Origin of the sequence: Pseudomonas sp. KSR10, from assembly GCF_022355455.1 — a bacterium.
Lineage (GTDB): Bacteria > Pseudomonadota > Gammaproteobacteria > Pseudomonadales > Pseudomonadaceae > Stutzerimonas > Stutzerimonas stutzeri_E.
Genome location: NZ_JAKOEN010000015.1, coordinates 1 through 57,671 on the forward strand (window position 1 = coordinate 1; position 57,671 = coordinate 57,671).

Below are 57,671 nucleotides of genomic sequence, written 5' to 3' on the forward strand. Positions count from 1 at the left end.
ACACCAAACCCCCGATCATCGAAAGATGGCCGGGGGTTTGTCTTTGGGTGCGGGAAAACCATTTCTCATCGTCTGCCAATAGTGCACACGATTCACTACCGAGGCACGCCTTGAGCGCTGGGTAGCTAACGCTGTGAGCCGCGCTTGTTGCTTTGGAGTAACCGCTCGGTAGCGCGGGCGGGCGGGTTGGATGAATGACAGGCGGCCCAGATTCACAAGGCGCGCTAAACGCATCTATAGCGTATACATAGATCGCCTTGCTTTTGTAAGGCTACAATCTTGTTGGAAATGCGGTTCACGGGACACCGCAAGGCACCACAAACGATAAGATAAATAAGCGGCTCGCTAGCCCGTCGCAATGCGTAGGTCAGTTACCCCGGTATTCACATCCGCTCGTACAGGTTTCATGAACGCGAATCCGTGATAATTCTGGGAGTAGCGGTTTCAGTTCATGCCAGATCCACTTCGCCAGATTTTCACTGGTGGGATTTTCCAGGCCCGGCAAATCGTTTAGATAGTTGTGATCGAGTCGTTCGTAGATTGGCTTGAATACTTGCTTTATCTCACCAAAATCTCGAATCCAGCCTGTATGAGCATTCACTTCACCCTCTAGGTAGATTGCGACCCGGAACGAATGGCCGTGCAGGCGGCCACATTTATGTCCCTCGGGTACATGCGGCAAGCGGTGGGCTGATTCGAACGTAAACTCTTTGAATATTTCCACTGATTCATCCAAGAGGTGAAAGTCAGGCTCATCTTACCGTCCTGTAACTAGGGTGTCACAGCTAAACAGGCTGCTTGAAAAGCGCGTCTAAGTTCGTATCTCTTGCTGGACTTTGACACTACTGCGGGCTTGGGGCAAAGTACCCCGCTTTTTTATCGGCACGTGCCACTTCGAGGAGTTGAAATGAATGCAGTAGTGGCGGCAGTCGGTATTATGCTGATCCTAAGTCTTTGCCGGGTCCATGTAGTAGTGGCATTGATCACTGGGGCTATTGCCGGGGGCGTCTTGGGTGGGCTAGGGCTTGAGGGGAGCCTCTCTGCTTTTAACAAGGGGCTTGGGGGAGGAGCGACGGTCGCGCTTTCATATGCTCTGCTTGGTGCGTTCGCAGTCGCAATCGGCAAGAGTGGGCTAGCCCATGCTCTGGCAGACCGCGCTCTGGCTATGGTGGGTAAGCGCGAATCCCAGTCTGGCGGAGCAGTTAAGTGGACGATGATCGGACTGTTGCTCGCGGTCGCAGTGTCATCCCAAAATATCCTTCCTATACACATCGCCTTTATTCCTTTGCTGGTCCCGCCTCTGCTGTATGTACTGAGTAAGTTACAGATCGACAGACGATTGATCGCCTGCGTTCTGGCGTTTGGCCTAGTCACGCCCTATATGTTTTTGCCCGTGGGCTTCGGAAGCATCTTTCTGAATGAAATTCTTCTCGCTAATGTCGCCAAGAGCGGTGCTGATGTCTCTGGGATAAATGTAAGCCAGGCCATGTTGATTCCTGCCCTTGGGATGGGCGCAGGCCTGCTGATGGCCATGTTCAGCTACCGCAAACGGCGCGTCTACGATCTAGGCAAGGTCGATCAATCTAAAACGATCAGCGTGACCTACAGCCCCCTCACCTTGCTGGTTGCAGCGCTGGCTGTTGCTGCTGCGTTCGTTGTACAGCTGTGGCTGGACTCGATGATTATCGGGGCCCTGATAGGTTTCGTTATTTTCTCCGTTTCTGGAGTGGTGCGCTGGAAGGAGGCTGATGATCTGTTCACCGAAGGCATGAAGATGATGGCTATGATCGGCTTCATCATGATTGCTGCAGCCGGATTCGCAGAAGTCATGCGCGAAACGGGCGAAGTCAAAACTCTTGTCGATGCGTCTGCAGAATGGATTGGAAACAGCAAGGCTATTGGCGCCTTGGTGATGTTGCTGGTTGGCTTGTTGGTCACCATCGGTATCGGGTCTTCCTTTTCCACCGTTCCGATTATCGCGGCGATTTTCGTTCCGCTCGGGTTGGAGCTCGGGTTCAGTCCGTTGGCCATCGTCAGCCTGGTAGGCACAGCCGGTGCGTTAGGAGACGCGGGCTCGCCGGCTTCGGACTCAACGCTGGGCCCAACTGCTGGGTTGAACGCAGACGGCCAGCACAACCACATCTGGGATACCGTGGTGCCGACCTTCCTGCATTACAACCTGCCGCTCCTTGCATTTGGCTGGGTTGCAGCAATGACGTTGTGAAGGATTGAACTGCCGCCCATATGCATTACGCGCCGTCCTAAGGACGGCGCTTTCATCATGCCACTTCCTACTGCCGAACCAGCACTCCTAACGGCAATCGCTGACTAATAGATACAGCCGCAGCGATAGGAAGCAGATTGTGAACTCAACTCTTGAGCAGAAAGTTTTTCTTGCTCTGTTGCTCATCGTAACCCTTGCGTTCTGCTGGATACTCTTCCCGTTCTACGGGGCAGTATTCTGGGCCGTCATTCTTGCCATCATTTTTGCGCCCCTCCAGCGTCGCCTATACAGCCGTCTTGGTAATAGGCGAAATTTGACTGCACTGATTACCTTGTCGGTATGTCTGGTCGTTGCGATTCTTCCAGTTATCCTGATTGCCGGCCTGCTGGTTCAAGAGGGCACTTCGCTTTATAAACAGATCGAAAGCGGTGAACTCGATATAGGCAGCTTCGTAGGTGGCGCAAAAGAACTGTTGCCCACATCGTTTCAGCTGCAGTTGCAGAGGTTTGGCCTTGGTGATATGGACCAAATACGCGAGCGGCTTGCAAGCGGGGCGCTGGAAGGGAGTCAGTTTCTGGCTACCAAGGCATTTAGTTTTGGCCAAGGAACCTTTCAGTTTCTGATCAGCTTTTTTGTGATGCTATACCTGCTGTTCTTCCTCATCCGAGACGGGCGAGAACTGGTAGCAATGATCCGGCGTGCGCTGCCTTTGAGCGATAATCAAAAACGTAGATTGTTCAGCAAGTTCACGCGCGTGGTCAGGGCAACGGTTAAAGGAAATATCGTCGTAGCGGCCACTCAAGGATTTCTTGGCGGTGTGATTTTCGCTGTGTTGGGTATTCCTGCTGCGTTGCTCTGGGGCGTACTCATGGCGTTCTTGTCATTGCTGCCAGCGGTCGGTGCAGGATTGATATGGACGCCAGTCGCAATTTACTTCCTTATGAAGGGAATGGTCGTACAGAGTGTAATTCTCACCCTGTACGGTGTTTTGGTGATTGGCTTGGTGGATAACATCCTTCGGCCGATTCTGGTAGGGAAGGACACCAAGATGCCCGACTACTTGGTGTTGATCTCGACGCTGGGCGGGCTCGCTCTGTTCGGCCTTAATGGCTTCGTGATCGGCCCGCTCATTGCTGCGCTGTTCATGTCCACGTGGGGGTTGTTTACCGCCCCCGAATCCAAACCGTTAGCTTAGGCGCGCCCGGTCGTATCGGGCGCACCTCGGGATCAAAGCACTCGTCCGCCATCGTCACGAGTGATGATTACCGTAGCCGAACGGGGCCTACGTCCTGGACCATCGGGCCAGGCGCTGGTGTATTCGGTGGAGGTCGAACCTTCTCCAGGGTGCTGAATATTGACGAACAGGGTGCGGAAGTCGGGAGTGGCTGTAATGCCTGTCACCTCGGCTCCTCTTGGCCCAACCAGGAATCTCTTGGTCTCACCCGTCCTGGGGTCCGACACCAGCATTTGGTTGTTGCCAAAAGGTCCACCGCTCAGCTGGCTGCCGCTCATGTCAGTCTGGATCCAGAGACGTCCCTCATCGTCGAACCAGAGGCCGTCCGGGCTGGCCAGGATGCTCGCTTCGTCCAGTGATTTGCCACGCGGGTCGAGACTGTCGTTCTGTGGCCCGGCAAGTAGATAAAGGTCCCATCGGAATTGGGTACCGATGTGATTTCGTCCAACCTCGCGCCAGCGGATGATATGTCCGTAAGGGTTCGGTGCTCGGGGATTGGCTGCGTCGGCCTCCTGTCGAGCGCTGTTGTTGGTCAGTGTGAAATACACTTCGCCCGTGTCAGGATGCACCGCGCCCCATTCCGGGCGATCCATTTTGGTCGCTCCGACAATGTCCGCTGCGACTCGAGTATTGATCATTACATCGCCCTGATCGGCGAATTCGACGCCAGCGTTGGCACACGCCTGTTGAAAACCTGCGTCGTTGATGTCCAGCGGTAACCAATCGCCGCTGCCATCCGGATTGAAGCGAGCGACGTACAGAGTGCCTTCATCGAGAAGGCGGCTATCGCCGCGCATTGGACGGTACTTGTCGCGGCTGATGTATTTATAGATGTACTCGTTTTGCGAGTCGTCTCCCGAATAGCAGACCACTGGCCAACCCGGCTTGACGGGTGCGAACACCAGTCCTTCATGGGCAAAACGGCCCAGCGCGGTGTGCTTTACCGGTGTGGAGTCAGGATCGAACGGGTCGATCTCGACGATCCAGCCAAATGTATTGGGTTCGTTGCGATAGTCGGCACGGGCGTCTTCGGCTGTTATGGTGGCATCGAAGCGCTGGAACTCATCACCTTGAATGGTTTCCCAGCCGTAACGGCTCGTCGAGCGGAGTCCGTAGCGCTGCAGGTGCCGAGGAAGCTCTGCGTCGCGAGTCGCGAAATAGCCCGCCCAGTTTTCCTCGCAGGTCAGATAGGTTCCCCAAGGTGTGTAACCATTTGCGCAATTGTTCAGGGTCCCACGAGTGGAGGTGCCGCTTGGGCTATAGCGGGTTTTCATCAGGTCATGACCGCGGGCGGGGCCTTCGATTCGCATCGGTGTCGCGCCGGTGATGCGTCGGTTGCGGGCGGATGGCAGTACAGCCCACTCGCCGCGGGCATTGCGACGGATTTCTACGATCGATACGCCGTGGGCGTTGATCTCCTTTCGGACCTCATCGGCATCGACGCGTCTGTCGCCCACGACAGTGGGCCCGTTTCGATGCAGCAACGGCGGATCTATATATTCGTGATTCAGTGCGAGCAGGCCATGGTCACTCTTGCGTCCTTTGAACTTTGCGTCCATCGGGAAGAAGTGCATCCCGTCGTGGTGCATTCCGGTCTGTTGCGCTTGGTGTTCCGCGCTGTTGCTGCCGTCTTCCAGATACGCCGGATAGCTTCCGCAGATAGGCGTGCCCCAAGGAATGAACACTTGTGTAGAAAAGCCGGATGGGACCGTGACAGTGTCCGCTCTGGTGACGTTTACGGCGCCGAACGGGAGGCGGGTACGTCGCTGAAAGGGCAACTTGTTGGCTGCGCCTGCAGGTTCGGCTGCGCCCGCGATGGCAGGCAAACCACCTAAAAAGGCCAACGCTCCAAGCGCCGCGCCGCCTGCCAGAACCTTGCGTCGACCCGCACTGACGACATCCTGAATATGGCAGTTGTTTGAGCGGTTGCTCGGCAGTTCATCGCCATTGCCGAACATGATGTTTTGATTATCGTCAGTCACGACGCAGCTCCATAGGTAATCGACGGAACTGTGACGCTAGGCTGAGGTTGCGACAATTTAATGACAGGTGAGCGGCTGCCGACAAGCGGCTCGCTTGTTTGGCTACAGACACCGTGGAGGCGCCGCCCTAGGGGCGGCGCAACAGCTTCAGAGCCAGCCTTTCTCCTTATAGAACCGCTCAGCGCCCTCATGCAATGGCGCGGTGAGGCCGACGTGGATCATGTCCTTGGCGTCCAAGTCGGCAAACGCCGGGTGCAGGCGTTTGAAGCGCTCAAGGTTGTCAAACACGGCCTTAACCAGCTGATAAACGATTTCCGGGTCGGTATTCGCGGTTGTCGCCAGCACCGCCTTGCCGCCGATCGAGGGGACGGCTGCATCTACGCCTGGGTAGAGCCCGGCGGGAATCTCGGCTGCGGTGTAGTAATCGGCGCCCTTTAGAAAGGTGTCGATCTGCGCACCGTCGACCGGAATCAGCCTGGCTTTAACGTTGGTCAGTGCTTCCTGAATCGCCCCGCTGGGATGTCCGACTACATAGGTAATCGCGTCGAGGTTGTTATCGCCGAGTGCCGAGGCCATCTCTGCTGGCTTGAGTTCGCTGGCCAGGGCGAAGTCGGCGTTGGTCCAGCCTTTGGCCTTCATAACCTCTTCGAACGTATCGCGGCTACCAGATCCCGGTACCCCAATGTTCACTCGCTTGCCCTTGAGGTCATCGAACGACTCGATACCACTATCGCTTCGAGCGACCACAGTGAGAATCTCGGTCTGCAATGAGAATACGGCTCGCAGTTCCTTGATAGGGCCGTCCTTGTCGAAAGGGGCGAGCCCGTTCAGGGCTTTATGCTGATGGTCGGACTGAATGAAGCCGAATTCATATTCGCCGTTTTGCAGCGACATGATGTTGGTCACACTACCGGCGGTAGACGGCGCGTTGCACTTGATCGCTGGCTGCACTTCGGCGCGGTTGAGAAAGCGGCACACCGACTGACCCGCCGTGTAATAGACCCCGGTCTGGCCACCGGTACCGATAGTGACGAAACGCTCCTGGGCCATGCCGGTATTCGCACCCAGGGACCCGGCAAGTACGCAGCCGAGCAAACCGATACGGATCTTTTTATTCATCGTGAGTCCCTCTCATGTTTTTATTGGTTGGGTTTGCCACCGTATCGTCCGTGACGACCACGGCATCATCTCAGCGACCGCGATAGAGCATGAACCGGTGCTAGCGGATCAGGCGCTGGCGGCGATCACCATGATTTCCACGAGCACGTCTGCTGAGGCGAGGCGGGCTTCCACAGTCGCTCGCGCCGGCGCGCATTCGGCCGGCAGCCATTCGCTCCACACTGCATTCATCGCTGCGAAGTCGGCTTCGATGTCCTTCAGCCAGATCTGCGCACTGAGGATCCTTGAGCGATCGGAGCCGGCCTCGGCAAGCAAGTTGTCTATCTTCGCCAGCACCTGCCGGGTCTGCCCATCCGCGTTCTCGCTGCGGTTATCGGGTACTTGGCCAGCCAGAAAAACCAAGTCGGCGAACGTGACGGCTGCGGACATACGTTCATTACTGCGGATACGTTGCAAAGTCATGCGGAAATCCTTTTGGGTGCGTGGTCAGGAAGCAAGAGTGAGGCCGTCCAGAGCAACGGCCGGACGTCGATCGCCAATCAGGTCGCAAAGCAGATCGGCGCTGCCACAGGCCAGGGTGAAACCGAGGCTGCCATGACCCACGTTGAGCCAGAGATTGTCGATTGCAGTGGCACCGAGCAGCGGTGTTCCCTTCGGGGTCGCCGGACGTAACCCCGCCCATTGAGCCGCCGTACGGTAGTCTCCTGCGGCGGGAAAGGTTTCGCTGGCGAGGCGCTGCAACATGGCGATCCGACCCTGATCGAGACTGGCATCCCAGCCAGCGATATCGACCATCGCGGCCACCCGCAACTGGTCACCCAAGCGTGCATACACCACCTTATTGTCGTAGTCGGTCACGTTGGTTTCCGGAATGCCGATGTGACTGCTCAACGGCAGCGTCAGGCTGTAGCCCTTGAGTGGATAAATCGGCAATTCGATCCCCAACGGCCGCAGCAGTGCGACGCTGGCGGTGCCGGCGGCGATTACCAAGTGGTCCAGCTCCAGCCGCTTGCCACCGACATTCAGCGAGCGAATCCGGCCGTTCTCCTTGGGCAGCGCCCCGACTTCCCATCCACAGTGCAAGCGAAAGTTCGGCGATCGTTCCAGCCGTTCGAGTAGCCGTCGGCAGAACAAGAGGCAATCGGCGACTTCGTCGCCAGGCGAATAGATGCCGCCGTGCAGCTCACCGGATAAGGGCAGCAGCGCCGGCTCGATTTCGATGCACCGCGGGCCATTAAGCACTAATTGGCCTGCGCTTGTATCGAGCCCGGCAGCTGACTTTTCGAAACTGGTTCGGCTGCGATAGATCACCAGCTTGCCATTGGCGCGCCAACCGAAGTCACTGAGGCCGTCTTCTTCCCGCCAGCTGCGCAATACCTGCTGGCTGTGCAGGGCGAGGCGTAGCAGGTGCTGTGCGTTGCGCCGATTGGTGGAGCGCCGGCAGGCGAGCAAGAAGCGCAGACACCAGCGCCACTGCTGTCTGCTGATTTTCGGCCGGAACCGCAGGGGCGCATCGTTGCCACGCAGCATCCAGCCCAGCGCCTGCATGGGAACGCCTGCATCGGCCAGCGGCGATACGTAGCGGTAGCTAAGCTGGCCGCCATTGGCGAAGCTGGTCTCCATCGCCACCTGATCGCGCTTTTCGACCAGTTCGACCTGATGCCCCTGGCGCACCAGTGCATAGGCCGTGGTCAGCCCAATGACACCGCCACCGATTACCGCGATTTGCATCGTGCCGCTCCCAGACATTTGATGACAGCAGCCTAGAATCAGCGGGAGCGAAGCGGCCAATGAAAGGATGAAGATAAGTCATAACCCGGGGTTATGGTTATGCTTCGGCACTCAGATCAGAGGATTGCGCATGCGCCTTCGCCACATCGAATTGTTCCAGGCCATCTTGCAGACGGGCAGCCTGACTGCCGCCGCGCAGCTACTGCACATATCCCAGCCAGCGGCGAGCAAAATTCTCAAACATGCCGAGCAGCAGCTCGGTTTTGCGCTGTTCAATCGGGTGCGGGGCAAGCTCCAACCGACCGCCGAAGCGCGGATCTTGCAGCAAGAAACGGAGCGGCTCGCGGCCGATCTGCAGAATCTCCGGCGGCTGGCTGGCAATCTCGGTCGGGGCGAGGAGCGTGCGTTGCGACTGATCTGCACGCCTGCATTAGCGCAAGCGCTGGTGCCCGAGGCGCTGCGCCTTTGGCGTACGCGATTCACCAGTACGCAATGCCACCTGGCCACCCAGCACACCGCTGAGATCATCCAGGCCTTGTTATTGCGCGAGGCCGATCTAGGGCTGACTTTGCAGGCGGTGGAACATCCGGGTCTGAGCAGCCAGCTCCTCGCGCAGGGACAGATGATGGTGATCGCTCCGGTCGGCTGGTGGTCAGACGAAACGCTTTCGCATCCCTTTCGGTTGGAGCAATTGGCCGATGCCCCGCTGATCGGTCTGGATACGCATGATGCGCTCGGCGGTCTGCTGCGCGGCCATCTGGAAGCGCTCGATCCGCCGCCGCGCATCGATACCTGGGTACAGACGTACCAACTGGCGCGCACGCTTGTTGCTGCCGGGCAAGGGTTGGCCCTGGTTGATCCTTTGACCGCGCAGGCAGGGGACGGGCAGCGGGTACTGGCACGCCCCTTAGAGCCGCTGATCCCCGTACCGCTCTATGCGCTGGAGAGAACCCAGGAAGCGGCGTCCGCAGCGCAGCTCGAACTGCTTGAGCAGGTACGCAAGCAAGCCAACAGCCTGATGGGAGATCAGCTCCGACCGTAGTCATCGGCTGGCTTGTCCTGCGATTCAGATGTGCCTGAGTTACCATCGCGATACATATCACCATCGCCTGTTTTTTTATGGAACTCAGCTCCCCGCTTGCCCTGTACCAGCAGACCATCGCCGATCAAGGCTTTGTCAGTGACGCTGCTCAGCTGCGCGCCGTTGCCTTGCTGCAGCACTGCCACGACGCCTTGCACGGCACAGCCATGGAGACGCCGCGCGGCGTCTATCTATGGGGGCCGGTGGGACGTGGCAAAACCTGGCTGATGAACATGTTTCACCGCAGCTTGCGAGTACCGTCACGCCGGCAGCATTTTCACCATTTCATGCGCTGGGTGCATATCCGGTTGTTCCAGCTCAACGGCACGGCTGATCCACTGCAGGTGCTGGCCAAAGAACTAAGCCAGGAAGTGCGTGTACTGTGCTTCGATGAGCTGTTCGTTGGCGATATCGGCGATGCGATCATCCTTGGACGCCTGTTTCAGGTCATGTTCGAGCACGGGGTGGTCATCGTCGCCACCTCCAATCAGCCGCCTGGCCAGCTATACGCCGATGGCTTCAACCGGGAGCGATTCGTGCCGGCTATCGATGCCATCGAGCGGCACATGAATGTAATCGAAGTGGATGGCGGCGCGGACCACCGGCAGCGACCAGGCGCCGCGCTACAGCGCTATTGGTTAACCATGCCAGATAGCGTCAGCGCGCTGTGGTCCGTATTCGATGAGCTGGCGGGCGGCGAGGATTCCAATACAAATGTGGTGACCGTTGGCCATCGTCCGGTGCAGACCGTACGCAATAGCGGATCGGTGATCTGGTGTCGTTTTGCCGATCTCTGTGAGCAGCCGTTTTCGGCTTTGGATTTCATCGAGCTGTGCGACCGCTTCTCTGCGATTCTGATCAGTGAAATTCCGAAGCTCGGCAGCGAGCAGAGGGAAGGGCGCATTGCTCGGGGTACCGAAGATGCTGCGGCGCAGGTAGAGGCGGGGGATCGAGAGTTACCGAGGTTGGCCCCGCGCGACGATGCGGTCAGACGTTTTATTGCGCTGGTGGATGAGTGTTACGACCGCGGTGTGCCGCTGTATCTGGAGGCCCGGGTGCCGCTGGAGGCGCTGTACACCCAGGGATATCTATCGTTCGCGTTTCGTCGCACCCTGAGCCGGCTACGGGAAATGCAACTGCAGCGATTCGGCACAGCCGGGGCAGGCACCGTTTAGTCGCGGTAGAACACTTGCACCAAGTGATAACCGAACTGGCTTTTTACTGGGCCATGTATCTCGCCCAGTGCTTTCTTGAAGATGATCTGATCGATGCTTCGGACCATCTGTCCTGGTCGCACCTCGCCCAGATCGCCACCTTTCTTGCCCGACGGGCAAGTCGAATACTTCCTCGCTAGCACATCGAAGGCCTCGCCGCCGGCTATGCGCTTTTTCAGCTGTGCAGCTTCGGCTTCGGTCTTCACCAGAATATGGCGGGCCATGGCTTTGGGCATTGCGTTTCTCCTTGCGTGCGGCGGCGATTGTAGTCAGGGCAGATGCAAAACCGAAGCAGCATCGCCCAAGGCCGACCGTTCGTCCGCCACCTGACCCGACGAACGGTAGTTATGGGTGCTTCATGTTAGCGCTACCATTCTGCTCAACAATCATAACGCAGCACTTCGATGCTGCTGGAGAGCCGATAGTGGATTCCCACTCCAACAGCGATTTTCCTGCGACCTGTCGAGCGTTGGTGGTGATGGGCGTCAGCGGTTCGGGCAAGACCGATACCAGCCACGCCGTCGCCGAAGCACTGGGTTTTCGACATATCGAAGCCGACCATTTCCATCCCGAAGAAAACGTGGCACGCATGCGTGCCGGCACACCGCTGTCGGACGCTGACCGTGTCGAGTGGTTGCAGAAGCTGACGGTCGAGATGCAGCGCGCCATTGATGACGACGTTGGTTTCGTTCTGGCCTGTTCCGCCCTCAAGTGCCGCTATCGTGACTTGCTGCGCCATGCCGTTCCCGGCCTGCGTTTCGCTCACCTAGCCATCGACTACGACATCGCCGTGCAGCGTGTTGGCGGGCGTGCCGGGCACTTCATGCCTATTTCGCTGGTGGACAGCCAGTTCGCCACTCTCGAATCACCGGAAGGTGAGCCGGGCGTACTTGTAGTTGACGCCAGCCAGCCGCGTGAGCGGGTGCTGGAGGCAATCGTTGGCTGGATGCAGCAAGGCCTGGGTCTGGAGATCAGCGAGCGTGAGGGGCTTTCGGCGGCTCCGCTTGATAGCGCTAACGCGTCGACGGTGCGAGGTGCCGAGCTGACTAGCCCGCCAATCTATAGTGGACGAGTCGCCCAGGGCTTCGATCGCATTACCGACTGGCTGATGGCCGCGTTGCTGGCCTTCATGGTTATCGTGGTATTCAGCAGCGTGGTGTTGCGCTACGCCTTTGGCACTGGCTGGACCGGTGCCGAAGAGCTGTCCCGGCTGGCCTTCGTCTGGCTGGTTTTCGTCGGCGTCGCGTCTAGCATGCGGCGAGGCGAGCTGATGGCCTTCAGCATGATCCGGGACCGCTTTCCCTTGCTGTTTCGCCGTGTCGTGGATTCGATCAGCTGGATCATGGTGGCCGTCGCCAGCGGCATGGCCGCCCTGGGCGGCTGGCACCAAATGCAGTTCGGCTGGAACATCAATAGCCCGGTAGTGGGTTATCCGCTGGCGATCGCCATGGTTCCGGTCGCCGCTAGCATGCTCGCGCTGACGGTGCTGGCCTTGCTCCAGCTGATCAACGTCTGGCGTCGACAACCGCCCGCGCATATCGCCGAAGCCAATGTAACGGCCGATTGATTTCCTGATAACAACAAGGGCAGACGCCCAACCGAGGTCCGTACATGACTGTCGTCGTCTTTCTCTCGTCATTATTTGGCTTCATGGCCTTCGGTATGCCGATCGCCTTCGCGCTGATCCTCACTGGCGCGGTGCTGATGTGGTATCTGGATTTCTGGGATGTGCAGCTGCTCGCGCAGAACCTGCAGGCCGGGGCCGACAGCTTCCCGCTGCTGGCCGTGCCGTTCTTCATCCTCGCGGGCGAACTGATGAACGCCGGCGGTATTTCCCGGCGCATCATCAACATGGCGCAGGCTTATTTCGGCCATAAGCGTGGTGGTCTCGGCTACGTGGCGATCGCCGCGTCGGTGCTGCTGGCGAGCATGTCCGGCTCGGCGTTGGCGGACACCGCCGCGCTGGCGACGCTGCTGTTGCCGATGATGCGCGAGCGTGGTTATCCGTTGAGCTCGTCCTCGGGCTTGGTGGCGGCCGGCGGCATCATTGCGCCGATCATTCCACCGTCGATGCCGTTCGTGATCTACGGCGTGGTGACCAACACCTCGATCAGCCAGCTGTTTCTCGCCGGTATGGTGCCGGGCTTGATCATGGGCGCCGGGCTGGTGATTGCCTGGACCCTGATCGCGCGCAAGATCGAAGAGCCACCACAGGCGAAGGCCAGCGGAGCTGAGCGCCGCAAGGCTCTGGTCGATGGTTCGGCTGCGTTGATGCTGCCGGTGATCATTGTCGGTGGCTTGCGTTTTGGCCTGTTCACGCCTACCGAAGCGGCTGTTGTGGCTGCGGTCTATGCGTTGCTGGTGTCGACGCTGCTGTACCGCGAGCTGAGCTGGAGCGGAGTGATAGAAGTGCTGACCCGCGCCAGCCGCACCACGGCTTCGGTCATGTTCCTTTGCGCAGCCGCGATCGTTTCCGCCTACATGATTACGCTCGCCCAGTTGCCAGACGAGATTGCCGCCATGCTCGGGCCTTTGGCCGAGGATCCGAAACTGCTCATGGTTGCCATCATGGTGCTGATGATCGCGATCGGCATGGTGCTCGACCTGACCCCGACGATCCTGATTCTCGGTCCGGTACTTGCGCCCATTGCGGTCAAGGCGGGCATCGATCCTGTGTATTTCGGTGTGATGTTCGTGCTGATCGGCTCGATCGGCTTGATTACACCACCAGTCGGTACGGTGCTCAACGTCGTCGGCGGAATCGGGCGGCTACGCATGGAAACCCTGGTCCGTGGTGTGACTCCGTTCTTCGCCATTTACCTCGTTATCGTCGCACTGCTGGTCGCGGTGCCGTCGATCATCACCGTGCCGCTGCAGTGGCTCAGGTAATCGGTCAAAACAACAATCGCTTCACCCAATCCTCCACAACAACAAAAGGTACGTCAGCATGAAACGTTTTCTGATCGCGGCCCTGGCCGCTACCACCCTTGGCAGTGCCATCAGCGCTGTTACCGCACAGGCGGCCGACGATATCCGTCCGCGGATGATCCGCTTCGGCTACGGTCTCAATGAAGACAGTAACCAGGGGCGCGCGGCCAAGGTACTCGCCGAAGAGATCGCCAAGGCGTCGGACAACAAGCTCAAGGTCCGCACCTTCGGCTCCGCCAGTTTGGGCTCGGACGATCAAATGCAGAACGCGCTGATGGGCGGGGCGCAGGAAATGATGGTCGGCTCGACGGCGACCCTGGTTGGTATCGCCAAGGAAATGGCCGTGTGGGATACACCTTTCCTGTTTGAAAGTGAAAAGCAGGCGGACTACGTGCTGGACGGCCCCGTGGGTCAGAAGGTCATGGATGCGCTGGAAGCCAAGGGCCTGGTCGGCCTCGTTTACTGGGAGAACGGCTTTCGTAACCTGACCAACAACGTGCGCCCGGTCGAGAAGATGGAAGACTTCAACGGCATCAAGTTGCGCGTGATGCCTAACCCGGTGTTCATTGACACCTTCAAACAGATGGGCGCCAATGCGGTGCCTCTGCCGTTCTCTGAGCTGTTTACGGCGCTGGAAACCAAGGCGGTCGACGGCCAGGAAAACCCCTACAACACCATCCTCTCTTCGAAATTCTACGAAGTGCAGAAGTATCTGAGCGTGACCAATCACGTCTACAGCCCATGGATCGTCACGGCGTCCAAGCGCTGGTGGGATGGCCTGTCCGAGACCGAGCAGAAGATCATCATGGACGCCGCGAAGAAATCACGCGATTCGGAGCGTGCGGACACCCGTGCCGAAGCGCAAGAAGCCTTGGCCAAAATCAAGGAGCAGGGCATGGAAATCAACAAGGTCAGCCCTGAAGAGATTCAGCGCATGCGCGAGAAGGCCAAGCCAGCGATTCAGACCGTGGTCGACACGGTGGGCGAGCCCTTGTTCAACGAAGTCCAGGCGGAAATTGCCAAAGCGCCGAAGTGAGCGGCCGCGCCCCTGCGGGGGCGCCGTCCCGTTATAGAATTCCCGTCCTTGGTCGCTGGATGCCGCTATGAGTTCTCGCCGTCGTCGTTCTCTGGAACGGGCCACGCTCTCCGATGTTGCCCGCAGCGCAGGCTGTTCGCTGATGTCCGCCTCACGTGCGCTGTCGCAACCCGAACGGGTGTCGGACGCCTTGCGCGAGCGCGTGATGGCAGCGGTCAAGACACTGGGTTACGTGCCGCATACCGCCGCGCGCAACCTTGCCAGCGCCCGGTCGAATCTGGTCGCGGTGATCATCCCATCGCTATCGAACGCGGTGTTCGTCGATACGGTCGAGGCCATTCAGCGTGTGCTGATGCCGGCTGGCTATGAGCTGATGATCGGTGTCAGCCATTACCACCCCGAAGAAGATGAGCGTCTGCTACGCGCCTATCTGGCGCATCAGCCGGCCGGACTGTTGGTCACCGGATTCGAACGCAGTGACGCCGCGCGCGAAGTGCTCGGCAGTTACAACAGCCCGATCGTTACCCTGATGGAGCTGAGTGATGCGGAGGAAGACTACTGCGTCGGCTTCTCACAGTACGAGGCGGGTGCGGAAATGACCCGCAAGCTGCTCGAACGCGGCTACCGCAATATCGCTTTCGCTGCCGCTCAGCTCGACCCCCGCACGCTGCAACGCGCCGAAGGGTATCGGCAGGCCATGCGCGACGCGTCGCGCTACGCCGCCGCGTTGGAATTGCTGACGCCTGAGGTTTCCTCCATTGGTTTGGGCGCGCAATTGCTGGACCGACTGCTGGCGCAGCATCCTCAGATCGATGCGATTTTCTTCAACAATGACGATTTGGCGCTGGGCGCGCTGTTCCGTGCGCGTCAGCTGCAGCTTGCCGTCCCGCAACGACTGGCGATCGCAGGCTTCAACGACCTGCCAGCGGCCGCCTGGATGCATCCGGCTCTGACGACGGTGCGAACCATTCGTGGCGAAATTGGCAAGCTGGCCGGGCAGATGCTGTTGAGCCTCATGCGTGGCGAAACTCCGTCGCAACGGCGGATCGACGTCGGATTCGAAGTGGTGATGCGCGAAAGTGCGTAGTTGGAGAGCCGGCAAGGGGACCTGCCGGCCGTATTGCTACTCGGCTTGCTGTGCCGCGGTGACCTGCTGAGCGATCTCGATCATCTGTTCGCGCATCCAGCGGTTGGCGGGGTCCTGATCGGTGCTTTCGTGCCAGTAGATGTGCGTCTCCAATGGCGGAATGTCCACCGGCAACGGGATCTGATGTAGATCGTGACGACGGGCGAAACGCTCTGGCACGGTGACCGCCATGTCGGTCTGCTGAATCACCTGAGTAGCCATCATGTAGTGCTGTGAGCGCAGGGCGATCTTGCGCTGCTGGCCCATCTTCCCCAGGGCCAGATCGACCATGCCCAGACCGCTGCGCCGGCTGGAGATGTGGATGTGCGACAGCGACAGGTATTCCTCGACGCTGAGCTTGTCCTTCGCCATTGGATGTCCACGGCGCATGGCGCATACGTAGCGGTCTTCCAACAGCTTGACGTGGCGAACCTGTGGGTCGGTATTGAGCGGCGCGTCCATGGCGAAATCCAGGCGGCCGGCGGCTAACTCTTTGGTGGTTTCGCGGCGCTTGGCCAGCATGCTTTCGATCTTCACATTCGGCGCCAGCCGTCGCAGCCGCTGGAACAACGGTGGCAGTACCACGGCCTCGGTAAGGTCGGTCATGCTGATGCGGAAAGTCTTGTTTGCCTGTAGCGGATTGAAGGTACGGCTTTCCTGCACCGACACCCGCAGTAACTGCAATGCGTTACGCACCGGCCCGATGATGTTCTGTGCCATCGGGGTCGGCACCATGCCTTGGGCGGTACGCACGAACAGCGGGTCGTTGAAGGTCTCGCGCAACCGTGCCAGGGCATTGGAGACGGCCGGCTGGGTGATGCCTACGATCTGCCCGGCGCGAGTCAGGTTGGCCTCGGTGTAGATGGCGTCGAAGACAATGAATAGATTCAGATCGACCTTGTTCAGGTTCATTGTTGTGCTCTCTGGCGTATATCGGAATTGGCCGATCATATATCGGTGATGAATGTTTATACACGAGGAAAATAGCTTAGATAAATCACTGAGCGTCCTCTAGCATTCAAAACTACAAAACATTACGTGCAGAAGGTCGCCATGAATTTCGCCTATTCCCCCAAGGTTCAAGAGCTGCGTGAGCGCGTCCAGGCGTTCATGGATGCCCATGTCTATCCTGCTGAAAAGATCTTCTACCAACAGGTGAGCGAGGGAGACCGCTGGCAGCCCACCGCGATTGTCGAAGAACTCAAGGCCAAAGCCAAAGCCGAAGGGCTATGGAACCTGTTCTTGCCAGAGTCCGAGCTCGGCGCCGGCCTGACCAACACCGAATACGCACCGCTGGCCGAGATCATGGGCAGCTCAGGTCTTGGCCCGGAGGCATTCAACTGCTCGGCGCCGGACACCGGCAACATGGAAGTGCTGGTGCGCTACGGCAGTGAAGAGCAGAAGAAGCAATGGCTTGAGCCACTGCTGCGTGGGGAAATCCGCTCCGCCTTCGGCATGACTGAACCAGGTGTGGCGTCTTCCGACGCCACCAACATGGAGGCTCGTGCGGTTCGCGAGGGTGATGAGTGGGTTATCAATGGTCGTAAATGGTGGACGTCCGGTGCCTGCGATCCACGCTGCAAGATCATGATCTTCATGGGCCTCACCAACCCGGATGCACCGCGCCACCAGCAGCATTCGATGATCCTCGTACCGATGGACGCGCCTGGCTTGAAGGTGCTGCGTCCGCTGCCGGTTTTTGGCTACGACGACGCGCCGCACGGCCACGCCGAAGTGTTGTTGGAAAACGTGCGGGTGCCGTACGAGAACGTGCTGCTCGGTGAAGGTCGTGGCTTCGAAATCGCCCAGGGTCGCCTTGGCCCAGGCCGTATCCATCACTGCATGCGTTCCGTCGGTGTCGCTGAGCGCGCGCTGAAGCTGATGTGCGAGCGATCGGTGAACCGTACTGCTTTCGGCAAGCCGCTGGCGCGCTTGGGGGCGAATTTCGACCACATTGCCGAATGCCGCATCGAAATCAACATGGCACGCCTGCTGACACTCAATGCGGCGTACATGATGGATACCGTGGGCAACAAGATTGCCGCCAGCGAGATCGCTCAGATCAAGGTGGTCGCACCTAACGTCGCGCTGAAGGTCATCGACCGCGCCATTCAGATCCATGGTGGTGCGGGTGTTTCCGAAGACTTCCCGCTGGCGCACTGGTGGGCGATGCAGCGCACCCTGCGCCTGGCTGACGGCCCGGACGAAGTGCATCGCGCATCGATTGCCAAGCACGAGTTGGGTAAGTATTTCCCGCGGGAAATGCTGCGTAGCCGCTGATTCCGGCTCGTTGTTGTTCAAAAGGCAAAGCCACATTCGGTGGCTTTGCCTTTTTTTGCCTGACCGCTTCGTTGATAGCAGGCGACTGAGTATGGCGTCCCACGTCGCAGCCTGGCACGCCTCAGGGGGCGACCGTCACCAGGTCCGGTGGGGTGTGCCGACCATAGGTGGCGACGATCAGCTCTCGGTAGCGTCGATAGACCCGCTCGTAGGCCTCCACGGCCTCGGCGCGGGGTTCGACAGCGGTCGTTTCGTCGAAGCTGACGCAACGCTCGCACAGCTCGTCAAGACTCGCCTGTGGATCGCTTTGCCGCGCATGACACCAGGCGGCCTGAATGGCACCGCCCAGCGCGGCGGCTTCGCTATAGGTGGTGCAGACCACCGGAGTCGCCATCATGTCGGCGATCATCTGCCGCCATAGCGGATTCTTCGCACCGCCACCGATCAGCTGGATCCGCTCGCTGCGAACACCGCTATCACGCAGCAGGTCCAGACCGTAGCGCAGGCCGAAGCTCACGCTTTCGACCACAGCGCGGCACAGGTTGGGGCGGGTGAGATTGCCGCTGGTCAACCCGTGCAGGCTGGCTGTGGCGTGGGGCAGGGCGGGAACCCGCTCGCCGTTGAGAAACGGCAACATGCAGACGCCTTCAGCACCGATCGGCGCCTGGGCCAGCAAAGCATTGAACTGCTCGAGATCCAGCTGCAGCAGGTCGCGAACGGCACCATTGGCATTGGTCAGGTTCATGGTGCAGATCAGCGGCAGCCAGCCACCGCTCGAGCTGCAAAAGGTTGCGACCGAGGGCTGCGGGCTGATACGTGGCTGGTCAGTATAGGCGTACAACGTGCCGGACGTGCCGAGGCTCATGGTGATCGCGCCGGTGCTGATATTGCCGGTGCCGATCGCGCCCATCATGTTGTCACCACCGCCGCTCGATACGATGGCGTGTGGGTTCAAGCCCAGGCGCTTCGCCAGCTCTGGGCGCAGCCGGCCGACGGGCTGGTCTGGCCCGATCAGCTCCGGTAGCGCTGCCTCGATGCGACCGCTTGGATCGATATGCCGCAGGATCTCGAAGTCCCATTCCCGGCTGCGCACGTTGAAGTAGCCGGTTCCGGAGGCGTCGCCGTATTCGCTGCAGCAGCGGCCCGTGAGCCAGTAGTTGAGATAATCGTGGGGCAGCAGGGTATGCGCGATGCGTTCGAACAGTTGCGGATGCTGTTCTTTCATCCAGAGGAGCTTGGAAACGGTGTAGCCCGGCGCAATGGCAACACCGAGGCGCTGTAGCGATCCGCTTTCGCCGCCCAGCCAGTCAAGTAGCCGTTGATTTTCAGCCGCTGATTCCGTGTCGCACCAGAGCTTGGCCGGGCGAAGCACCGCACCCTGTGCATCGAGCGTGACCAGGCCGTGTTGCTGGCCGGAAACGCCGATGCCCAATATCGCAGCGCCCGGTACGCCGGCCTCGCTCAAGGCCGCGGCGGTGGCCGTTTCGAAGGCGCAGGTCCACTGTTCGGTGCGCTGTTCGCGGCGGCCATTGGGGCCGCTGATCAGCTCATGGCTGGCTGAGCCCTGGCCTAAGACGCGGCCGCTGGAGGCATCGAGCAGCAGCGCCTTGGTGCCCTGGGTTCCGCAATCGATGCCGAGAAACATGGTGGCCTCCGTCAGCGTGTCAGCAGGAGATCTAGCGTGCCGCTCACGCCGAGCGTACGCAGCCGCAACAGGTTGCGCTCGAAGGCGTCGCGGAACGCCATGGATCGGGGAATCTGCGCGCCGAAGATCTCTTCGCGCCCGAGCAGTCGTTCGGCGAGGCCCTCGTCCTCTTCCACCAGCGCCTGGCAGAACTCGGCTCGCGGATCGGGAATTCGATAGCGGTCACCGTTCTCGTCGACGCCACGCAAGTACATGGCCCAGGCGGCCACCACCAGCGCGGCGCGGTCCAGCTCCGCGCCGTCGGCGATCAGACGGTTGATGGTCGGTACGGTGAACTTGGGAAATTTCGATGAGCCGTCGGAACAGACGCGCTCCAGCTGATCGGCGATGGCGCAATTGGAGAAGCGCTCGATCAGGGTCTGCTTGTACTCGGTCAGGTCGATGCCAGGCACGGGCGCCAGCTGCGGCGTGACGTCATCGTCCATGTAGCGACGGATGTACTCGACGAACAATGGATCGGCCATGGTCTCGTGGACGAAGCGGTAGCCGCGCAAGAAGCCCAGGTAGGTCAACGCCAGGTGGCTACCGTTGAGCAGCTTGATCTTCATCTCCTCATAGGGCGTGACATCGTCGGTGAACTGCACGCCGACCTTTTCCCAGGCCGGACGTCCGGCAACGAACTTGTCTTCCAGCACCCATTGCACGAAGGGCTCACAGACCACCGGCCAGGCGTCGTCGACATCGTGCTGCTGCCTGAGATCCTTGCGATGCGCGACGCTGGTCATCGGTGTAATCCGGTCGACCATGGCGTTGGGAAAGCTGACGTTGCCTTCTATCCAGCCTGCCAGCTCGGCATCGATCAGGTTGGCGAAGGCCAGGGTCGCCTTGCGGGTGACATCGCCATTGTGCGGCAGGTTGTCGCAGGACATGACGGTAAACGGCCCGCTGCCTTCGCTGCGACGTTTGGCCAACGCGGCGCAGAGTAGCCCGAATACGCTGATCGGCGCGCGCGGATGAGTGAGGTCATGCTGAATTTGCGGCAGTGTGGCGTTGAACTGGCCTGTGCTGTCATCCATGCAGTAGCCGCCTTCGGTGATGGTCAGCGAGACGATGCGAATGGCCGGGTCGGCCAGCCGGGTGACTACCGCTTCGGAGCCATCCTCGGTCACCAGCAGCATGTCGCGGATGCTGCCCATCACCCGCACCTCGGTGTCCGGCCGGTCATCCAGCTCGACCAGGGTGTAGAGGTAATCCTGCGATGCTAGAGCGTTGCGCATGGTGATCTCGCCCGCTCGGGTGCCGATACCGCAGATGCCCCAGTCGAGGCCTTCGCCCGTGTTCATCAGGGCGTCGGTGTAGGCCGCCTCGTGGGCACGGTGGAAACCGCCAACACCGATGTGGGCGATGCCAGTACGCACGGACTGCAGGTCATAAGAAGGCCGGACGATGGATGCCGGCAGCTGTGGCAGATTCTGTCGTTTCAACTTCATATCAGGCCTCGCGGGGCGTGAATTCAAAAAAACGAAGGCGTGACTCGCTGCGACTGGTCAACAGCGACGCGCCAGCAACCTGGTTCGGGCAGGAGCGGAAACTCAGGCGGCCTGTTGTAATGGCTGACCGACCGCCAGCCCGCTGCTGTCGAACAGATGGCAGTGAGCGGCGTCCAGCGTCAGCTGTAACGACTCGCCGTAGCGTGGCGTGAAATCGCCGCGGATTCGCATGGTGAGCGGTTCGCCGGCCTGGCTGATGACGTGGCAATAGGTATCGCTACCCAGCCGCTCACTGACGTCAGCTTTCACTTCCAACTGGCAGCTGCCATCGGTGCTGCGATTGAGGTGCTCCGGTCGAATGCCGAGCGTGACCGGATCGCCCGCAGTCAGCGTCGCGCCGCCCAGCGGCAGGAACAACTTGCAGTTGGCGTCTAGCTCGACTTCGCAGCCAGTTGCATCGACACGGCTGACCTTGCCTTTGAGAAAACCCATCTTCGGCGTGCCGAGAAAGCCCGCGACGAACAGGTTGGCGGGGTGGTGGTAGAGCTCCATGGGCGAACCGACCTGCTCGATGCGGCCACCGTTGAGTACCACGACCTTGTCGGCCAGGGTCATGGCTTCGACCTGGTCATGGGTGACGTAGATCATCGTCGCCTGCAGTTCCTGATGCAGGCGCGAGAGCTCCAGGCGCATCTGCACACGCAATGCCGCATCGAGGTTCGACAGTGGTTCGTCGAAGAGGAACACCTTGGGGTTGCGCACGATGGCGCGGCCGATGGCGACGCGTTGGCGCTGGCCGCCAGAGAGCTGACGCGGTTTGCGTTCAAGTAGCGGCTCGAGTTCGAGCGTGCGGGCCGCTGCTTCGATCTTGCGTGCCACCTCCTGCTTGTCCGCACCGGCAAGGTCGAGGGCGAAAGACATGTTCTTGCGAACTGTCATGTGCGGATACAGCGCGTAGGTCTGAAAAACCATGGCCAGGTCGCGCTTGGCCGGGCTGAGATCGGTGATGTCGCGGCCGTCGAGTTCGATCTTGCCGCTGCTGACTTCTTCCAACCCCGCAATCAGGCGCAGCAGGGTGGATTTGCCGCAGCCGGATGGGCCGACGAAGACGACGAATTCACGGTCGCGAATATCCAGGTCGATGCCCTTGATGATGTCGTTGCCGTCGAAGCTTTTCTTCAGGTTGTGGACTTTAAGGTCTGCCATGTTCGAATCCTTTTATTCTTGTCGATCTTGTTAATACCGAGGCGGCGAGCTATTTCACGGCGCCGAACGACAGGCCGCGAACCAGCTGCTTCTGGCTGATCCAGCCGAATATCAGGATGGGCGCGCAGGCGAGCGTGGAGACGGCCGAGAGCTTGGCCCAGAACAGCCCTTCTGGACTGGAGTAGGAGGCGATCAACGCGGTCAGCGGGGCGGCGTTCGAGGAGGTCAGGTTCAGCGACCAGAAGGCCTCGTTCCAACATAGGATCAGCGACAGCAGCATGGTCGAAGCGAGTCCGCCCTTGCTGATCGGCAGCAGCACGCGAACCATTTCCTGCATCAAGGTGGCGCCGTCCATTCGCGCCGCTTCGAGGATGTCGCGCGGGATGTCCTTGAAGTAGGTGTAAATCATCCAGACCAGGATCGGCAGGTTGATCAGCGTGTAGATAATGATCAGCACCGTACGGCTGTCGAGCAGGCCAAACTGCTTGGCCAGCAGGTAGATCGGCACCAGCACGCCCACTGGCGGCAGCATCTTGGTGGAGAGCATCCAGAGCAGCGTGCCCTTGGTCCGCTTGGTCTCGTAGAAGGCCATCGAATAGGCCGCAGGGACCGCGATCAGCATCCCGAGCGCGGTTGCGCCGAAGGAGATGGTTACCGAGTTCCAGGCGTACTTGAAGTAGCCGCTGCGGTCCTGGATGTGCAGGTAGTTCTCCAGCGTCGGGGTGAAAATGAACTGCGGCGGCGTCGCGAAGGCGTCGATCTCGGTCTTGAAGCTGGTCAGCAGCATCCAGAAAATCGGGAAGAACAGCAGCAGCGCCACGGCCCAGGCCAGCAACCCGACCACCAGGGTATTGAGGCGGCGACTTTGTTTGAGCGTCAGCATCGGTCTGTCCTCAGTATTTTTCGGTGAGATTCTTGCCGAGCATCCGCACCAGGATGATCGCCGCGATATTGGCGATCAGCACTGCGATCAGGCCGCCGGCCGATGCCATGCCGACGTCGAATTGCAGCAGCGCCTGGTTGTAGATCAGGTAGGCAAGGTTGGTCGATGCGTAGCCGGGACCACCGCTGGTGGTAGTGAAGATTTCGGCGAACACCGACAGCAAAAAGATCGTCTCGATCATCACCACCACCGCGATCGGTCGCGCCAGGTGTGGCAGGGTCAGGTGCCAGAAGATGGCGATCGGGCCAGCGCCATCGAGGCGGGCGGCTTCCTTCTGCTCCTGGTCGAGGGACTGCATGGCCGTCATCAGGATCAGGATCGCGAAGGGCAACCATTGCCAGGAGACGATGATTACGATCGACGCCAGCGGGTGCTGGGCCAACCAGTCCACCGGCTGCGCGCCGAAGAATTTCCAGACGGCGGCGAGAATTCCGGAGACTGGATGGTAGATCAGGTTCTTCCAAACCAGGGCGCTCACCGTGGGCATGATGAAGAACGGCGAAATCAGCATGACGCGCACGATGCCGCGACCGGCAAAGTCCGCTGCTTCCAGCAGGGCGGAAATCAGCACGCCGAGGACCACGCTGATCAGCAGCACGCTGCCGACCAGAATCAGCGTGTTGACCATGCCGGGCATGAAGCCGGCGTCGGTCAGGAAATACTCGAAGTTCTCCAGCCCGACGAAGTCGTTTTCTCCGGGATAGAGCAGGTTGTAGCGAATCGTCGAGAAGTAGATGGTCATCGCCAGCGGCACCAGCATCCACAGCAGCAGAAGCGCAACGGACGGACTGACGAGGAACCAGCTGGGTCCGAACCGTCGTGGCTTGCGCTCGTTCGCCGTGTCGGTGACGGGGACCTTGGGCAAGGCTGTGGTAGTGGTGGCCATGGGCGTGCTCCGGATGAAAGAAGGCCATAAGGGCTCAGGCGAGCCCTGTCCGATGGAGTGCCTACTTGGGATAGCCGGCGCGCTTCATCTCACGGGCGGTGGACTGCTGGACCGCGGTGAGCATCTGCTCGACCGGCATCTGGCCGGTCAGCGCGGCGGAGAACATCTTGCCGACCTGGGTACCGATGGCCTGGAACTCTGGAATGGTCACCAGCTGGATGCCGACATAGGGCACCGGCTTGGTCGACGGCGAGGCGGGATCAGCCTGCTTCAGCGACTCCAGGGTGATCTGGGCAAAGGGCGCAGCGGTCATGTATTCGTCGCTGTAGGTCGATTCGCGGGTGCCCGGCGGTACGTTGGCGACACCATCGGTTTCGGCGACGAGCTTGGCATAGTCTTTCGAGGTGGCCCAGGCGGCGAAGGTCTTGGCGGCGTCTTTCTGCTGCGAACTGGTCGGAATCGCCAATGCCCATGAATACAGCCAGGCCGAGCCCTTGTCAGTCTCCTGCTGCGGCGCGAAGGCGAAGCCGACCTTGTCGGCGACCTTGCTTTGCGATGCGTCGGTGACGAAGGAGCCGGCAACCGTCGCATCGACCCACATGGCGCACTTGCCGCTGTTGAACAGTGCCAGGTTTTCGTTGAATCCGTTGCTGGACGCACCCGGCGGGCCGTATTTGCTCAGCGTATCGACGTAGAACTTGGCCGCCTTGGTCCACTCCGGACCGTTGAATTCGGGTTGCCACTTCTCATCGAACCAGCGCGCGCCGAATGAATTGGCCACAGTGGTCACCAGCGCCATGTTCTCGCCCCAGCCAGCCTTGCCGCGCAGGCAGATGCCGTATTGGTCTTCTCCCGGCTTGTGCAGCTTCTCGGCGAACTCCGCCATCTGCGCCCAGGTGGGATGCTCGGGCATCTCCAGGCCTGCCTGCTTGAACAGATCGGTGCGGTAGTAGGTCATCGAGCTTTCGGCATAGAACGGCAGGGCGTACAGGGTGCCATCGACCGAAAGACCTTCGCGCACCGAGGGAAAGACATCGTCGAGGTCGTAGTCGTCGGGCAGATCGCTCATCGGTGCAAGCCAACCCTTGTCGCCCCAGAGCGACGCTTCGTACATGCCGATGGTCAGCACATCGAACTGGCCGCCGTCAGTAGCGATATCGGTGGTCAGGCGTTGGCGCAGGACGTTTTCTTCCAGCACCACCCAATTGAGCTTGATGTCGGGGTTCTTTTCTTCGAAGGTCTTGGACAGGCGCTGCATGCGGATCATGTCCGCGTTGTTGACCGTCGCGACAGTTACGGTTTCGGCGGCCTGGGCCATGCCGAACGAGGCGATGCAGGCCGTGCCGAGCAGCAAGTGTGAAATCTTCATTCTTGAACTCCTCTTCCACGGCAGAGCGGTGGAAGTCGCTTATTGTTTTTGTTGTTGCCCGCGTACTGCGCTACGGGCGGCTCGCGAGCATTACAACGCCGGTAGTGTGCGGGCGACAAAGCCCTGACTACACTTCGAACAATACTTTTTTGCACTGAGTTTGAGCGTTCTTGTTGCCTGGATAGACTCAAGATTGAGTCGCGCCAGCGGCTCAAGCGCGAGGGTTTTCCGAGTTCGGTCGGGGGCCTTCGAACGAGTCGGAGCGCGGGTGCACGATGGGTGGCAGCGGCCGGATGCGTATCAGCTGGCCAGGTTCTGCTCGGTGAGGCGCTGCTCGACCAGACGGCGATAGCACGACGGCGTCATGCCTTTTAGCTGCTGGAAGCGGCGATTGAAGTTGGACAGGTTGTTGAAGCCCGACTCGAAGCAGACGTCGGTGACCGGCTTGTCCTGATCCAACAGTAGCTCGCAGGACTTACTGATGCGCAGGCTGTTGACGAATTCGACGTAGCACCGGCCGGTCGCGCGCTTGAAGAAGCGCGAAAAGTAGGTGGGCCTCATACCGAGGTGGCTGGCCACCTCTTCAAGCGGCAGTTCGCGCATGTAGTTATCGAAGATGTAATTGACCGCCATGTTGGTGCGGTCGGCATGGTGTTCGTCGCTCAGTTGTGCCGACGTCGCGCCGGACAGCAGCTGATAGTCGTCACAGCGGGCGAGCAGTTCGAGCATGATCAGAAAGTAGCCGAGGCGGGTGGCGCCGCGGCTGTCAGCGATCTGCTGCATCAGCTGGCGCGCCTGGGTGATGGTCTGCGGGCAGCGGAACTCGATCCCGTAGCGAGAGCGTTCGAGCATCGGTGTGAAGCCGCGCAGCTCGGAGAAAACGTTATGGCCTGCCTCGAACAGCTCATCGGTGAAATTGACCAGCATGTCGCGCTTGGTCACCACTTCGCCTTCCTCGACCTGGCTGATCCAGTTGTGTGGCAGGTGCGGGCCGGTCAGAAACAGGCTGTCCGGAGCGAAGTTGCCAACGTAGTCGCCGACGAAGACCTTGCCGGAGCTGGCGACGATCAGGTGCAGTTCGTATTCCTTGTGGTTGTGCCAGCGCACCAGCGGGCAGGGGAAACCATGTTCACGGTAGATCAGCGAGTTGCCGTGGTGGTCATCCATCAGCTCATAGGATGGGTCGGTGATCTTCAGCGCTTTCATGCAGGTTCCGTCGTCCTAAAAAGTCCTCTGGGTTTATAGACGTTCGTGAAGCTACGGCCAACCGGTCAGATGATTTCGTATCGGTAAGGCAGCTCGGGACCACGTCTGGAGCAGGTGATCGATGCCGCCTGCATCGCGAAACTCAACATCGCTTCCAACTGACCAGGCTCTATGTCCGCCAATGCGCCTGGGGAATTCAGGCCCTGCTCGTGGAGGTAGCTCAGCAACGCCGCTTGAAAGGTATCGCCGGCACCCACGGTGTCGCGCACCGTGACGGTTCTGGCCGCCGCATACAGCGCGCCATGACGCCGACTGAACAGCTGCGCGCCTGCGCCACCGCGGGTCAGCAGCACCAACTCGCAGCTTCCTTGCAGCCACCGCTGGGCGATAACGTCAGGTGCTTCGCCGGGATAAAGCAGCGCCAGATCTTCATCGCTAACCTTGATCAGGTGTGCGTGCTCGGCAAAGGCCTCGACCCGCTCGCGCCAGCGCAGCACGTCCGGTTCGACATTGAGGCGGATATTCGGGTCCAGGGAAATCAGACGATTGCTGCTTTCGCGGCGTACCAGCGCCAGCAAAGTGTCGGCGATCGGCGCGGTCACCAGCGAATAGGAGCCGACATGAATGCCACGGATATCCTCGCCAAGCGAGGCGAGATGCTCATCGCGTGGTAAGCGGTCGGCGCAGCCTTCGCCACGGAAACTGTAGACCGGCACGCCGCCGGCCCCGAGTGCGACCATCGCGAGGGTGGTGGGCGCATCGAAAGCCGCCAGATAACGGCAATCAACACCTTCCTCTTCGAGCACCTGGCGCAGCTGCTGGCCCAGGTGATCGCTGGATATGCCGGTGAACAGTGCGCAGGGCGTTCCCAACCTGGCCAGCCCGACGGCAACGTTGAAGGGAGACCCGCCGGCGACCGCCTCTAGATTCAAGCGGTTGTTACGAGTGCCCGAGGGCGTCGCAAATACGTCGAACAGGGCTTCGCCACAGACCAGGTACATAGGATATTTCCGATGCCGTAAATCCCCAGAGCTTAGTCGCGGTACGTGCCGTGTGACAGTACGACACAGGCTTTCCACCAATACGATTTTGCACTGGTGGTTGGCGGTTCAGTACACCCACACTTCGACCCGCCGGTTCTTGATGCGGCCGCTCTCACTGTTCGACGCCACCGGAAGTTGTTCGCCTAACCCGTTGATATCCCTTACGAGTATGCCTCCACGGGAAAGCTCGCGACGGACCGCCATCGCCCGCAGTTTGGACAGAAGAGCGGTGCGTGTCGGGTCGCCTTTCGCGTCACCGAAGCCCACCAGCACCGCTGCGTTCATTATTTTGTCCGTGCCTCGCAGATAATCGATCAGGCGACCGATATCGCGCTGAGCCTTGTTGTCCAGGCGCGCACTGCCTTCGTCGAAGCGAAAGTTGACGGTCAGTCGCTGCGCTGTATTGGCCAGGGCCTGGTAGGGCGGAGGCATGTCCGTCTGCGCTGGCAGTTTGATCGCGGTAATCGCCTGTGCGATGTAGCCGGATTGCGCAACGATGGCTTGGCCAGCGGCGCTGTGGACGAAGTCGAGGTAGGCGCGGGTCCACTCCGACTGCCGACCCGGATCGGCATAGAAGAACAGGCGACGCGACAATGGATAATCTTCGGTTGCGACCAGCGCCGTGGAGGGCAACATCGGCTGTGAGTTGCCGTCGGCTATCGCCAGAGCTTTTGAACGACCGACCGAGGCGAGACCGACAAATCCGATTGCGCCGGGACGGGTGCTGACCGTGTTCGACAGTTGGTCGTTGGACTCGTAGCGTGCGGCACTTCCGGCCAGCGTCTTGCTCTGCCTGGCAAGCACCAACTCCTTGAAGGTGTCATAGGTACCGGACTGATCATCGCGTGCATGCAGTTCGACTGCTAGATTGTCGCCGCCCAGCTCGCGCCAGTTGCGGACCTCGCCGGCAAAAAGCCTGGCGACCTGCTCGACGCTGAGTGAAGCGATCCGGTTGCCCGGGTGAACGATGATCGCCAGTCCATCGATGGCGATGATCTGCTCGGCCTCTGCACCACGTATATTGCCCAGCGTGGCAAGGCTATCGAATTCACTGTCCTTGATCGGTCGTGAGGCGGCCGCGAGATCGGCGGAGCCGTCCTTCAGCCCGGCGAATCCGGTTCCTGTCCCGTGGGCCGCAACCAGCGCGTGGACTGTACGACCGGAATCGTCGGTGCCACTGACGCGCTGCTCGTTCTCGCGCCCAGCCGGAGCAATCCGTACGGCCGTCAGCCCCTGCGCTTCGAAGAACCCGGCGATCAACATCGGGGCGAGCTTCGCGCCGACGGTGTTCGACCCTTGTATGCGCAAGACCGGACTGTCGTTCACAGGCGGCGCCGGCATGGCAGCTTCGCTCGCTGACATCGGCCCGATGCTGAGCAGGCCGAGAAACGCTAAGCGCAGCACCCGTTTCCCTGTAGTGCGTGCGGACGCAGAAAATGCCATGCAGCGACTCCCTTTCAAAGAAGCGGGGAGATTAAGAAGCTTTGTTTGCCGTTATGTGACGGCCGGTCGCGAACTTGCCGATATGAGCAATGCTTGGCAGTTTCAGTCGCCCGACTCGATGCACCGTGCATCGAGTCCAGTCAAGGCTGTCACTTCAGTTCGATCCAGACCGGGCAATGGTCGGAAGGTTTCTCCATGCCGCGGATGTCGTAATCGACGCCACAATCAATGACGCGCTCATGCAGGCCGGTGGTCGTCAGAATCAGGTCGATACGCAGTCCTCGGCGGGGATCGTCCTCGAACCCACGGCTGCGGTAGTCGAACCAGCTGAAACGATCGGCAACCTCGGGATTGAGCGTACGGAAGCTGTCCTGCAGGCCCCAGTTCTTCAGGCGTGCCAGCCATTCGCGCTCTTCCGGCAGGAAGCTGCACTTGCCTGTGCGCAGCCAGCGCTTGGCGTTCACTTCACCGATGCCGATGTCGCAATCTTCCGGCGAAATATTGAAGTCGCCCATCACGGCAACTGACTGATCGGGAGTGAAACGCTCTTCCAGCAATGCTTGCAGGTCCGCGTAGAACTTGGTTTTGGCGGGAAACTTAGTGGGATGGATGCGGCTTTCTCCCTGCGGAAAATAGCCGTTCATGACAGTGACCGGTTGGCCATCGCCATCGGCGAAGCGACCCCAGATGAAGCGCTTCTGCGACTCCTCGCCATCGCCAGGAAAGCCCTTATGGATTTCCAGAGGCGCGTTGCGAGAGAGCAACGCGACGCCGTAGTGCCCTTTCTGACCGTGAAAGTGGACGTGATAGCCGAGGGCTTCGATCTCGGCCTGGGGGAACTGCTCATCGGCCACCTTTGTTTCCTGCAAGCCGATAACGTCCGGCCGATGCTTGTCGATCAGTGCAGCCAGTTGGTGAGGTCTTGCGCGTAACCCATTGATATTGAAGGATACAATTTTCATTTGGTTCAGGCCCCGGCAAAACCGAGATTCTAATCGTTTCGAGCGGCCCGCTGCGAGCCGTATCAGTAGAGCCGGCTATAAACACGCCTAGATGCAGCACGGCAGCGATGCCGGTGCTAACGTGAGTTCAGGCTCTACAACAATAAAGATCAAAGAGAACCGCCATGCCGATTCCCGCGGAAGTACGAATGCTGGACAGTGGTTACGCCAGGGAAGCTCGCTCGCTCCTGTACAACGCCTATCGACACGAACCCACCTTTGCGTACCTGTTCGAGTCCGATCGGCCGGGCTACGACCAACGAGTGCGCGCAACGGTACGTGAGTTGGTGAATCAACACCTTCTACAGGACCAGCCTTCGCTAGGTTTGCTGGTAGACGATCGGCTGATCGCCGTCGCGCTGATCGCGCCGCCGCAGCGGCGCCTCGACATCACCGAAAGCTGGGCATGGCGCATGCGTATGTTGTTGACTGCCGGCTTTCGCTGCACCCGACGCTATCTCGATTACCACGCCGCGGTGCTGGGCTGCCTGCCGCCGGGCACCCTCCATGTATTACCGATGATGGCCGTCCACCCGCAGTATCAAGGGCAACACTATGGCGAGCAGCTTCTCGAGGCATTGCACAACTGGTGCGCCGCCGACACCACCTCGCAGGGATTGGTGATCGATACCGGGAATCCTCGTTACCTGCACTTTTACGAACGGCAGGGCTATCAAGAGCTTGGCCAGGTGGCCATCGGGCCGGTGGTCGAACATGTGTTTTTCCATCCAGCGCCGCGTCAGGTTGAAGCCAATAGCGGTTGACCGCGAATTTTGCTGGCCGTCCAAAGTCCAACTGATGGATGTCCGATGAAGTTTTCCAATGCCCTGCCTGACGCTGTACGTGCCGTGCCATACGCCTCGATGCCAACCCCGAGCTTCGGCGCGCGTCGTGCTAGCATCGCTCGCCATGCGCTTATTCTCCATGAGTCGAATCCTTCCGACCGGCTTTGCCCTGTTCGTTTCTACCGGTCTCTGCGCCGCGGAGCTCGACGTCAGCGTCGAGCCCTCGAACCGTGCACTGCGTGAAAACGTCGAAAGCTACATTGGCGATCTGGGCGATCGTAACGAGGCGGAACTGCTGCGTTATAGCCGCATCGCCCAGGAGCAGGCGGAAAAAGCACTCCAGGCCCTGGGGTATTACAGCGGCAAGATCGAATCTCAGGTCAGTGGTGGCGAGAACCCGCAGCTGAGGTTACGTATCCAGCCCGGCGAGCCGGTTCGACTGCGCAGCATCACCGTACGTGTGGACGGGCCGGCCGCCGATTTGCGCACCTTCCGCGTGCCTCGCAAAACGCTCAAGAGCGGGGAGGTGCTCAACCATGGCCAGTACGAGGAGGTGAAGCAGCAGATCCTCAACCAGGCTTCACGCTACGGTTTCTTCGATGGCCGCTTCAAAACCCAGCGCCTTGCCATCGATCCCGCTGTGAACGCCGCCGACGTCGAACTGGTATTCGAGAGCGGCCCACGCTACCTGTTGGGCGATGTGCGCTTCGAGGGAGATTCTCCCTTTGATCCGGATCTGCTGGCCCGCATGGTGCCATTCGAAGCCGGTACGCCTTACGACTCGGAACTGGTCGCTGATTTGAATCAGGCGATGCAATCCAGTGGTTACTTCGAAGGGGTGCGAGTCGATGCCAATCCGGCCAACGCCGAGCAACGGCGCATTCCTGTTGCGGTACAGCTGACCACGCGCGACCCCAGAACACTTGGGCTCGGGCTTGGATTTTCCACCGATGTGGGCCCACGCATGCGTCTGGATTTTCTGCGTCATTGGGTCAATCCGCAGGGTCATAGCTACGGGCTCGAAACGGAACTCTCGGCGCCGCGGCAAAATATCGGACTCTGGTACGACGTGCCGCTGGATCCGCCGCTGACCGACAAGTTGCGCTATGCCGCCGGTTATCAGTTCGAAGAGCTGGCCGACAGGGATAGCCAGAGTCGGCTGCTGACGGTCGGCCCCGAGTGGCACCGTAAACTGCCCAGCGGGTGGAAGCGGGTCTGGGCACTGAAATGGCGACACGAACAGTACGAGCTCGGGGACGATTCTGGCGTCAGCACGCTGCTGATGCCGGGCGTTGCCTACAGTTATTTGCGCAGCGACAACCGCATCGATCCCAGCCGCGGCTACCGTCTGGAATTCGAGTTGGCCGCGGCCAAGGAGGGGCTGCTGTCCGATGCGGATCTGATCCATGCGAACACGACGGTCAAGGGTTTGATCACCCTCGCCGAACGCCATCGTTTCTTGGGCCGTGTTCAGGTCGGCGGAAACTGGACCAACGAATACACCAAGGTACCGCCATCGCTGCGCTATTTCGCCGGTGGGGATCAGAGCGTACGTGGCTATGACTATCAGAGCTTGTCGCCGACCAACTCCGATGGCGACAAGATTGGCGGGCGCTACCAGTTGGCGGTCAGTGCCGAATACCAGTACTCGCTGACGGACAAGTGGCGGGTCGCGACCTTCGTCGACCAGGGCAACGCGTTCAACTCCTTGGAGCTGCCATCGCTGAAAAGCAGCGTCGGGCTCGGCGTTCGCTGGGTTTCGCCGGTCGGGCCGATCCGCGTCGATCTGGCGCACCCACTCGATGACGAGGGGGGCGTGCGGCTGCATTTTTCCATGGGGCCGGAACTTTGAAGTCTACGGCACGAGTCATTCGTTGGGCGCTGTTGGGTCTTCTGGCCTTGCTGCTCCTGACTCTGCTGGCCGTAGTCCTGGTGCTTGGCACCAGTGTGGGCAGTCGGTGGGCCTTGAGCCAGGTCCCCGGAGTGCAGGTCGAGCAGTTTCGCGGGCGCCTTGGTGGCGATTGGCAGGCGCAGCGGCTGACCTGGGAGCAGGACGGCAGCCGCGTCGAGGTGCAGTCGCCGCGAATGGCATGGTCACCGCTATGCCTGCTCCGCATGACGCTGTGCGTCGAGGAGCTGGTCGTCGGCGATATTGATCTGCGGTTCCCACCGACGCAGGAGGATGCTGCGCCCAGTGAGCCGTTCAGCCTGCCCGACATCAAGTTGCCGCTGCGATTGCGAGTCGAACGGATCGAGATCGGCAGGCTTCGGTTGAATGATGTCGAGCAGTTGCAGCGCCTGCAGCTGCGCGCGGATTGGCGTCAGGACGGCCTGGATATCCAGGCGCTGCAGCTGCGCCGCGAAGACCTCTCGCTGGACATGGCTGGTCGCCTGCAACCGAGCGGCGACTGGCCGCTGGAACTGGCCGGCGATGCAGCGGTGCGCTCGCCCGATGGGCAACCCTGGGCGCTGAAGATTGCGCTGGATGGCGAATTGCGCGAGCACCTGATGCTGGACGTCGAAAGCCAGGGCTATCTCGACGGCACGCTCGGAGGTTGGATACGTCCCTTGGAGTCGGATTTGCCGGCGAATCTGCTGCTGACGGTGGAGCGCTTCAAAGCCGCGGAAGAGCTCCCCGATGCGCTGCGTCTGGACACGCTTGACCTGACCGTTGCTGGCGATCTGCAGCGTGGCTATCGGCTGGTCGGCGAGGGGAGTTTGCAAGGCGAGGGCGGTGCGGTCGGCATCGCCCTGAATGCGCTGGTCGACAAGATCCATGCGCAGGTCGAAGCGTTACAGCTTGAGGCCGGCGAGGGGCAACGGCTCAGCTTGAGTGGCCAGGCGGACTGGCAGGAAGGACTGCAGGGGGAGGGTGAGCTGGCCTGGCGCGACTTCCCATGGCGTCGGTTGTATCCGGACATGGAAGAGCCCCCCGTGACACTTCGCACGCTCAATGCGCAGCTGCAATACGACAGGGGCAACTACCTGGGCAACTTCGATGCAGCGCTGACCGGCCCGTCGGGCGATTTCACCTTGCGAAGTCCTATCAGCGGCGATCTCGAAGAGGTGCATCTGCCGCAGCTCGAATTGCGTGCCGGACAGGGCCGAGCCGACGGGAATCTCAGCGTGGGCTTCGCCAACGGTGTCGATTGGAACACCACGTTGGATCTCAGCGAGTTCGATCCGTCGTATTGGGTTACGGAACTGCCGGGACGGTTGAAAGGCACGCTCAGCAGCCGCGGCGCAATGCGTGATGAACAGCTGCAGGCCGAGGCTCGTCTTGATCTGGACGGTACGTTGCGCCAGCAACCGCTGAATCTTCAGCTGGAGGCGAGCGGGCAGGGTGCCACCTGGGACGTTCCCCGTATGGACTTGCGCCTCGGCGACAACCGGATCCAGGGTAACGGGCGCTGGGCTGAAACCTTGCAGGCAAGCCTCGAGCTGGATTTGCCGCGTTTGGCGCAGCTTTGGCCTGATCTCCAAGGCCAGCTCGCCGGCAACCTCAGCCTGGCGGGCACGCCGGCCGCCCCCCAGGGCGAGCTGACGCTTGATGGCCGCCAAATCGCGTTCCAGGACAATCGCTTGGATCGTCTGCAACTGGCCGCGAACCTCAAGGAAGGCGAGCGCGGCCAACTGCAACTCACCGCCACGGGGTTGCAGGCGGGGGATACCGATCTGGGGCAGCTGCACATAAATGCCGAGGGGACTCGTCCGGCGCATCAGGTCAGTCTGAGCCTGCAAGGGCCGCTGCTCGATTTGTCCTTGGGGCTGGATGGCGGATTGCGTGGAGAGGATTGGCGAGGGCGCCTGCTGCGAGCCGAACTGAATGCTAAGGGACAGCAGTGGACACTTGAGCAGCCGGCCACCCTGCAGCGCTTGGCCAGCGGTCGGGTGACCTTGGGCGCACATTGCTGGGGATCGGGTCCGGCCACGCTCTGTGCCGAGGATCAGCGGCTAATGCCCGATCCGCAACTGCGTTACCGGCTGCGTGATTTTCCACTGGAATCACTGGCCGCTTACCTGCCCGACAATCTGCTCTGGCAAGGGGAGGTCAATGCCGACCTGTCGTTGGACCTGCCGAATGCGGGTCCCAGCGGGAACGTTCGAGTCGATGCGGGGCCCGGCACCTTGCGTATGCGCGACGGCGAACAGTGGTTGGACTTTCCTTATACAACCCTGGCACTGAACAGCGAGCTTACGCCGCGGCAAGTCGACAGCCGCTTGCGCTTCGAGGGTGGGGAACTCGGCGAGCTCGACGTGCAACTGCGGGTCGATCCGAGTACCGAGGCCAAGGCCATCTCCGGCTCGTTCCGTCTGAGCCGTTTCGATCTTTCCGTAGCCAGGCCCTTCGTGGCTCAAGTCGAGCGATTGAGCGGACAGCTGAACGGCAATGGCGAGTTATCCGGCAGCTTGCAACAGCCGCAGGTCAACGGTGAGCTGAGACTGAGCGACGCGGAGATTGCCGGCAGCGAGCTGCCCGTCAGTTTCGAGCAGCTTCAGGTACGGGCCACCATCGAGGGTGAGCGCTCGCGAGTCGATGGCGACTGGCGCAGCGGTGAGCAGGGGCGAGGGGAGATTGCCGGCACCCTGGATTGGGGCGATGCGCTGGATCTGGATCTACGCGTGAGGGGCAGCCGGCTGCCGGTGATCGTCGAGCCTTACGCCGAGCTCGAGGTCGAGCCGGATCTGCGTCTTGAGCTGGCCGGTGATCAATTGGCGGTGAGCGGCAAGGTGCGCGTACCGCGCGGTGATATCACCGTGCGCGAGTTGCCACCTTCGACCGTTCGGGTTTCCGAAGACGCCGTGATCATCGGTGCGGATACCGAAGAAGCCCAGGCACCGATGGCCATTCGCATGGATATCGATGTCGAAGTGGGCGAGGACCGCTTGCGATTCAAAGGCTTTGGTCTCACGGCCGATTTAGCGGGCTATGTACACATCGGCGACAACCTAGACACACGCGGCGAGCTCAATCTCAACAATGGTCGATATCGTGCTTACGGCCAGCGCCTGACCATTCGCCGTGCTCAGCTGTTGTTCACGGGTGTGCTGACGCAACCATTCCTGAATATCGAGGCCATACGACGGATCGAGTCGGACAACGTCATCGCCGGTTTACGCATAACCGGTAGCGCCGAACAACCGAGGGTCGACGTGTTCGCCGAGCCGGCGATGAGCCAGGAGCAGGCGCTGTCGTATCTGGTGCTCGGACGGCCTTTGGGCACCGATGAGGGTGAAAACAACATGTTGGCGCAGGCGGCGCTAGGGCTTGGTCTGGCGGGTAGCTCGTCGATTACCGGCAATGTTGCCCAGCGTCTGGGCATTCAGGATTTCCAGCTCGACACTGAAGGTCGTGGCACGGAAACCAGCGTCGTCGCCAGCGGTCGTCTTACCGATCGATTGACGCTTCGTTACGGTGTTGGGGTGTTCGAATCGGCCAACACCGTTGCCCTGCGCTATCAATTGACCAAGCGGATATTTCTCGAGGCTGCGAGCGGGCTGGCCAGTTCGCTCGACCTCTTCTATCGACGCAACTTCTAGCCGCTCATGCAGCGATACCGCCTGCAAAAAAAACGCACCGAATTCGCTGGCGGCATCGCAGCGCTGAGCTACGCTGGTGAGCTTACGTAACCGGCAATCAGGGCTCCGCTCATTCGGTGACCTGCGAGTCGCTCAAGGCTGCGAAAAGCACCTGTCAACGGTGTCGCGCCAAGCACTCGTGGTGATGGTAGGATCGCTCGGTCGCTCCTCGCATGACGGCTGACGCAAGGCTCTAGCATGAGTTTTGCAGGTTGCCGGTAGTACCCAGCACATTGAAGTCGGGGTCATTACCGAGTCGCTTCGGCAGGGGATGGAAATGTGGCGTGTGCGCTGCATTTGTATTTCGCTCCGGCGCGGGCCGCTCGGGCAAGGATGTCTAACATAATTAATAAGGGTGCCTTGAATGGAATTCCTGCAAAACCTGGTCAACAACATTAACGGTCTCGTCTGGGGACCACCCATGCTGGTGCTGATCCTCGGTACCGGTCTCTTCCTTATGGTGATGCTCAAGTTCGTGCCGCTGGCGCATATTGGCACCGGCTTCGCATTGATCTGGCGCGGGCGCGTAAAAGGCGACGAGGAGACGGGTGAGATCAGCCCATTCCAGGCGCTGATGACCTGTCTGGCCGCCACCGTCGGCACTGGAAACATCGCCGGTGTAGCCACGGCGATCTTTCTCGGCGGCCCGGGTGCGCTGTTTTGGATGTGGTGTACCGCGCTGGTCGGCATGGCCACCAAGTACTGCGAAGTCGTTCTGGCGGTCCATTACCGCGAGAAGGATGACCGTGGCGAGCATGTCGGCGGGCCGATGTATGCCATCAAGAACGGTCTGGGCAAGCGCTGGTTGTGGCTCGGCAGCGCCTTCGCCATTTTCGGTGGTCTGGCTGGGTTCGGTATCGGCAACATGGTGCAGGTGAACAGCATGGCACTTGCGCTCGAGGCCACATTCTCCGTACCTCTGTGGGTCACCGGTCTGGTTGCCATGCTGTTCGTGGGCTTGGTGATCCTGGGCGGTATCAAGCGCATAGGCGCTGTGGCAGCGGCGCTGGTGCCGTTCATGTGTGTGGCTTACATCATCGCTGGCATCACGGTGCTGGTGGTGCACGCCTCGGAAATTCCTGCTGCATTCGACCTGATCTTCACCCACGCGTTCTCGCCTATCGCGGCCACAGGCGGCTTTGCCGGCGCGGCGGTCATGGCAGCGATTCGTTTCGGTGTCGCGCGGGGTATCTTCTCCAATGAGGCAGGCCTCGGCACTGCCGGCATCGCTCAGGCCGCCGGTACCACCAGAAGCTCGGTACGCTCAGGCATGATCGGGATGATGGGCACATTCATCGATACTCTGATCATCTGCACCATCACGGGTCTGGCGATTATCTGCTCCGGTGTCTGGACCGGAGGCGAAAGCGGTGCTGCACTCTCCGCCGCAGCCTTTGAATCAGCCATGCCGGGAGTTGGCGGGGCGCTACTGACCGTCGCACTGGTGGTGTTTGCTTTCACCACGGTTCTTGGCTGGAGCTACTACGGCGAGAAATGCTGGGAGTTCCTGGTCGGCACCAAGGCGATCTGGCCGTTCCGTATCATCTGGGTGCTGGCAGTGCCGTTCGGTGCGATCGCGCAGCTGGATTTCGCCTGGCTACTGGCCGACACCCTCAACGGCCTGATGGCGATTCCCAACCTGGTTGCGCTGCTGCTACTGAGCCCGGTAGTGGTCAAGCTGACCAAGGAATATTTCGCCCGTAATCAGGCTGCGTGATCAATCCAGGCCGCGAGTGTTCTTCTCGCGGCCCATTCCAACTAGGAGTTCACATGACTGAAGTAACCCTCAGGGGCAACCCGATCCAGGTGGCCGGCGTTTTTCCGCAGGCGGGTCAGAAGGCTAAGCCGTTCAGCCTGGTCGGTGGCGACCTGGCTGATGTCACGCTGAGCAGCTTTGCTGGCAAGCGCAAGGTGCTGAACATCTTTCCGAGCATCGATACGCCGACGTGCGCCACCTCGGTACGCAAGTTCAACGCTCAGGCCAACGAGCTGGCCAATACCGTTGTGCTGTGCATCTCTGCGGACCTGCCGTTCGCGCAGAAGCGATTTTGCGGGGCAGAAGGACTGGAGAACGTAGTCAACCTGTCGACTATGCGCGGTCGGGAATTTCTCGAGGATTATGGCGTGTTGATCGCCACTGGCCCGCTTGCTGGTGTAAGCGCGCGGGCCGTCGTCGTGCTGGACGAGCAGGACCAGGTGCTGCACAGCGAATTGGTCGCCGAGATCGGTACCGAACCGAATTATGAAGCGGCTATTGCGGCCCTCAAGTAATTACGATCGATAGGAAGCGGTGCAACGCCGCTTCTTTTTCTTCCCGAATCTGGCGACAAAAATCTAGCCCGCACACCCTTTTCGCTTGCCATTAATCAATTGGCTGAATCGTGCTGCTAACGCTTAGCTTGAGCTATCAAGCGCTCTGCAGACGCAACGGCGTCACGCGATGGCGTTAGGCCAGATTTTTTATTTTGCTACAAAATCTTTTCGTGCCGCTGCGGTCAGAGCATTCGTTGCCTATTGAATGGATTCGCCCCTATGTCTACCTCGCATATCAAAAAGAAGATCGGTGTATCCGGCACAGGAATGATTGCCCATTGCTTTATCCGGCTGATCAAGCAGCACTACCAGGATCTGGAAATTTCCGGTGTGCTGACTCGCCGCCCGCTGAATTCCTTCAGCGACTTTCCCCTGACCGAACGGCTCACGAACTCCATCGATCAATTGATCGATGACGCCGATCTGATCGTCGAATGCAGCGGTGATGTCTTTCATGGCACCGAGGTCATCGAGCGCGCGTTCGAGGCCGGCTTGCCGGTAGTGACGGTCAATGCAGAGCTGCAGGTCACCACGGGCTCTTATCTGGCCGGTAAGGGTTTTATCACCGAAGCTGAGGGCGACCAGCCCGGCTCGCTGGCGGCGCTGCATGAAGAAGCCCTGATGATGGGCTTCAAGCCGTTGGTGTACGGCAACATGAAGGGTTACCTGAACCACGATCCGTCGCTCGAAGACATGACGTACTGGTCGAAACACCAGGGTATCAGCATCGATCAGACCACTTCTTTCACCGACGGCACCAAGGTGCAGATCGAGCAAGTGATCGTTGGAAACGGTTTGGGCGCGACCATTACTCAGCAGGGGCTAGAAGGGCTGGCATCGACCAATCTGACCGAAACAGGGAATTTGCTTGGCATGATGGCTGAGCGCCTCGGTCAGCCATTCGTCGATTACGTCATTCCCTCTGGGTATCCAGCCGGCGGCGTATTCCTGGTCTGTCGGCATGACGACAGCCAGCAGGCCGCTATCGAGTATTTCAAGCTCGGTCCCGGTCCTTATTACACGTTGGTGCGTCCGTTCCACCTGTGTTCATTGGAAGTGGGCAAGACCGTGCGTCGCGTACTCAACGGAGGTGGCGTGCTGCTGAATAATTCCACCGCGCCGACCTTGGGTGTAGGTGCCATTGCCAAACGGGCCATGCGCCCTGGTGAGCTCATTGAGCGCGGCATCGGTGGCTTCCAGTTCCGTGGTGAGGCGCTCAAGCTCGATCAGAATCCAAATCACGTTCCGATCGGCCTGCTGCGCAAGACAGCACTCAAGCGTGCGGTTGAACCCGGTCAGTTGATTACGTTCGACGACGTTGACCTCCTGCCGAGCCGCGCGCTGGATATCGTCATGCAGCAACGTGCGGAGCGTGCTGCTAAGGTCACGCAGACGCCACCAGCAAGCCTGCAGCCCGTTGGAATGATTGCGATAGGCGGCTGAGAGACCAGTCGATAAAAAAGAGCGATACGCTGTTTGGTGTCGCTCCATGCTGCGCGACCATCGCCCGGGGCGCTGCGCAGGATGGTGTCGGCGTAGTGGGCGTTGCGACGAGACCAGGCGCCTGGCGTGAGAGGGTGACGTGCTTGGCGTCGCCGGACCATAACATCACTCAGCATGGCCGTTCTCGAACCACGCAACAGTTCGACGCTCATCGCCACGCTGTTAAACCAAGCGTACGTATGGGCGTTGACCTTCCGATAAGCCTCGATCCCGGATATTTTCCCGTGCACCGTGGGAGCATGGCAAGGGGCCGCATGCACGCGGTTTGCTCCTCGGCCCAGGAAGCAATCGGATGCAAACCGGACCCGGTCAGGCGTGGCCGGTCAGGTTCCAATAGGCCTCTGTGCAATTGGCACGGCTTCCCTTCGGCTTAATTACTAATTCGACGCGACGAACCGGCGCACTCTTTTGCCTTGGACTATGCTGCAAGGGCCTCGGTTAATTCCCAAGTAAACGTCGCCGGATGTATATGGAAGGATTATCAGTACTACCTTTCACCATCGGTAACCTCCAGTGTGCCGTACCGCTTGAGAACGTCGTGAAGGTCTTGCCTGCGCTTCTCAATACACCGCTACCGGGGGCTCCAGAGTCAGTCTGTGGGCTGGTCAACTTGCGTGGACAAGTTCTGCCGGTTATCGATCTGTCTGGGCGCTTCGGCTTGCATCCGGCCCAGCAATCCCTCTGGCAACCCTTGATCTGGCTCAAAACCAGCCGGCGCGAACTGCTGCTGTCAGCCGAGTCGGTTGCGGTAGTCCTCGCTTGCGAACCTGAATCGTTCTTTCCGGCGCCCGACCCTAGAGTGCCCTCCAATCTGCTGCACGGCGTGGTACGAAGCGCGACGGGCATGTTGCTAATCCAGGATGTCGAACAGCTGCTGTCGGCCGCCGATGAACAGCGTTTGGCCGAGGCGATGGCCCAGGCTACCGAGGCCGGCAATGAGAGTGTCTGACTTGCAATGCTCACCACGTCTGCTCGACGCCTTGGCTCACAAGGTGCACCAGCACCTGGGCATGGACTTCTCGGGAGAGCGACGAAGCGATCTCTTGCGCCGCCTGCTCAGGCTGGCACGGGAACAACGCTTGCCGGATACCGAGCACTGGTTGGAGGCGCTGGCTTTCGCCGACTGGAACGCGTCCCAGATCCAGGCTCTGGTCCCGGCATTTTCCGTCGGCGAAACCTATTTCAGGCGCGACTCGGAAGCGTTCGGTTGGCTGGCGCGAAATCACCTGAAGCCGTTGCTGGCGCGACGCAGGAGAGAAGGACAACGCTATTTGCGGCTCTGGAGCGCGGCATGTTGCACGGGTGAGGAAGCTTATGGCCTTTTGTTCCTGATCGATGAACTCCTCGGCACTGAGCGTCGCAGTTGGGATGTGGAGTTGTTGGCCACCGATATCAATGAGGATTTCCTGACGCATGCACGGCGTGGCGTATATGGCCGCAATGCTTTCCGCGGCAATGACGATGCGTTCCGTCGGCGTTATTTCCAGGCGGAGGGTTCCCGCTGGCGAGTGCGCTCTGATTGGTTGGATCGTATTCGCTTCGTCCGTTTCAATCTGACGGATGCTCGGCAACCGAGCCCGATGCCAAGCGCCGATCTGGTTCTCTGTCGCAACGTGTTGATGTATTTCTCACCTGCGCGTGCCAGCGCTGCGTTGCATCGTCTGCTCGCCAGCCTGGAACCGAACGGGGTGCTGTTGCTGAGCTCGGTCGAGGCCGGCATCGCGACCCAGGCCGGGCTGAAGGGGTGCATGGCAGCCAGCAACTATGCGTTGACTCTGCCGGGTTCGATAGGTGCGAAGGAATTATGCGTGCCTCGGCCAGTTGCGTCGCCGGCCCAGTTGCTCTGGCCTGGGGGCGATCATGCGGCCGCTGCCCCAGCAGAACCTGCGGCTTTGTCGAGAACCGCTCCGAGACGAGTCACGACGCCTGAAAACGAACCCCGAGTGATCGAGACGGATCCAGCGGTCTTTTGGGCACAGGCGCAGCAAGCCCTGGCTCAGGGACAGTCGGAGGTGGCGCGAGAATCCTTGCATGCCTATCTGGGTTGTCCTGGGCTGAGCCCGGGGCAGCAGCATGAGACTTGCTTGTTGCTGGCCAGGAGCTGGGCCGACGAGCTGCGGATCGAACCAGCCAGATGCTACCTCGAGCGTGCGCTCGCCCTCGATGCAGCCTCAACGTCTGCCTATTGGTTATCGGCATTACTGGAACAGCAGGCCGGTAACACCCGTGGAGCGCTATCCGCCTTGCAAAAGGCGCTCTATCTGGAGCCGGATTTCATTCTTGGCTATTTCCTCCAGGCCCGTCTGCTCCGTAGCGATGACCAGGCGCAAGCCAGCAGCAAATCCCTTCAGGTGTGCCGGCAGCTGTTGAGCGAGCAAGCCGAGGACGCTCCAGTGCCTCGCGCCGACGGCATGAGCTGCGCTCAGTTGTTGCGCCTTTGCGATCAGATAGTGACGAGAGACCAGCCATGGCCGAATCGTTGAATAAGGATGGCCATTGGGCCGAAATACACCTGCGTTTGGCGGAATTAGGCCAACGTCTAGACACAGGCTTCAAGCCCGATGCCGCGACGCTCGAGGCGCGATTGCGTGAGCGGACGCAGAAGTGGGCGGCCATGCCAGAGGCGGAACAGGAGGGTGGCTGGATCGAGACGCTGACGTTCAGCCTGAGCGGCGAGACTTACGCAGTAGAAAGCGAGCACGTAAGCCTAGTGATGCCTCTGTCGCAATATACGCCGCTGCCCGGCACCCCGCCTCATGTGCTGGGAATCGTCAATGTGCGTGGCCGTATCGTCTCGGTACTTGATCTACGCGTGCTGTTCGATCTCCCGATTGGAGGACTGTCCGACAAGAATTTTCTGGTCGTCATGCAAGGGCCGGAGATGGAGTTCGGGCTATTGATCGACCGCGTGCTGGGGGTCAAACAGATTCAAACGGCGGCCCTGCAACAGGAGGTCGCCAACCTGTCGGGCATTCGCTCGGCGTATCTGCTCGGCGTCACGGCCGATCAATGGACGGTTCTCGACGGCGCCCGGATGCTGGGCGATCCGGCTATGCGCGTCATCATCGAATAAGGAAAAGAAGTATGAGGCAAGCCTTGCGGTTCAGCATCGGCAGCAAACTGGTGATCATTTTCGCCATTTTCATCTTGGGGTTTGGCTCGCTCCTGTTCACCACCCAGGCGCGCTTCGCCAAGTTGCAAGAACAGGAGGAGGAGCAGTTCCAGCGTCACTATCAGCGCGTTTCCCTGGTGAACCAGTTGCGTGCCAATCTCGCTGATTTACGCGGAGACCTTCTGCTGGCGTTGAACGCCAGTATGCAGGGCAGCCAGACCGGCTCGAGTGGACTGGAGGAATCGATCAGGAAGGGCAGTGAGGACAACGATCGAATTGTCAGACAGCTGCAATCCGATTCGACCAATGACATCGAAGTTATCCGTATCGTTGATCGAATAGTGGAATTACGTACCGCGCTGGTGGAGGTGCGAAATCAACAACTGCAATTGATGAGAGACGGCCGTCCCGAAGTGGCGGTGCAACTACAGACGAGGGAGCAGGCCGAACGGCTCGAGCGAATCAATAAGCTTGGCGCGGAGCTCACCCGTCTGACCGATCGTCGTATCAGCGAGTCTTTCGCCGTGTCGCAGCAGCAACTCGAGGCGACACGCACCAGCACGTTTCAGCTATGCCTGATGCTGGTGCTCATCAGCGGCGTGCTGGCGTGGTTGCTCAGTCGCCATATTTCCAAGCCGTTGGCCTGGCTGACGGGGCTCGCTGAGCAGATCGGGCGCGGCGACATCCCCCGCTCGGTCCCCACCAGCTCGCGTCAGGATGAGGTGGGCAGCCTGGCTAAGGCCTTTGCCGACATGAGTCTGTACCTTCGAGAAATGGTGCAGGAAATCAACGAAGGAGTCTCGGTGCTGGCCAGTTCCAGCGAGGAGATTCTCGCGGCTACCAGCCAGGCGGCTTCGAGCACCCAGGAAACCGCCACGGCCATCAGCGAAATCGCCACCACGGTAGAGGAAGTCAAACAGACCGCCGTACTGGCCAGCACCAAGTCGAAAACCGTGACCGAAAGCGCTGAGCGTACCCGGTTGGTCGCCCAGAGCGGCTTTCAGGCAGTGGACGAAGCGCTCAAGGGGATGCAGCAAATCCGCGAGCAGATGCAGGCCGTCGGTGAAAGCATTATGCGACTGGGCGATCAGACCCAAGCCATCGGCGAAATTGTCGCGACGGTAGGCGACCTTGCCGAACAATCGAATCTGCTCGGCGTGAATGCCTCCATCGAGGCCGTGAAGGCGGGGGAGGCGGGCAAGGGTTTCTCGGTAGTGGCGCAGGAGGTCAAGGCGCTGGCAGATCAGTCCAAGCAGGCCACCGCGCAGGTGCGCGGCATTCTCGGCGATATCCAGAAAGCGATGACGAAGGCGGTAATGCTGGCCGAGCAAGGCAGCAAGGCGGTCGAGACTGGTTATGAGCGAGCTCGCGTGAGCGGCGAGTCGATTCGCACGTTGAGCAGCAGTATCGAGGAGTCCAGCGACGTGGCCTTGCAGATCGCCGCCACCAGCCAGCAGCAGATGGCCGGGATGGACCAGATCTCCAGCGCCATGGATTACATCCGCCAGGCAAGCCAGGACAATGTCGGCGGTACGCGACAGGTCGATGTGGCAGCGCGCAATCTGCACGAGGTGGGGTTGAAGCTCAAGACCCTGACCAGTCGCTTCAGGTTGTAACGGCCATGAGCCTGGATCGTGAAGCGCTACAGCGACGATTGCTGGAAGGCTTTCGAACGGAGGCGCGTGAGCGCTTGATGGTGCTTGCCGATCGGCTCGCGGACTGGCGCGAAGGTTTCACTGATCCACAATCCGTTGAGTCACTGTTTCGTGAAGTGCATAGCCTCAAAGGCGCCGCCCGCTCGGTTGGGCTCAGACCCATCGAGCAGATCTGTCATGCCTGGGAGACGCTGCTGGGCGCAGTGCGCAAGGGCGAGCTCGAGCTGACTCCTGAACGGGTAGATATCTGTCGGCAGGCACTGGCTGCCGTACAGAAGCTCGAGGCGGGTACTCCCCTGGATCGAGGCGAGCAACGGCAACTGATCGAGCAGCTCGAGTCCGCGTCGCGTGGCGAAGCGGTGGAGTCCAGAGGAGAGAGGCCCGCGGCGGCGCCTCCTGCTGAATCGAATATGGTCAGGGTGTCCACGGATAATCTTGACGCGTTGCTGTACCACGGCGAAACCCTGTTGCAACACAAGCTCGAGGCCGTGGCGTTGGCTCAGCATCTGCGCGAGCATTCGCGGGGTTTCGACTCCCAGCGTGGCAGGGCGCTTCTTGCCGGCAGTCCGGGCTGGAAACAACTGCGCGAGGAGCTGGAAACACTGCCGCTGGGTAGCCGTGATTTGCTTAAGGGGGTGCTTGATCAGTTGGATTGGAGTCAGGCGCAACTGGATCGACTTCATTTCGAGGCGATGAATCTCGAGAAGGCCAGCCGCCAACTTGCCGCTGGGCTGTCACAGCTGTCGGATAGCCATGCCGCGGAGTTGCTCGCTGTGCTTTTGCTGCCCGCCGGTAATCTGGTACAGGGTATCCCGGCGATGGTGCAGGACCTGGCGAGCGGAGCAGGCAAGCGCGTCGATCTGCAGATCCGTGGTACGGAACTGCAGATCGACAAGCGTATTCTCGATGAGCTGCGAACGCCGTTGACTCATCTGTTGCGCAACGCCATCGACCATGGGTTGGAAAGCCCGTCTCAGCGTGAAGCTCTTGGCAAATCGCCGGTAGGGCGACTGCAGATCGAGCTGAGCCAGGAGTCGGCGGATCGTTTCCGATTGAGCGTGCGCGACGATGGCCGAGGAATCGATATCCACCAGCTGAAGGCGCGAGCGCTGGAGACCGGCCTGTTGAGCGAAGAGCAGGTCGCGCAAATGACCATGGAAGAGACCTACAAGCTGGTGTTTGCGTCCGGCCTTTCAACCAGCGCGATGATTACCGAACTGTCCGGACGCGGCTTGGGCATGGCCATCGTCCAGGAAGCGGTCGAGCGCATCGGTGGACGCATCGAGACCGAGTCGAGCCTTGGAGAGGGCACCTGCTTCGAATTGAACCTCCCGTTAAGCCTGTCTACCTTCAGGGCGGTCATCGTGCGCAATGCCGAGCGCACCTTCGCAATTCCAGCACTGGCGGTCGAGCGCTGTTTGCGGCTGCCTCATGACGCCATACGGACCATGGAAAACCGCCCCTCGCTGGCATGGGAGGGAAGGGTCTTGCCGGTCTGGGCTTTGGCTGATGTGCTCGGGCTCGACAGATTGGAGCCGCACGTCGACGAGCTTACGCTGCTATTGCTGCAGGTGCGGGGTGAGCGCTTCGTCCTGCTGATAGATGAGCTGCTCGGCGACCAGGAGATCACGGTCAAGAGCCTAGGGCTGCAATTGCGACGGGTACGCAACCTGATGGGTGCGACCGTACTCGGCGACGGCCGACTGGTGCCGATCCTGCACCCTGTCGATCTGTACCAGAGCGCGTTGTCGACGAACGCCAGCACCCTGGCGAGACCTGCAGGCGAGCCGGCTGGTACTACCGTCCAGCGATTGCTCATCGCCGAAGACTCCTTTACCTCGCGCGGCCTGCTCAAGACGATTCTCGAAGCCGCGGGTTATCAGGTCGCCACGGCCAACGACGGCCTTGAAGCATGGAACGCGCTGAAACAGGAGCCCTTCGATTTGTTGATATCCGATGTCGAAATGCCCCGCATGGACGGTTTCATGCTGGCCGACCGCGTCCGGGCCGATCCGAACCTGGCGCGGCTTCCGATCGTGTTGGTCACCGCGCTTGAGTCTGACGAGGACCGCGCCCGAGGGCTGGAAGCGGGAGCGAATGCGTACTTGGTGAAAAGCGGTTTCGCCCAGGACAGCCTGCTCGACGCCATCCGGCGGCTAATCTGACTGAGGATCAAAAATGCGGGTACTCGTTGTTGATGATTCTGAGGTTGTTCGCATGCTTCTCCAGGCCGTTCTGGAAAGCACTGGTGCTGAAGTGCGGTTGGCCGAGTCGGGTGAGCAGGCGCTCGAAATGCTTGAAAGCTATACGCCCGATATCGTCACCATGGACATCCACATGCCCGGCATCGACGGTTATACGACCATCTCCCGCATCCTCAAGCGGCACGCGTTGCCCGTGGTGGTGCTCACCGCTAGCGCCAATGCGGCGGATTCAACGACCGCCATGAAGGGGTTGGAGGTTGGTGCATTGGCGGTGCTGGAGAAGCCCGCCGGCCCGGACGCGTCGGATTTCGATCAGCATATTGATGAGTTGCTACGAACCTTGCGGGTCATGTCGCAGGTGAAGGTCGTCCGGCGGCAGCGGTTGGTAACGGAGCGGATCCGCGCGGCGCCAACTCTGCAGATAGACCGGGTCGTATCGCAGGTACCCAGGCTCGTGGCGGTTGCCGCTTCTGCTGGTGGGCCCGCGGCACTCAAGATCTTGTTGCAGCGTTTGCAACCTGGCCAACCTTGGACGTTAATACTGGTACAGCACATCGCGCCCGGATTTCTGACCAGCTTCTGTCAATGGTTACAAAGCATCACGTCAATGCCGGTGGAAATTGGCTGTGACGGTCAATTGCTACAGCGCGGCAGGCTTTATTTATCCCCGGACGGATATCAGATCGGCATCACCGCCGATTGTCATTTGCGGCTGGAAGCCTGTCGGCCCGAGCAGGCGTTCTGCCCATCGGCTGATTACCTGTTTCACTCCATCGCCAGGACACTGGGCAGACAGGCGATCGGGGTTCAACTGTCGGGAATGGGGCGTGATGGTGCTGCCGGGCTGGCGGAGTTGAAACGCAACGGAGCGCTCACCTTCGTTCAGGAACCGAGCGACGCGATAATCGATTCGATGCCGCGTGCTGCGATCGATCTGCAGGCGGCCTGCGAGGTCATGTCTGCGCAAGGGATTGCCGAAATGCTCAATACGATTGCGATGCAAGCGACATCGTAAAAGGAATGCGCCGGGACATGCTGATGAATCAAGCTGCGGAAATATTGGTTGTCGAGGATAGTCCAACCCAGGCCATGGAGCTGCAGTATCTGCTCGAATCCGCCGGGTGCTCGGTACGCGTCGCCAGCAACGGCGTCGAGGCGTTGGCGATGGTGGCGGAGCGGCCGCCAACCATTGTCATCAGCGACATCGTGATGCCTGAGATGGACGGCTATGCGCTCTGCCGGCAGCTCAAAAACGACCCGAAGACCTCCCACATCCCCTTGATTTTGATCACCCATTTGAGCAATGCGCTGGATGTGGTCCACGGCCTGGCGTCGGGCGCCGATAACTTCATCGTCAAACCGTATGACCAAAACTATTTGATGTCGCGTATCCGTTATTTCCTGGTGAACCTGGAATTGCGTACCAAGGAGCGGATGCAGATGGGTGTCGAAATCATGCTGGCAGGCGAGCGGCACTTCATCACTGCCGATCGCCAGCAGATCTTTGATCTGCTCATTTCGACGTACGAACAAGGCATTCGCCTCAACAATCAGCTACAGAACAAGCATGACGAGCTCACCCACAGCAATCTTCTACTCAGCTGCCTGTTCGACTTCACCGCTGCCTTGAGTGATGCCCGAAGCGAGCGGGATGTCATTGAGGCTGCGCTCGAACATATCGTGGATTTCCCTGATGCCAGTGGAGCCTGGTTGGTGATGACGGAAGCCGAAGGGGGCGATGCTTCAGCGCAGCTCGCCGGTGTGCGGGGGTATGGCCTGGCAAAAGCGAAGCAGTCCCTTCGGCGTTGCGTTGAAACCTGCCCATGCATGCAGGCCTGGCGCAGCCAGCAGCCCGTCGCGCCGGCCAATATCGAAGCCTGCCCAGCGTTGGAGGACCTTCCCGGGGGAAACACTCACGCGGGGATTCCACTCAATCTTGGCGATGAATGCATCGGCATGCTCAATGTGTTGCGTTGCGATGCCGAGAGCTGGCCGGAGGAATCGCTTGAGGTTCTGACCTCAATCGGCCAACAGCTGTCCATGGCGCTTGGACGAGCGCGACTTTTTGCGAGCATGGAGGAGGCGGTTGAACTGCGCACCCAGGCGTTATCGCGGAGCGAATCGCTGCTGCGCAGCGTGCTCGATAGCTTGCCTGTCGGCGTATTGGTTGGCGATCAGGATGGCGGACTGTTGGATAGCAACGTCGAATGCAGCCGCATCTGGAATGCCGAACAGCCGCTTCAGCGGGCCGATCAGAGCCGCTTTCAGGGCGCGTGGGCCGAGACCGGAGAGCGCTTGACCGAACAGGAATGGCCTCTGCGCCTCGCCGCCAGGCAGGGCAAGGAGCTGCGAAACCAGGTGCTGGACATCGAAGCGTTCGACGGTGCCCAGAAGACCGTCTTGGCTTCGGCTGTGCCGTTCCGCGATGAGCGTGGTTTGCAGCTTGGATCGATCTCGGTTATCCAGGACATTAGCGAACAGCGCCAGCGCGACATGAGCATGCGTGTCCGAACACGTGCGGTGGAGGCAAGCGTCAATGCCATCATCATCACCGATAACCAGCAGCCGGACCAACCCATCGTTTACGTCAACCCGGCATTCGAGCGCATCACGGGCTACAGGCAGGAAGAGGTGCTAGGTAAAAACTGCCGCTTCCTTCAAGCAACGGACCGAGACCAGATTGATCTGATTGGTATTCGCCAGGCCCTGCAGACCGAGCAGGAAGGCTCTGCCGTCCTGCGTAACTATCGTAAGGACGGCTCCGAGTTCTGGAACGAGCTCAACATATCTCCGGTGGTAAACGACCGAGGCAAGATCAGTCATTTTGTCGGCATTCTTCACGACATCACCGAAGCCAAGCGCTATCAAGAGGAACTCGAGCACCAAGCCAATCATGATGGGCTGACCGGCTTGGCGAATCGAAATCTGTTGAACGACCGCATCCAGCAAGCGATCGCATTCTCCGCGCGTAATCAGGAATCCTTCGCGCTCGTTTTCATCGATCTGGATCGTTTCAAGGTGATCAATGACAGCCTTGGACACAACGTTGGCGATTGCTTGCTGAAGCAGGTTGCCGAGCGTCTTCGAGAGTGCACTCGCAATACCGACACGCTCGCCCGGCTTGGCGGCGATGAATTCGTTATTCTGCTGACCGATAGCCGCATGTGCTCCGAGCCGATCGGTTTTCTCGAGCGACTGCAAGCACGTATTGCCACGCCGCTGATGCTCGATGGGCATGAATTGGTGGTCGGCTGCAGCATCGGCTTCTGCTGTTACCCGACCGACGGCGAGGATATCGATACGCTGCTGCGTAACGCTGACACCGCGATGTATCGGGCTAAGCACCAAGGCCGCAACCGTATTTGCGCCTTTATGCCTGAGATGAATGCGCAAATTCAGAAGCGTCTGGTCCTGGAAAAGCAGATCCGCCATGCGCTACAAAACAACGAATATCACCTGGTTTATCAGCCTCAGCTAGACCTGCTCAGTGGTCGGCTATGCGGCTTCGAGGCACTGGTGCGCTGGCAGCGCGAGGGCAAGCCGATCCCACCGGATGATTTCATTCCATTGGCGGAAGAAACCGGTTTGGTCGTGGGCATCGATTTCTATGTGCTCGACGCCGTGTGCCGGCAGCTACAGTCCTGGCGTGATGCGATGCATGGCGTGAACGTGGCAGTAAACGTCTCTGCAGTTACTTTGATGGAGGCGGATTTCGTTGAGCGGGTTGAGCGGACGCTCGATCAATACCAGATCACCCCGAACCTGATAAAACTTGAGGTGACAGAGACCTGCCTGATGACCGATGCCGATCAGGCACTGGAGAAAATGAAAGCGCTCAGTTCTATGGGCATCCAGTTTTCAATCGATGATTTTGGCACTGGTTATTCGTCTCTCGGGTATCTCAAGCGCTTTCCGTTCAGCGAACTCAAGATCGATCGCAGTTTCGTGAATGACACGCATCTCGACCCGGACAGTGGTTCGTTGGTGCGCTCGATGATTTCCATCGGGCATGATCTTGGCATCAAGGTCATAGCAGAAGGAGTGGAAACGGCCGAACAACTCGGCTTCTTACACCACGCCGGCTGTGATGAACTCCAAGGCTATTTTTATTCGCACCCGTTGAAACCCGAGGAGTGCCTGACGTTTCTGTCCAGCAAATCGAATCTGCAATTACCAGCACACATTCTCGACGAGCAGGTGCGCTATCTGCTGCTGATCAATGACGAGCAGAGCGTTCTCGATGCGCTGCGCCGAGAACTGCGCCTCGAGAACTATCGAATCCTAACTGCCACCACTGCTCGCAAAGCGCTCTCCTTACTGGCTTCTTACCCGGTCGACGTAATACTGACCGATCTGCGGCTGGATGAAATGAGCGGCATCGCACTGCTTGGGCAGGTCAGGCTGCTTTACCCCGATGTCATTCGCGTTGTGTTGAGTGCCTCCACGGAGGTGGATAGCATCCTCAAAGCTATCAACGAAGGGGTCATATACCGCTTCATCACCAAGCCATGGGAAGAAGAGCATTTGCGCGCCCAAATACGGGAGGCTTTTACGCAGCGTGAACTGATCCGTGAAAATATGCGCATGCGAATTCAACTGGCCGATCGACGCAGTATGGCGGACTCTCGCAGATTAGACGGTAACGCCGGACCGCTTGGAACATCAATCAACCCCAGTAGGGCATGACCGAACGCTAGGTGATGTGACGTGCCAGATGCAGGCCGCGATTTTCGGTTTGGTTTCCTGCCGTGCTGATGCACTGCCCTAATATCGTCCCGCACAACGGGCCCCACGGCGCCTGAACTTCCTTGTAGGCGGCAGGCTCTACCTAACAACACGCCTGTTGGGTTCGTTATGCGCAACCGTGATGATGAATATGTCAGTCGGACTTATCCAGTACAGGAAGACATGCCGCTGCAAGTGAAGGTATGGGCAGCAGAGCGCGTCGGTTGGTATCTATTGTGTCTGTTGATGCTTCTGTCACTGACGGGTTTATTCGGAACCGGCCCGTTGAGCTGGACTGACAAAGCCTCCGTAAATGGCACCCTCAGCGCTCAATACGAGGTGTTCGAACGCAACGGTGCTTCCAGCGAGATGACTATCAAAGCCAAAGCCGATAACGACGGTAAGGTCGTCAGGCTGACTATCGATGGCGATCTGCTCGAAGCGTTTACGATTGAGAGCATTCAGCCACAACCCGTCACGACCGAAAGCTTTAACAAAGGATTACGGCTTGAGTTAAAGCCGGATGGCAATGGCTGGGCAACTGCTTATCTTGCTATCAGGCCGTACGGTTTCGGCCGTTCACGCACTACGGTGCGCTCCGGCGACCAAGTTGTGGAATTGCGCCAATTCATCTACCCATAGGGCGTGAGTCATGGAGTCTGTTCTACGCGCAGCGGCTATATATCTGGTGGTGTTGGTAATCTTCCGAATCTCCGGAAGGCGAACGCTCTCGCAAATAACCACGTTCGATTTCGTTCTGCTACTCATTATTGGCGAGGCCACCCAGCAGGCATTGTTGGGAGATGATTTCTCTGTGGTCAATGCCGTGTTGATCATCGTTTCGCTCGTCACCTTCGATATTCTCATATCGCTAATTAAAAGGCGTTCTCCTTATCTCGGCAGGGTCATCGACGGAAACCCCATGATCATTGTTGAAAATGGCCTCCTTTTGAAAAGCAGAGCTCAAAGGGCGCGTATTGAAGAGGAAGATATTCTTGAGGCGGCGCGTTACTCTCAAGGCTTGGCTCGCCTGGACCAAATAAAATTCGCAATTCTGGAGAAAGACGGAAAGATCTCGATAGTTCCGAATGAATAAATACCCACCGAGATATTCTCGGCTCGATCAATCGATCCGCAGCTGTGTGGTTTCTTAGAGAAAACTATCAGCGATAGCCGTCTGCCTCTTCGCGCCGGCTGCACCGGCCTATCCGCAGGGATAGACCGATGTAGGCGGACCGGGGCCGTAGCGGCAGGGGAGCAGATGGGGTGCGTTTCGTCGGCGCACGTAGCTGGTGCAACGTGCTGGAACGACGATGAGCGAGGGTTGGGCAGGTTCACACCGTATACCCCAACACTCTTGGCAGCCACAGCGCGATCTCCGGGAAGATTGCTACCAGCACTAGCGCGCTGCCCATGACCAGGACGAACAGCATGGCCCAGCCGACCGTTTGTTCCAGTCGGATTTTCGCCACTTCGGCGGTGACCATCAGGTTGATCGCAACCGGCGGCGTGAACTGGCCGATGGCGATGTTCATGGCCAACAGGATGCCGAACCAAACCGGGTTCCAGCCGAAGTGTTGCATCACCGGGATCAGGATCGGCATGAGGATCAGGTAGATGGAAATCGCATCCAGCAACATGCCGGCCAATAGCACGGCGATCATCACCAGAATCAGCAGCACAGCGCTGTTATCGGAAAGCGAGATCAGCCATTCGGCCAGATGACGGAAGGTGCCGAGCATCGTGCCGGCCCACGCGAAAATGCCGGCTAGCGCGATGATGAGCATGACCACACCCGAGATCACCGCCGCCTCCCCACAGAGCTTCCAGAGATTGCGCCAGTCCAGTTCGCGGGTAACGAACAAACCGATCAGCACGCCATAGGCAACGCCGGCCACCGCAGCTTCGGTCGGGGTAAACAGGCCGCTGCGCAGACCGCCTAGGATGAGCACCGGTGCGAACAGTGCCGGCAGCGCCAGACGGAAGCTTTCGCCCAGCGGCGGCCGCTCGGTGTCCTCCGGGTTTTCCCAGCCGTAACGGCGCGCCAGGAGCCAGGCCGGTAGAAGCAGAACCAGTCCGGCGATGATGCCGGGGAACAGTCCGGCGGCGAACAGCGCTCGTAGATCCACACCCGGTACGACGATGGAGTAGAGAATCAGTGCGATGGAGGGTGGAATCAGGATCGCAGTGGACGCCGAAGCGGCAATCAGAGTGGCCGAAAACGGTTTGGGGTACCCGGCGCGGGTCATGCTTGGGAGCATCACCATGGCCACCGCTGCCGCATCTGCCGGACCCGATCCGCTCATGCCGCCCATGATCAGGCAGACCAGGATGGCAACCATCGCCAGACCGCCGTGTCGAGGGCCGATCAGCGCCTGGGCGAAACGCACCAGACGTAACGCCACACCGGCCTTTTCGAATACCAGACCGGTGAGAATGAACAGCGGGATCGCGATCAACGGATACTTGGCGACGCCGTTGTAGGTATTGGTGCCGAGCGTTGCCAGCATGTCTGGTGAAAGGCCTGCGAGAATTCCGATGGCGCCAGACAACGCCAGGGAAAAGGCTACCGGTACGCCGATCAGCAACAACAGCAAAAAGCTGACGAGCATCCAGACGTCAGGGCTCATCGGAAAGCCTCCCGCGCAGCCGGTCGAGCGTCATCTGGCTCAGCCGTACGGCTATCGCCAGTGCCAACAACGGCAGCCAGACGACGTACCACCAGTTCGGTAGGCCGAGGCCGGGAGACTCCGACTCCCACTGGTATTCCTCCAACGCAAACTGCCCCCCGAACCAAACCACCAATCCCAGGACCAGTATGCTGGCGAGCCACTGAAGGACAATCAGCGGTGCGCGCAGAGCAGGGAACAGCCGCTCGATCAGTCCGATACGAATGTGCCGGTTGCTGCGCATGGCTACTGAGGCACCGGCAAATGTCAGAATGACAAGCAGAAACACGGAAAGCTCTTCGGTGAAGGCAAAGGAGGCGTTAGTGAAATAGCGCACCACTACATTGGCCAGGCTGATCAGGCTGATAATCATAAGCGCCAGAGTGGCCAGCACACGCTCAAGGCGCGCGTCCTGTCGATTGTTCATGGAATCCCTCGAATCCCGGCGGCGGCGCACCGCCGGGCAAAACAGTTTTACTTTGCCATGGCCGCACGGGCCGCTTCGAGCAGGTCAGTGCCAATCTTCGGTGCCCACTTTTCGTGCACCGTTCGGGTCGCCTCGACGAATGCCTGATGCTCTTGATCGCTGAGCTCGGTCACTTCGACGCCGCGTGAACGAATGTCGTCCAGGCGCTTGGCTTCTCCGCTTCGCGAGAGCTCGATTTCCCATTTGCCGGCGTCGATGGCTGCCTGGCGCAGGAGCTCTCGGTCGGCTTCCGGCAGCTGTTTCCAGATGCGCTGGTTGACCGCAAAAATCAGTGGGTCGGCCATGTAGTGCCAGAGCGTCAAATATTTCTGGCCGACCTGATCGACACGGGCAACATCAAACACCGATAGGGGGTTTTCCTGGCCATCGACGGCGCCAGTGGTGAGTGCCGGCTTGGCATCGGCCCAGCTCATCTGAGTGGGGTTTGCGCCCAGCGCAGTGAAGGTGTCCTGGAACAGTGGCGAGCCGACAACGCGAATCTTCAATCCGGCGAGATCAGCTGGAGTCTTTACCGGTTTGGCCGAATTGGATAATTCGCGGAAGCCATTCTCACCCCAGGCCAACGGGACGATCCCGCGCTTCTCGATGGCATCGAAGGCCAGCTTGCCGGCCTCGCCTTGAGTAATGGCATCGAGATCGGCGCTATCAGCCATCAGGAACGGCAGAGAGAACAGGTTCAACTCCGGTACTTGCGGCGACCAGTTGATGGTCGAGCCGACCGCCATGTCGATCAGTCCAGAACGCATGGCGGAAAATTCCTTGGTCTGATCTCCCGCGACCAATTGCGCGTTGGGGTAAACGCGCAGGGTGATTTCGCCCTTGGAGCGTTCCTCGACCAGGTCGGCCCATTTTTGCGCGGCTTGCCCCCATGGGAATGCATCGGAAAGTACGGTGGAAACGGAATATTCGCGGGCCGCGGCGGAGAAGCTAGTAGACAGGGCGGCAGCGATGGTCAGCGCGGTAAAACAGCGGGTCAGTTTCATGGGGCGTCCTTGTTCGGATCGGTCTTTCTGGTTGTTATTGGCGAACGGCCAGGCGCTGACGGTCAGCGACGGGCACTGCGATGGCCGACGAGCCATAGCCATAGGGACGCGCGGGTAGCGCGAAAAGTGACGCGTAGGCTGCGGATGGATAGTGCAGCGCAACGTACGGGCGTCACCAATGCCGAATGCCTTGTGAGCGAACGGCGTACCAGCCGCACTGCAACTGGTCGTACAACTATCGCAGAAGGTGCCTGTGAGCGCTATTGCCGGATCTGGCGGCCTCAGGTATTGCGTAGCAGATCGTGAGCGTCGAGCAATCGGTAGGCGATTTCCGGCTGCCGCTCCAATGCGCGCCGAATCGCGGCGGGAATGGATTGGCGGGTCTTTCGGCATAGCCCGGGCAGATCGGCGATATCAATGCGGATACCGCGCATGCTGCGTACCTCGTTGAAGCTCGGTGCAATCTGCATGCGAATGCCCAGCTGTTGGTAAATCCGCTGCTGCATGTGTTCGAGATCATCAAGGCTGGTCAGGTTCTCCAGCCGATGCAGCAGCCGATTCTCCTCATGCCGGGTTAGGCGAAGGATGCGCAGATCGCTGCCAGGCGTTTCTAGCAGTTGCTCGCGCCCGCAAATACAGGAACCTGGCGGGCAGGGGGTGCGGATCGGAACCGAAGCTGTCATGGATATTGATCATAGCGGGCGGCGCGGCCCGATACCCGTTTCGTCGACGAAACGGATGTACCGATTAGCAGGCGAAAGCGCATCGGGAAGGGCTGCATCCAGCTAAAGAGCTACGAAATTCGACATCACCTTCTCTCAAAGGCGCCCACCAGTAGCAGGCGCCCTGATCGCGATTCGCACGATGCCAGCTGCAGCTGGAGGCGACTTACGCTTCTCAGCGCGCGGGCCGCCTTAATTGAACCGCCCATTGGTACCGCCAACGCTATACCTGCCGGCACCGAGCAGCGCGACGGCAATCGAGCCGAAGAGGAACATCCCTTGCAGCTCGAGAGCCCAGCCCCCCATCTGGCCGAGGGAGAACAGCTCACCCATATGAGCCAGAGCAAAGGCGACGAGCATGTTGCCGACCATGAGCAATGCTCCAACACGACTGAACAGGCCGATGATCACTAGTACCGGCCCAACTAATTCACCGAGGTATACGCCGTAGGCAAGAAACGCGGGCAAACCGTGCCCGCTGAGCATTCCGGCGATACCGCCGACGCCGCTCTGTAGCTTGGCGATCCCGTGCAGCAGAATCAGCACGCCTACCGATACCCTCAGTAGCAGTTTTCCAATATCGTCAGTCATGACTCGTCTCGTCCTCTAGCGCGCCAGGGCTCTGGCATAGCGTTTCCTATAACATAGACCAACGAAGAGAGTGCTGCTTTCGACATAAGCGAGGAGCCGAGCCGGGTGATCAGGTTGCTGCGTACTAAATTGGGCCACCTTCGCATCCTCACGTT

At 59.9% G+C, this 57,671-nt stretch carries 46 protein-coding genes; 24 read left to right on the forward strand and 22 right to left on the reverse strand.

What is annotated here, in order from left to right; translation table 11 throughout:
- Nucleotides 1-367: 367 nt before the first annotated feature.
- Entirely contained in the window at nucleotides 368-724 is a 357-nt protein-coding gene (queD, locus tag MCB86_RS05850; RefSeq protein ID WP_239610285.1) for a 6-carboxytetrahydropterin synthase QueD, read from the reverse strand.
- A gap of 183 nt (nucleotides 725-907) precedes the next feature.
- Between queD and MCB86_RS05855 the strand changes: the two genes are divergently transcribed.
- Complete coding sequence (locus MCB86_RS05855) at nucleotides 908-2,224, forward strand: Na+/H+ antiporter NhaC family protein (protein ID WP_239610286.1); 1,317 nt, start codon at nucleotides 908-910, stop codon at nucleotides 2,222-2,224.
- 136 nt (nucleotides 2,225-2,360) lie between these two features.
- Entirely contained in the window at nucleotides 2,361-3,419 is a 1,059-nt protein-coding gene (locus MCB86_RS05860) for an AI-2E family transporter (protein WP_045162417.1), read from the forward strand.
- Nucleotides 3,420-3,451: 32 nt separating this feature from the next.
- Here the strand turns inward: MCB86_RS05860 and MCB86_RS05865 are convergent, their stop codons facing one another.
- The 4 genes from MCB86_RS05865 to MCB86_RS05880 form a co-directional block, all read right to left on the reverse strand.
- Entirely contained in the window at nucleotides 3,452-5,440 is a 1,989-nt protein-coding gene (locus MCB86_RS05865; RefSeq protein ID WP_239610287.1) for a PhoX family phosphatase, read from the reverse strand.
- 147 nt (nucleotides 5,441-5,587) lie between these two features.
- Nucleotides 5,588-6,559 (reverse strand): TAXI family TRAP transporter solute-binding subunit, encoded by a 972-nt coding sequence (locus MCB86_RS05870; RefSeq protein ID WP_239610288.1) that lies wholly within the window; start codon nucleotides 6,557-6,559, stop codon nucleotides 5,588-5,590.
- Between the two features lie 108 nt (nucleotides 6,560-6,667).
- Nucleotides 6,668-7,021: a RidA family protein gene (locus tag MCB86_RS05875; RefSeq protein WP_239610289.1), complete on the reverse strand. Its 354-nt coding sequence runs from the start codon at nucleotides 7,019-7,021 to the stop codon at nucleotides 6,668-6,670.
- 24 nt (nucleotides 7,022-7,045) lie between these two features.
- On the reverse strand, nucleotides 7,046-8,290 hold the full coding sequence (locus MCB86_RS05880; RefSeq protein WP_239610290.1) for a D-amino acid dehydrogenase: 1,245 nt from the start codon (nucleotides 8,288-8,290) through the stop codon (nucleotides 7,046-7,048).
- Between the two features lie 130 nt (nucleotides 8,291-8,420).
- Here MCB86_RS05880 and MCB86_RS05885 point away from each other — a divergent pair, with 130 nt between their 5' ends.
- Complete coding sequence (locus tag MCB86_RS05885) at nucleotides 8,421-9,332, forward strand: LysR family transcriptional regulator (RefSeq protein WP_239610291.1); 912 nt, start codon at nucleotides 8,421-8,423, stop codon at nucleotides 9,330-9,332.
- A gap of 77 nt (nucleotides 9,333-9,409) precedes the next feature.
- A complete protein-coding gene (zapE, locus tag MCB86_RS05890; protein WP_239610292.1) occupies nucleotides 9,410-10,546 on the forward strand; it encodes a cell division protein ZapE in 1,137 nt (378 codons plus the stop codon).
- Here the strand turns inward: zapE and MCB86_RS05895 are convergent.
- The gene (locus MCB86_RS05895; RefSeq protein WP_045162410.1) at nucleotides 10,543-10,821 is read right to left on the reverse strand and encodes a peptidylprolyl isomerase; all 279 of its coding nucleotides are present in this window, start codon (nucleotides 10,819-10,821) and stop codon (nucleotides 10,543-10,545) included. The genes zapE and MCB86_RS05895 overlap by 4 nt on opposite strands.
- Before the next feature lie 242 nt (nucleotides 10,822-11,063).
- On the opposite strand from MCB86_RS05895, the gene MCB86_RS05900 reads away from it, so the two are divergent.
- The 4 genes from MCB86_RS05900 to MCB86_RS05915 all read left to right on the forward strand — a co-directional run bounded on the left by MCB86_RS05900 (nucleotide 11,064) and on the right by MCB86_RS05915 (nucleotide 15,636).
- The gene (locus tag MCB86_RS05900; protein ID WP_239610423.1) at nucleotides 11,064-12,152 is read left to right on the forward strand and encodes a gluconokinase, GntK/IdnK-type; all 1,089 of its coding nucleotides are present in this window, start codon (nucleotides 11,064-11,066) and stop codon (nucleotides 12,150-12,152) included.
- Between the two features lie 44 nt (nucleotides 12,153-12,196).
- Nucleotides 12,197-13,474 carry a TRAP transporter large permease subunit gene (locus MCB86_RS05905; protein ID WP_045162409.1) on the forward strand — a complete coding sequence of 426 codons (1,278 nt, stop codon included), beginning with the start codon at nucleotides 12,197-12,199 and terminating at the stop codon, nucleotides 13,472-13,474.
- A 58-nt stretch (nucleotides 13,475-13,532) separates the two neighbouring features.
- Nucleotides 13,533-14,549, forward strand: coding sequence for a TRAP transporter substrate-binding protein (locus MCB86_RS05910; RefSeq protein WP_045162408.1), 1,017 nt, complete (start codon nucleotides 13,533-13,535; stop codon nucleotides 14,547-14,549).
- 67 nt (nucleotides 14,550-14,616) lie between these two features.
- The gene (locus MCB86_RS05915; protein WP_239610293.1) at nucleotides 14,617-15,636 is read left to right on the forward strand and encodes a LacI family DNA-binding transcriptional regulator; all 1,020 of its coding nucleotides are present in this window, start codon (nucleotides 14,617-14,619) and stop codon (nucleotides 15,634-15,636) included.
- A gap of 36 nt (nucleotides 15,637-15,672) precedes the next feature.
- Here the strand turns inward: MCB86_RS05915 and MCB86_RS05920 are convergent, their stop codons facing one another.
- On the reverse strand, nucleotides 15,673-16,587 hold the full coding sequence (locus tag MCB86_RS05920) for a LysR family transcriptional regulator (protein ID WP_045162406.1): 915 nt from the start codon (nucleotides 16,585-16,587) through the stop codon (nucleotides 15,673-15,675).
- Nucleotides 16,588-16,728: 141 nt separating this feature from the next.
- Between MCB86_RS05920 and MCB86_RS05925 the strand changes: the two genes are divergently transcribed.
- Complete coding sequence (locus MCB86_RS05925) at nucleotides 16,729-17,955, forward strand: acyl-CoA dehydrogenase (RefSeq protein ID WP_045162405.1); 1,227 nt, start codon at nucleotides 16,729-16,731, stop codon at nucleotides 17,953-17,955.
- Nucleotides 17,956-18,076: 121 nt separating this feature from the next.
- Here MCB86_RS05925 and xylB read toward each other — a convergent pair whose 3' ends face one another.
- The 10 genes from xylB to xthA form a co-directional block, all read right to left on the reverse strand.
- Nucleotides 18,077-19,600 (reverse strand): xylulokinase, encoded by a 1,524-nt coding sequence (xylB, locus tag MCB86_RS05930; protein ID WP_239610294.1) that lies wholly within the window; start codon nucleotides 19,598-19,600, stop codon nucleotides 18,077-18,079.
- 11 nt (nucleotides 19,601-19,611) lie between these two features.
- Entirely contained in the window at nucleotides 19,612-21,090 is a 1,479-nt protein-coding gene (locus MCB86_RS05935; RefSeq protein ID WP_239610295.1) for a mannitol dehydrogenase family protein, read from the reverse strand.
- A gap of 102 nt (nucleotides 21,091-21,192) precedes the next feature.
- Nucleotides 21,193-22,296, reverse strand: a complete 1,104-nt coding sequence (gene ugpC / locus MCB86_RS05940) for a sn-glycerol-3-phosphate ABC transporter ATP-binding protein UgpC (protein ID WP_239610296.1) — start codon at nucleotides 22,294-22,296, stop codon at nucleotides 21,193-21,195.
- A gap of 49 nt (nucleotides 22,297-22,345) precedes the next feature.
- Nucleotides 22,346-23,179 carry a carbohydrate ABC transporter permease gene (locus tag MCB86_RS05945; protein WP_045162401.1) on the reverse strand — a complete coding sequence of 278 codons (834 nt, stop codon included), beginning with the start codon at nucleotides 23,177-23,179 and terminating at the stop codon, nucleotides 22,346-22,348.
- Nucleotides 23,180-23,189: 10 nt separating this feature from the next.
- Nucleotides 23,190-24,125 (reverse strand): sugar ABC transporter permease, encoded by a 936-nt coding sequence (locus MCB86_RS05950; RefSeq protein ID WP_045162400.1) that lies wholly within the window; start codon nucleotides 24,123-24,125, stop codon nucleotides 23,190-23,192.
- Between the two features lie 61 nt (nucleotides 24,126-24,186).
- The gene (locus MCB86_RS05955; protein WP_239610297.1) at nucleotides 24,187-25,494 is read right to left on the reverse strand and encodes a sugar ABC transporter substrate-binding protein; all 1,308 of its coding nucleotides are present in this window, start codon (nucleotides 25,492-25,494) and stop codon (nucleotides 24,187-24,189) included.
- Between the two features lie 300 nt (nucleotides 25,495-25,794).
- A complete protein-coding gene (locus tag MCB86_RS05960; RefSeq protein WP_239610298.1) occupies nucleotides 25,795-26,700 on the reverse strand; it encodes a helix-turn-helix domain-containing protein in 906 nt (301 codons plus the stop codon).
- Nucleotides 26,701-26,765: 65 nt separating this feature from the next.
- Nucleotides 26,766-27,701, reverse strand: a complete 936-nt coding sequence (locus MCB86_RS05965) for a carbohydrate kinase (RefSeq protein ID WP_239610299.1) — start codon at nucleotides 27,699-27,701, stop codon at nucleotides 26,766-26,768.
- 108 nt (nucleotides 27,702-27,809) lie between these two features.
- Nucleotides 27,810-29,105 (reverse strand): substrate-binding domain-containing protein, encoded by a 1,296-nt coding sequence (locus MCB86_RS05970; RefSeq protein ID WP_239610424.1) that lies wholly within the window; start codon nucleotides 29,103-29,105, stop codon nucleotides 27,810-27,812.
- Nucleotides 29,106-29,335: 230 nt separating this feature from the next.
- Nucleotides 29,336-30,148, reverse strand: coding sequence for an exodeoxyribonuclease III (gene xthA, locus MCB86_RS05975; RefSeq protein ID WP_239610300.1), 813 nt, complete (start codon nucleotides 30,146-30,148; stop codon nucleotides 29,336-29,338).
- A gap of 164 nt (nucleotides 30,149-30,312) precedes the next feature.
- Here xthA and MCB86_RS05980 point away from each other — a divergent pair, with 164 nt between their 5' ends.
- The 15 genes from MCB86_RS05980 to MCB86_RS06050 all read left to right on the forward strand — a co-directional run bounded on the left by MCB86_RS05980 (nucleotide 30,313) and on the right by MCB86_RS06050 (nucleotide 53,160).
- Nucleotides 30,313-30,951, forward strand: a complete 639-nt coding sequence (locus MCB86_RS05980) for a GNAT family N-acetyltransferase (protein WP_239610301.1) — start codon at nucleotides 30,313-30,315, stop codon at nucleotides 30,949-30,951.
- A gap of 160 nt (nucleotides 30,952-31,111) precedes the next feature.
- Nucleotides 31,112-32,824 carry an autotransporter assembly complex family protein gene (locus tag MCB86_RS05985; RefSeq protein ID WP_239610302.1) on the forward strand — a complete coding sequence of 571 codons (1,713 nt, stop codon included), beginning with the start codon at nucleotides 31,112-31,114 and terminating at the stop codon, nucleotides 32,822-32,824.
- A gap of 32 nt (nucleotides 32,825-32,856) precedes the next feature.
- Complete coding sequence (locus tag MCB86_RS05990; protein WP_239610425.1) at nucleotides 32,857-36,513, forward strand: translocation/assembly module TamB domain-containing protein; 3,657 nt, start codon at nucleotides 32,857-32,859, stop codon at nucleotides 36,511-36,513.
- A 403-nt stretch (nucleotides 36,514-36,916) separates the two neighbouring features.
- A complete protein-coding gene (locus tag MCB86_RS05995; protein WP_239610303.1) occupies nucleotides 36,917-38,269 on the forward strand; it encodes a sodium:alanine symporter family protein in 1,353 nt (450 codons plus the stop codon).
- Nucleotides 38,270-38,322: 53 nt separating this feature from the next.
- Entirely contained in the window at nucleotides 38,323-38,823 is a 501-nt protein-coding gene (gene tpx, locus MCB86_RS06000; RefSeq protein ID WP_045162391.1) for a thiol peroxidase, read from the forward strand.
- 309 nt (nucleotides 38,824-39,132) lie between these two features.
- Nucleotides 39,133-40,308: an NAD(P)-dependent oxidoreductase gene (locus MCB86_RS06005; protein ID WP_239610426.1), complete on the forward strand. Its 1,176-nt coding sequence runs from the start codon at nucleotides 39,133-39,135 to the stop codon at nucleotides 40,306-40,308.
- Nucleotides 40,309-40,837: 529 nt separating this feature from the next.
- Nucleotides 40,838-41,317 (forward strand): chemotaxis protein CheW, encoded by a 480-nt coding sequence (locus tag MCB86_RS06010; protein WP_275589439.1) that lies wholly within the window; start codon nucleotides 40,838-40,840, stop codon nucleotides 41,315-41,317.
- Nucleotides 41,304-42,851 carry a CheR family methyltransferase gene (locus MCB86_RS06015; RefSeq protein WP_239610305.1) on the forward strand — a complete coding sequence of 516 codons (1,548 nt, stop codon included), beginning with the start codon at nucleotides 41,304-41,306 and terminating at the stop codon, nucleotides 42,849-42,851. Before MCB86_RS06010 ends, MCB86_RS06015 begins: the two co-directional genes overlap by 14 nt.
- The gene (locus tag MCB86_RS06020) at nucleotides 42,836-43,441 is read left to right on the forward strand and encodes a chemotaxis protein CheW (protein ID WP_045162388.1); all 606 of its coding nucleotides are present in this window, start codon (nucleotides 42,836-42,838) and stop codon (nucleotides 43,439-43,441) included. Before MCB86_RS06015 ends, MCB86_RS06020 begins: the two co-directional genes overlap by 16 nt.
- Before the next feature lie 11 nt (nucleotides 43,442-43,452).
- Nucleotides 43,453-45,096, forward strand: coding sequence for a methyl-accepting chemotaxis protein (locus MCB86_RS06025; RefSeq protein ID WP_239610306.1), 1,644 nt, complete (start codon nucleotides 43,453-43,455; stop codon nucleotides 45,094-45,096).
- Between the two features lie 5 nt (nucleotides 45,097-45,101).
- Nucleotides 45,102-47,300: a response regulator gene (locus tag MCB86_RS06030; protein WP_239610307.1), complete on the forward strand. Its 2,199-nt coding sequence runs from the start codon at nucleotides 45,102-45,104 to the stop codon at nucleotides 47,298-47,300.
- A gap of 13 nt (nucleotides 47,301-47,313) precedes the next feature.
- Entirely contained in the window at nucleotides 47,314-48,354 is a 1,041-nt protein-coding gene (locus MCB86_RS06035; protein ID WP_239610308.1) for a chemotaxis protein CheB, read from the forward strand.
- Nucleotides 48,355-48,371: 17 nt separating this feature from the next.
- Nucleotides 48,372-52,025, forward strand: coding sequence for an EAL domain-containing protein (locus MCB86_RS06040; protein WP_239610309.1), 3,654 nt, complete (start codon nucleotides 48,372-48,374; stop codon nucleotides 52,023-52,025).
- 168 nt (nucleotides 52,026-52,193) lie between these two features.
- Entirely contained in the window at nucleotides 52,194-52,706 is a 513-nt protein-coding gene (locus MCB86_RS06045) for a hypothetical protein (protein ID WP_239610310.1), read from the forward strand.
- 10 nt (nucleotides 52,707-52,716) lie between these two features.
- Nucleotides 52,717-53,160, forward strand: coding sequence for a YetF domain-containing protein (locus MCB86_RS06050; protein WP_239610311.1), 444 nt, complete (start codon nucleotides 52,717-52,719; stop codon nucleotides 53,158-53,160).
- A gap of 238 nt (nucleotides 53,161-53,398) precedes the next feature.
- Here the strand turns inward: MCB86_RS06050 and MCB86_RS06055 are convergent, their stop codons facing one another.
- The 5 genes from MCB86_RS06055 to MCB86_RS06075 form a co-directional block, all read right to left on the reverse strand.
- Nucleotides 53,399-54,694 carry a TRAP transporter large permease gene (locus MCB86_RS06055; RefSeq protein WP_045162382.1) on the reverse strand — a complete coding sequence of 432 codons (1,296 nt, stop codon included), beginning with the start codon at nucleotides 54,692-54,694 and terminating at the stop codon, nucleotides 53,399-53,401.
- Complete coding sequence (locus MCB86_RS06060; protein ID WP_045162381.1) at nucleotides 54,684-55,160, reverse strand: TRAP transporter small permease; 477 nt, start codon at nucleotides 55,158-55,160, stop codon at nucleotides 54,684-54,686. Before MCB86_RS06060 ends, MCB86_RS06055 begins: the two co-directional genes overlap by 11 nt.
- A gap of 47 nt (nucleotides 55,161-55,207) precedes the next feature.
- The gene (locus tag MCB86_RS06065) at nucleotides 55,208-56,203 is read right to left on the reverse strand and encodes a DctP family TRAP transporter solute-binding subunit (RefSeq protein WP_239610312.1); all 996 of its coding nucleotides are present in this window, start codon (nucleotides 56,201-56,203) and stop codon (nucleotides 55,208-55,210) included.
- 281 nt (nucleotides 56,204-56,484) lie between these two features.
- Entirely contained in the window at nucleotides 56,485-56,886 is a 402-nt protein-coding gene (locus MCB86_RS06070) for a hypothetical protein (RefSeq protein WP_045162379.1), read from the reverse strand.
- A gap of 231 nt (nucleotides 56,887-57,117) precedes the next feature.
- Nucleotides 57,118-57,516: a DoxX family protein gene (locus tag MCB86_RS06075; RefSeq protein ID WP_239610313.1), complete on the reverse strand. Its 399-nt coding sequence runs from the start codon at nucleotides 57,514-57,516 to the stop codon at nucleotides 57,118-57,120.
- Nucleotides 57,517-57,671: the final 155 nt, after the last annotated feature.

Bases quoted from the DNA above. Each gene is read 5' to 3' on its own strand.
- ugpC (WP_239610296.1), bottom strand. From the start codon at position 22,296: ATGGCAGACCTTAAAGTCCACAACCTGAAGAAAAGCTTCGACGGCAAC.
- MCB86_RS06070 (WP_045162379.1), bottom strand. From the start codon at position 56,886: ATGACAGCTTCGGTTCCGATCCGCACCCCCTGCCCGCCAGGTTCCTGT.
- MCB86_RS05960 (WP_239610298.1), bottom strand. From the start codon at position 26,700: ATGAAAGCGCTGAAGATCACCGACCCATCCTATGAGCTGATGGATGAC.
- MCB86_RS05950 (WP_045162400.1), bottom strand. From the start codon at position 24,125: ATGGCCACCACTACCACAGCCTTGCCCAAGGTCCCCGTCACCGACACG.
- MCB86_RS05875 (WP_239610289.1), bottom strand. From the start codon at position 7,021: ATGACTTTGCAACGTATCCGCAGTAATGAACGTATGTCCGCAGCCGTC.
- MCB86_RS05895 (WP_045162410.1), bottom strand. From the start codon at position 10,821: ATGCCCAAAGCCATGGCCCGCCATATTCTGGTGAAGACCGAAGCCGAA.
- MCB86_RS06035 (WP_239610308.1), top strand. From the start codon at position 47,314: ATGCGGGTACTCGTTGTTGATGATTCTGAGGTTGTTCGCATGCTTCTC.
- MCB86_RS05980 (WP_239610301.1), top strand. From the start codon at position 30,313: ATGCCGATTCCCGCGGAAGTACGAATGCTGGACAGTGGTTACGCCAGG.
- MCB86_RS06045 (WP_239610310.1), top strand. From the start codon at position 52,194: ATGCGCAACCGTGATGATGAATATGTCAGTCGGACTTATCCAGTACAG.
- MCB86_RS05880 (WP_239610290.1), bottom strand. From the start codon at position 8,290: ATGCAAATCGCGGTAATCGGTGGCGGTGTCATTGGGCTGACCACGGCC.
- MCB86_RS06065 (WP_239610312.1), bottom strand. From the start codon at position 56,203: ATGAAACTGACCCGCTGTTTTACCGCGCTGACCATCGCTGCCGCCCTG.
- MCB86_RS05905 (WP_045162409.1), top strand. From the start codon at position 12,197: ATGACTGTCGTCGTCTTTCTCTCGTCATTATTTGGCTTCATGGCCTTC.
- MCB86_RS05925 (WP_045162405.1), top strand. From the start codon at position 16,729: ATGAATTTCGCCTATTCCCCCAAGGTTCAAGAGCTGCGTGAGCGCGTC.
- MCB86_RS06075 (WP_239610313.1), bottom strand. From the start codon at position 57,516: ATGACTGACGATATTGGAAAACTGCTACTGAGGGTATCGGTAGGCGTG.
- MCB86_RS06060 (WP_045162381.1), bottom strand. From the start codon at position 55,160: ATGAACAATCGACAGGACGCGCGCCTTGAGCGTGTGCTGGCCACTCTG.
- MCB86_RS06020 (WP_045162388.1), top strand. From the start codon at position 42,836: ATGGCCGAATCGTTGAATAAGGATGGCCATTGGGCCGAAATACACCTG.
- MCB86_RS06005 (WP_239610426.1), top strand. From the start codon at position 39,133: ATGATTGCCCATTGCTTTATCCGGCTGATCAAGCAGCACTACCAGGAT.
- MCB86_RS05910 (WP_045162408.1), top strand. From the start codon at position 13,533: ATGAAACGTTTTCTGATCGCGGCCCTGGCCGCTACCACCCTTGGCAGT.
- MCB86_RS05955 (WP_239610297.1), bottom strand. From the start codon at position 25,494: ATGAAGATTTCACACTTGCTGCTCGGCACGGCCTGCATCGCCTCGTTC.
- MCB86_RS06015 (WP_239610305.1), top strand. From the start codon at position 41,304: ATGAGAGTGTCTGACTTGCAATGCTCACCACGTCTGCTCGACGCCTTG.
- MCB86_RS05965 (WP_239610299.1), bottom strand. From the start codon at position 27,701: ATGTACCTGGTCTGTGGCGAAGCCCTGTTCGACGTATTTGCGACGCCC.
- MCB86_RS05855 (WP_239610286.1), top strand. From the start codon at position 908: ATGAATGCAGTAGTGGCGGCAGTCGGTATTATGCTGATCCTAAGTCTT.
- MCB86_RS05985 (WP_239610302.1), top strand. From the start codon at position 31,112: ATGAGTCGAATCCTTCCGACCGGCTTTGCCCTGTTCGTTTCTACCGGT.
- MCB86_RS05995 (WP_239610303.1), top strand. From the start codon at position 36,917: ATGGAATTCCTGCAAAACCTGGTCAACAACATTAACGGTCTCGTCTGG.
- zapE (WP_239610292.1), top strand. From the start codon at position 9,410: ATGGAACTCAGCTCCCCGCTTGCCCTGTACCAGCAGACCATCGCCGAT.
- MCB86_RS06055 (WP_045162382.1), bottom strand. From the start codon at position 54,694: ATGAGCCCTGACGTCTGGATGCTCGTCAGCTTTTTGCTGTTGTTGCTG.
- MCB86_RS06025 (WP_239610306.1), top strand. From the start codon at position 43,453: ATGAGGCAAGCCTTGCGGTTCAGCATCGGCAGCAAACTGGTGATCATT.
- MCB86_RS06010 (WP_275589439.1), top strand. From the start codon at position 40,838: ATGGAAGGATTATCAGTACTACCTTTCACCATCGGTAACCTCCAGTGT.
- MCB86_RS05945 (WP_045162401.1), bottom strand. From the start codon at position 23,179: ATGCTGACGCTCAAACAAAGTCGCCGCCTCAATACCCTGGTGGTCGGG.
- MCB86_RS05970 (WP_239610424.1), bottom strand. From the start codon at position 29,105: ATGTCAGCGAGCGAAGCTGCCATGCCGGCGCCGCCTGTGAACGACAGT.
- MCB86_RS06050 (WP_239610311.1), top strand. From the start codon at position 52,717: ATGGAGTCTGTTCTACGCGCAGCGGCTATATATCTGGTGGTGTTGGTA.
- xthA (WP_239610300.1), bottom strand. From the start codon at position 30,148: ATGAAAATTGTATCCTTCAATATCAATGGGTTACGCGCAAGACCTCAC.
- xylB (WP_239610294.1), bottom strand. From the start codon at position 19,600: ATGTTTCTCGGCATCGATTGCGGAACCCAGGGCACCAAGGCGCTGCTG.
- MCB86_RS06040 (WP_239610309.1), top strand. From the start codon at position 48,372: ATGCTGATGAATCAAGCTGCGGAAATATTGGTTGTCGAGGATAGTCCA.
- MCB86_RS05915 (WP_239610293.1), top strand. From the start codon at position 14,617: ATGAGTTCTCGCCGTCGTCGTTCTCTGGAACGGGCCACGCTCTCCGAT.
- tpx (WP_045162391.1), top strand. From the start codon at position 38,323: ATGACTGAAGTAACCCTCAGGGGCAACCCGATCCAGGTGGCCGGCGTT.
- MCB86_RS05900 (WP_239610423.1), top strand. From the start codon at position 11,064: ATGGGCGTCAGCGGTTCGGGCAAGACCGATACCAGCCACGCCGTCGCC.
- MCB86_RS06030 (WP_239610307.1), top strand. From the start codon at position 45,102: ATGAGCCTGGATCGTGAAGCGCTACAGCGACGATTGCTGGAAGGCTTT.
- MCB86_RS05935 (WP_239610295.1), bottom strand. From the start codon at position 21,090: ATGAAGTTGAAACGACAGAATCTGCCACAGCTGCCGGCATCCATCGTC.
- MCB86_RS05920 (WP_045162406.1), bottom strand. From the start codon at position 16,587: ATGAACCTGAACAAGGTCGATCTGAATCTATTCATTGTCTTCGACGCC.
- MCB86_RS05870 (WP_239610288.1), bottom strand. From the start codon at position 6,559: ATGAATAAAAAGATCCGTATCGGTTTGCTCGGCTGCGTACTTGCCGGG.
- MCB86_RS05885 (WP_239610291.1), top strand. From the start codon at position 8,421: ATGCGCCTTCGCCACATCGAATTGTTCCAGGCCATCTTGCAGACGGGC.